Source organism: Streptomyces sp. NPDC001868 (assembly GCF_040297125.1).
In the GTDB taxonomy this organism is placed as follows: domain Bacteria; phylum Actinomycetota; class Actinomycetes; order Streptomycetales; family Streptomycetaceae; genus Streptomyces.
In genome coordinates, this window is sequence record NZ_JBEOYO010000052.1 from 1 (window position 1) to 57,671 (window position 57,671).

General features: G+C 70.7%; 49 protein-coding genes and 2 riboswitches (1 of these 51 running past the window's edge). Of the genes, 9 read left to right on the forward strand and 40 right to left on the reverse strand.

Annotated features, from left to right (window positions below; genetic code table 11):
• Window positions 1-243: 243 nt before the first annotated feature.
• The 6 genes from serA to ABT147_RS37780 all read right to left on the reverse strand — a co-directional run bounded on the left by serA (window position 244) and on the right by ABT147_RS37780 (window position 10,336).
• On the reverse strand, window positions 244-1,833 hold the full coding sequence (gene serA, locus ABT147_RS37755; protein ID WP_351414933.1) for a phosphoglycerate dehydrogenase: 1,590 nt from the start codon (window positions 1,831-1,833) through the stop codon (window positions 244-246).
• Between the two features lie 229 nt (window positions 1,834-2,062).
• Window positions 2,063-3,064, reverse strand: coding sequence for a ketol-acid reductoisomerase (gene ilvC, locus ABT147_RS37760; RefSeq protein ID WP_351414936.1), 1,002 nt, complete (start codon window positions 3,062-3,064; stop codon window positions 2,063-2,065).
• A 132-nt stretch (window positions 3,065-3,196) separates the two neighbouring features.
• Window positions 3,197-3,724 (reverse strand): acetolactate synthase small subunit, encoded by a 528-nt coding sequence (gene ilvN / locus ABT147_RS37765; RefSeq protein WP_030040507.1) that lies wholly within the window; start codon window positions 3,722-3,724, stop codon window positions 3,197-3,199.
• Window positions 3,725-3,744: 20 nt separating this feature from the next.
• A complete protein-coding gene (locus ABT147_RS37770; RefSeq protein WP_351414938.1) occupies window positions 3,745-5,592 on the reverse strand; it encodes an acetolactate synthase large subunit in 1,848 nt (615 codons plus the stop codon).
• A gap of 354 nt (window positions 5,593-5,946) precedes the next feature.
• On the reverse strand, window positions 5,947-8,952 hold the full coding sequence (locus ABT147_RS37775; RefSeq protein ID WP_502983231.1) for a putative bifunctional diguanylate cyclase/phosphodiesterase: 3,006 nt from the start codon (window positions 8,950-8,952) through the stop codon (window positions 5,947-5,949).
• A 382-nt stretch (window positions 8,953-9,334) separates the two neighbouring features.
• On the reverse strand, window positions 9,335-10,336 hold the full coding sequence (locus ABT147_RS37780; protein ID WP_351414940.1) for a 2-hydroxyacid dehydrogenase: 1,002 nt from the start codon (window positions 10,334-10,336) through the stop codon (window positions 9,335-9,337).
• Between the two features lie 75 nt (window positions 10,337-10,411).
• On the opposite strand from ABT147_RS37780, the gene ABT147_RS37785 reads away from it, so the two are divergent.
• Entirely contained in the window at window positions 10,412-11,410 is a 999-nt protein-coding gene (locus tag ABT147_RS37785) for an aldo/keto reductase (RefSeq protein WP_351414943.1), read from the forward strand.
• Between the two features lie 169 nt (window positions 11,411-11,579).
• On the forward strand, window positions 11,580-12,743 hold the full coding sequence (locus ABT147_RS37790; RefSeq protein ID WP_351414946.1) for a PQQ-dependent sugar dehydrogenase: 1,164 nt from the start codon (window positions 11,580-11,582) through the stop codon (window positions 12,741-12,743).
• A gap of 7 nt (window positions 12,744-12,750) precedes the next feature.
• On the opposite strand, the gene ABT147_RS37795 is transcribed toward ABT147_RS37790, so the two are convergent.
• The 17 genes from ABT147_RS37795 to mnmA form a co-directional block, all read right to left on the reverse strand.
• Window positions 12,751-12,951: a DUF6191 domain-containing protein gene (locus ABT147_RS37795; protein WP_351414948.1), complete on the reverse strand. Its 201-nt coding sequence runs from the start codon at window positions 12,949-12,951 to the stop codon at window positions 12,751-12,753.
• 77 nt (window positions 12,952-13,028) lie between these two features.
• Entirely contained in the window at window positions 13,029-16,118 is a 3,090-nt protein-coding gene (locus ABT147_RS37800; protein WP_351415045.1) for a helix-turn-helix transcriptional regulator, read from the reverse strand.
• A 322-nt stretch (window positions 16,119-16,440) separates the two neighbouring features.
• Entirely contained in the window at window positions 16,441-16,617 is a 177-nt protein-coding gene (locus ABT147_RS37805; protein WP_351414950.1) for a hypothetical protein, read from the reverse strand.
• Window positions 16,618-16,814: 197 nt separating this feature from the next.
• Window positions 16,815-17,429: a hypothetical protein gene (locus ABT147_RS37810; protein WP_351414953.1), complete on the reverse strand. Its 615-nt coding sequence runs from the start codon at window positions 17,427-17,429 to the stop codon at window positions 16,815-16,817.
• Between the two features lie 35 nt (window positions 17,430-17,464).
• Entirely contained in the window at window positions 17,465-18,040 is a 576-nt protein-coding gene (locus ABT147_RS37815; RefSeq protein WP_351414955.1) for a GNAT family N-acetyltransferase, read from the reverse strand.
• Entirely contained in the window at window positions 18,018-20,375 is a 2,358-nt protein-coding gene (locus ABT147_RS37820; protein WP_351414958.1) for an MMPL family transporter, read from the reverse strand. Before ABT147_RS37820 ends, ABT147_RS37815 begins: the two co-directional genes overlap by 23 nt.
• A 233-nt stretch (window positions 20,376-20,608) precedes the next feature.
• Window positions 20,609-22,123, reverse strand: coding sequence for an Asp-tRNA(Asn)/Glu-tRNA(Gln) amidotransferase subunit GatB (gene gatB, locus ABT147_RS37825; protein ID WP_351414960.1), 1,515 nt, complete (start codon window positions 22,121-22,123; stop codon window positions 20,609-20,611).
• 16 nt (window positions 22,124-22,139) lie between these two features.
• Entirely contained in the window at window positions 22,140-22,382 is a 243-nt protein-coding gene (locus ABT147_RS37830; RefSeq protein WP_005479998.1) for a hypothetical protein, read from the reverse strand.
• A complete protein-coding gene (gene gatA / locus ABT147_RS37835; RefSeq protein ID WP_351414962.1) occupies window positions 22,379-23,875 on the reverse strand; it encodes an Asp-tRNA(Asn)/Glu-tRNA(Gln) amidotransferase subunit GatA in 1,497 nt (498 codons plus the stop codon). The genes ABT147_RS37830 and gatA overlap by 4 nt, the downstream gene beginning before the upstream one ends.
• A gap of 7 nt (window positions 23,876-23,882) precedes the next feature.
• On the reverse strand, window positions 23,883-24,179 hold the full coding sequence (gene gatC, locus ABT147_RS37840) for an Asp-tRNA(Asn)/Glu-tRNA(Gln) amidotransferase subunit GatC (RefSeq protein WP_005480000.1): 297 nt from the start codon (window positions 24,177-24,179) through the stop codon (window positions 23,883-23,885).
• 394 nt (window positions 24,180-24,573) lie between these two features.
• Window positions 24,574-26,949: a putative bifunctional diguanylate cyclase/phosphodiesterase gene (locus tag ABT147_RS37845; RefSeq protein ID WP_351414967.1), complete on the reverse strand. Its 2,376-nt coding sequence runs from the start codon at window positions 26,947-26,949 to the stop codon at window positions 24,574-24,576.
• Window positions 26,950-27,175: 226 nt separating this feature from the next.
• A complete protein-coding gene (gene ligA / locus ABT147_RS37850; protein WP_351414969.1) occupies window positions 27,176-29,389 on the reverse strand; it encodes an NAD-dependent DNA ligase LigA in 2,214 nt (737 codons plus the stop codon).
• Between the two features lie 15 nt (window positions 29,390-29,404).
• Window positions 29,405-30,421 carry a methionine synthase gene (locus tag ABT147_RS37855; protein WP_351414971.1) on the reverse strand — a complete coding sequence of 339 codons (1,017 nt, stop codon included), beginning with the start codon at window positions 30,419-30,421 and terminating at the stop codon, window positions 29,405-29,407.
• A gap of 198 nt (window positions 30,422-30,619) precedes the next feature.
• Entirely contained in the window at window positions 30,620-31,315 is a 696-nt protein-coding gene (locus ABT147_RS37860) for an SDR family oxidoreductase (RefSeq protein ID WP_351414973.1), read from the reverse strand.
• Between the two features lie 65 nt (window positions 31,316-31,380).
• Window positions 31,381-31,920: an LOG family protein gene (locus ABT147_RS37865; protein WP_351414975.1), complete on the reverse strand. Its 540-nt coding sequence runs from the start codon at window positions 31,918-31,920 to the stop codon at window positions 31,381-31,383.
• Between the two features lie 9 nt (window positions 31,921-31,929).
• A complete protein-coding gene (locus tag ABT147_RS37870; RefSeq protein WP_351415047.1) occupies window positions 31,930-32,703 on the reverse strand; it encodes a class I SAM-dependent methyltransferase in 774 nt (257 codons plus the stop codon).
• Window positions 32,704-33,041: 338 nt separating this feature from the next.
• Window positions 33,042-34,172, reverse strand: coding sequence for a tRNA 2-thiouridine(34) synthase MnmA (gene mnmA / locus ABT147_RS37875; RefSeq protein ID WP_351414978.1), 1,131 nt, complete (start codon window positions 34,170-34,172; stop codon window positions 33,042-33,044).
• A gap of 60 nt (window positions 34,173-34,232) precedes the next feature.
• On the opposite strand from mnmA, the gene ABT147_RS37880 reads away from it, so the two are divergent.
• Together ABT147_RS37880 and ABT147_RS37885 are read left to right on the forward strand one after the other, a co-directional pair.
• Window positions 34,233-34,961, forward strand: coding sequence for an N-acetylmuramoyl-L-alanine amidase (locus ABT147_RS37880; protein ID WP_351414980.1), 729 nt, complete (start codon window positions 34,233-34,235; stop codon window positions 34,959-34,961).
• A 342-nt stretch (window positions 34,962-35,303) separates the two neighbouring features.
• A complete protein-coding gene (locus ABT147_RS37885; RefSeq protein ID WP_351414982.1) occupies window positions 35,304-36,809 on the forward strand; it encodes a multicopper oxidase family protein in 1,506 nt (501 codons plus the stop codon).
• Window positions 36,810-36,825: 16 nt separating this feature from the next.
• Here the strand turns inward: ABT147_RS37885 and ABT147_RS37890 are convergent, their stop codons facing one another.
• The 3 genes from ABT147_RS37890 to ABT147_RS37900 form a co-directional block, all read right to left on the reverse strand.
• Window positions 36,826-37,995: a cysteine desulfurase family protein gene (locus tag ABT147_RS37890; protein WP_351414985.1), complete on the reverse strand. Its 1,170-nt coding sequence runs from the start codon at window positions 37,993-37,995 to the stop codon at window positions 36,826-36,828.
• Between the two features lie 120 nt (window positions 37,996-38,115).
• On the reverse strand, window positions 38,116-38,400 hold the full coding sequence (locus ABT147_RS37895) for a DUF4190 domain-containing protein (protein ID WP_351414987.1): 285 nt from the start codon (window positions 38,398-38,400) through the stop codon (window positions 38,116-38,118).
• A 32-nt stretch (window positions 38,401-38,432) separates the two neighbouring features.
• The gene (locus tag ABT147_RS37900) at window positions 38,433-38,597 is read right to left on the reverse strand and encodes a hypothetical protein (RefSeq protein WP_193241768.1); all 165 of its coding nucleotides are present in this window, start codon (window positions 38,595-38,597) and stop codon (window positions 38,433-38,435) included.
• Between the two features lie 135 nt (window positions 38,598-38,732).
• On the opposite strand from ABT147_RS37900, the gene ABT147_RS37905 reads away from it, so the two are divergent.
• Window positions 38,733-39,359 (forward strand): TetR family transcriptional regulator, encoded by a 627-nt coding sequence (locus ABT147_RS37905; RefSeq protein ID WP_351414990.1) that lies wholly within the window; start codon window positions 38,733-38,735, stop codon window positions 39,357-39,359.
• Between the two features lie 70 nt (window positions 39,360-39,429).
• Here ABT147_RS37905 and ABT147_RS37910 read toward each other — a convergent pair whose 3' ends face one another.
• The 11 genes from ABT147_RS37910 to ABT147_RS37960 form a co-directional block, all read right to left on the reverse strand.
• Window positions 39,430-39,846, reverse strand: coding sequence for a hypothetical protein (locus ABT147_RS37910; RefSeq protein ID WP_351414993.1), 417 nt, complete (start codon window positions 39,844-39,846; stop codon window positions 39,430-39,432).
• A gap of 223 nt (window positions 39,847-40,069) precedes the next feature.
• Entirely contained in the window at window positions 40,070-40,924 is an 855-nt protein-coding gene (locus ABT147_RS37915; protein WP_351414995.1) for a thioesterase family protein, read from the reverse strand.
• 102 nt (window positions 40,925-41,026) lie between these two features.
• Window positions 41,027-41,701 (reverse strand): trimeric intracellular cation channel family protein, encoded by a 675-nt coding sequence (locus ABT147_RS37920; RefSeq protein ID WP_502983232.1) that lies wholly within the window; start codon window positions 41,699-41,701, stop codon window positions 41,027-41,029.
• Between the two features lie 24 nt (window positions 41,702-41,725).
• Window positions 41,726-43,045, reverse strand: a complete 1,320-nt coding sequence (locus ABT147_RS37925) for an ABC transporter ATP-binding protein (RefSeq protein WP_351414998.1) — start codon at window positions 43,043-43,045, stop codon at window positions 41,726-41,728.
• Window positions 43,042-44,136, reverse strand: coding sequence for an ABC transporter ATP-binding protein (locus tag ABT147_RS37930; protein ID WP_351415000.1), 1,095 nt, complete (start codon window positions 44,134-44,136; stop codon window positions 43,042-43,044). The genes ABT147_RS37925 and ABT147_RS37930 overlap by 4 nt, the downstream gene beginning before the upstream one ends.
• Window positions 44,133-45,140 (reverse strand): ABC transporter permease, encoded by a 1,008-nt coding sequence (locus tag ABT147_RS37935; RefSeq protein ID WP_351415002.1) that lies wholly within the window; start codon window positions 45,138-45,140, stop codon window positions 44,133-44,135. The genes ABT147_RS37930 and ABT147_RS37935 overlap by 4 nt, the downstream gene beginning before the upstream one ends.
• A gap of 68 nt (window positions 45,141-45,208) precedes the next feature.
• Window positions 45,209-46,966, reverse strand: a complete 1,758-nt coding sequence (locus ABT147_RS37940; RefSeq protein ID WP_502983233.1) for an ABC transporter substrate-binding protein — start codon at window positions 46,964-46,966, stop codon at window positions 45,209-45,211.
• A 74-nt stretch (window positions 46,967-47,040) separates the two neighbouring features.
• A complete protein-coding gene (locus ABT147_RS37945) occupies window positions 47,041-48,039 on the reverse strand; it encodes an ABC transporter permease (protein ID WP_351415007.1) in 999 nt (332 codons plus the stop codon).
• A 317-nt stretch (window positions 48,040-48,356) separates the two neighbouring features.
• Window positions 48,357-49,145 carry an enhanced serine sensitivity protein SseB C-terminal domain-containing protein gene (locus tag ABT147_RS37950; protein WP_351415010.1) on the reverse strand — a complete coding sequence of 263 codons (789 nt, stop codon included), beginning with the start codon at window positions 49,143-49,145 and terminating at the stop codon, window positions 48,357-48,359.
• 179 nt (window positions 49,146-49,324) lie between these two features.
• Window positions 49,325-50,101 carry an enhanced serine sensitivity protein SseB gene (locus ABT147_RS37955; protein WP_351415012.1) on the reverse strand — a complete coding sequence of 259 codons (777 nt, stop codon included), beginning with the start codon at window positions 50,099-50,101 and terminating at the stop codon, window positions 49,325-49,327.
• Between the two features lie 94 nt (window positions 50,102-50,195).
• Window positions 50,196-50,864, reverse strand: coding sequence for an AAA family ATPase (locus ABT147_RS37960; RefSeq protein WP_351415015.1), 669 nt, complete (start codon window positions 50,862-50,864; stop codon window positions 50,196-50,198).
• Window positions 50,865-51,082: 218 nt separating this feature from the next.
• Window positions 51,083-51,181: riboswitch (glycine riboswitch) on the forward strand.
• Window positions 51,182-51,306: riboswitch (glycine riboswitch) on the forward strand.
• A 35-nt stretch (window positions 51,307-51,341) separates the two neighbouring features.
• On the opposite strand from ABT147_RS37960, the gene gcvT reads away from it, so the two are divergent.
• From gcvT to ABT147_RS37980, 4 genes are all read left to right on the forward strand, one after another.
• Complete coding sequence (gene gcvT / locus ABT147_RS37965) at window positions 51,342-52,484, forward strand: glycine cleavage system aminomethyltransferase GcvT (protein ID WP_351415017.1); 1,143 nt, start codon at window positions 51,342-51,344, stop codon at window positions 52,482-52,484.
• A gap of 134 nt (window positions 52,485-52,618) precedes the next feature.
• The gene (gene gcvH, locus ABT147_RS37970) at window positions 52,619-52,996 is read left to right on the forward strand and encodes a glycine cleavage system protein GcvH (protein ID WP_351415019.1); all 378 of its coding nucleotides are present in this window, start codon (window positions 52,619-52,621) and stop codon (window positions 52,994-52,996) included.
• A gap of 18 nt (window positions 52,997-53,014) precedes the next feature.
• The gene (glyA, locus tag ABT147_RS37975; RefSeq protein ID WP_351415021.1) at window positions 53,015-54,280 is read left to right on the forward strand and encodes a serine hydroxymethyltransferase; all 1,266 of its coding nucleotides are present in this window, start codon (window positions 53,015-53,017) and stop codon (window positions 54,278-54,280) included.
• Window positions 54,281-54,390: 110 nt separating this feature from the next.
• Window positions 54,391-55,758 carry an L-serine ammonia-lyase gene (locus ABT147_RS37980; RefSeq protein ID WP_351415024.1) on the forward strand — a complete coding sequence of 456 codons (1,368 nt, stop codon included), beginning with the start codon at window positions 54,391-54,393 and terminating at the stop codon, window positions 55,756-55,758.
• 9 nt (window positions 55,759-55,767) lie between these two features.
• Here the strand turns inward: ABT147_RS37980 and ABT147_RS37985 are convergent, their stop codons facing one another.
• The 3 genes from ABT147_RS37985 to ABT147_RS37995 form a co-directional block, all read right to left on the reverse strand.
• Entirely contained in the window at window positions 55,768-56,424 is a 657-nt protein-coding gene (locus ABT147_RS37985) for a hypothetical protein (RefSeq protein ID WP_351415026.1), read from the reverse strand.
• Between the two features lie 157 nt (window positions 56,425-56,581).
• The gene (locus tag ABT147_RS37990) at window positions 56,582-57,034 is read right to left on the reverse strand and encodes a DoxX family protein (protein ID WP_351415029.1); all 453 of its coding nucleotides are present in this window, start codon (window positions 57,032-57,034) and stop codon (window positions 56,582-56,584) included.
• 138 nt (window positions 57,035-57,172) lie between these two features.
• A protein-coding gene (locus ABT147_RS37995; RefSeq protein WP_351415031.1) for a helix-turn-helix transcriptional regulator crosses the window boundary here: on the reverse strand, window positions 57,173-57,671 show its end. The gene runs 2,660 nt beyond the window's last position; only the last 499 of its 3,159 coding nucleotides appear in the window; its start codon lies off the right edge, out of view; the stop codon is at window positions 57,173-57,175.

The window sequence follows — 57,671 nt, forward strand, 5'->3', positions numbered from 1 at the left end:
CTAAAGGCAACGGCCCCTGCGAGCCGTTGAAAAAGCACGGGGCGCAGCCCCTGCTTTTTCAGGGGCGCGGGGAACTGCGCGAGAAGCCCCACGCGCCCGCACTCACCCACCCACCCCGCGCGGAGCGCGAAGGGGGTCGAAGGGGCGCAGCCCCTGGGGATGGGACGGGTAGGGGCGGCGGGGGCGAAAAAGCGGGGCCCGGCCACCCCAGGTGACCAGGCCCCGCCTCCGCACAAACCGACCTCAGACCAGGTTCACCGACCGCGCCGACGTCGCCCCGATCTCCTCGGCCACCTCGGTGAGCACCGGCTGCGGCACCGTGTCATCGACGGTCAGCACCGCAAGCGCCTCCCCACCGGCCGTGGACCGCGCCACCTGCATCCCGGCGATATTGATCCCGGCCTCACCGAAGATCCGCCCGACGGTACCGACGACACCCGGCCGGTCGACGTAGCTGAGGACCACCATGTGATCGGCGAGCGCGAGATCCACGTCGTACTCCCCGACCGCGACGATCTTCTGGTGGTGCTTCGGCCCGGCCAGCGTCCCGGACACCGACACCTCCTCACCACTGCCGAGCGTGCCGCGCACGGTGACGACATTGCGGTGGTCAGGCGACTCGGAGCTGGTGGTCAGCCGCACCTCGACCCCCCGCTCCTGCGCGAACAGCGGAGCGTTGACGTACGACACCGTCTCGTCGACGACGTCCTCGAAGACACCCTTGAGCGCGGACAGCTCCAGCACCTTCACATCGTGCTGGGTGATCTCGCCGTACACCTCGACGTCGAGACGGACCGCGACCTCACCGGCCAGCGCGGTGAAGATCCGGCCGAGCCGCTCGGCGAGCGGCAGCCCGGGCTTCACGTCCTCGGCGATGACACCGCCCTGGACGTTCACCGCGTCCGGGACCAGCTCACCGGCGAGGGCGAGCCGCACGGAACGGGCGACCGCGATGCCCGCCTTCTCCTGCGCCTCGTCCGTGGACGCACCCAGGTGCGGGGTGCAGACGACCTCGTCCAGCTCGAACAGCGGCGAGTCGGTGCAGGGCTCCTTGGCGTACACGTCGAGGCCCGCGCCCGCGACCCGGCCCTCCTTGAGCGCCGAGTACAGCGCGGCCTCGTCGACGATCCCGCCGCGCGCGGCGTTGACGATGCGCACCGACGGCTTGACCTTGTGCAGCGCCTCGGCGCCGATCAGGCCGACCGTCTCGGGGGTCTTCGGCAGGTGGACGGTGATGAAGTCGGAGACTTCGAGCAGCTCGTCCAGCGACAGGACCTTCACGCCCATCTGCGCCGCGCGCGCGGGCTGCACATAGGGGTCGTAGGCGACGACCTTCATACCGAAGGCGGACATGCGCTGCGCGACGAGCGCACCGATGCGGCCGAGGCCCACGACGCCGAGCGTCTTCTCGGCCAGCTCCACGCCCGTGTACTTGCTGCGCTTCCACTCGCCGTTCTTCAGCGCCGTGTTCGCCTGCGGGATGTGGCGGGCGGTGGCGAGGAGCAGACCGCAGGCCAGCTCGGCGGCGGTCACGATGTTGGAGGTGGGGGCGTTGACGACCATCACGCCGGCCTTGGTGGCGGCGGAGACGTCCACGTTGTCCAGGCCGACACCGGCGCGCGCGACGACCTTCAGCTTCTTCGCGGCGGCGATCGCCTCGGCGTCGACCTTGGTGGCCGAGCGGATCAGGATCGCGTCGACGTCGGCGATGGCCGGGAGCAGTTCGGCTCGGTCCGCTCCGTTGACGTTCCGGATCTCGAAGTCCGGGCCCAACGCGTCGACGGTGGCGGGCGACAGCTCTTCAGCGATCAGTACGACTGGTTTCGAGCTCACGTGAGTCCTCACAAGTCCAATGCTGCGGACGGCCGTCCCGACGGCCGCAGGCGGTGGAGGGTGGTGGCCGCGTGGAAGACGCACGACGCTGTGGGCCTGACGCGTATGTAGTGCAGCAGTCTAGTGGCGCCGGGGGCATCGACTCACGCGACCGCGGAAGGATCACCCGGACGTGAAACAAGGCCGGCCGTGGCACCGGGTGAACCCCGCCACGGCCGACCTCACAGGATCACGCCTCTTCGTCGTTGACCCACGACATCAGCTTGCGCAGCTCCTTGCCCGTGGTCTCCAGCAGGTGCTCGGAGTCCTGGGTCTTGTACTCGTTGTACTTCTTCAGACCGCCGTGGTACTCGTCCATCCACTGCTGGGCGAAGGTGCCGTCCTGGATCTCGGCGAGGACCTTCTTCATCTCGGCCTTGGTGGCGTCCGTGATGATCCGCGGGCCGGTGACGTAGTCGCCCCACTCGGCGGTCTCGGAGATCGACCAGCGCATCTTCTCCAGGCCGCCCTCGTACATGAGGTCGACGATCAGCTTCAGCTCGTGCAGGCACTCGAAGTACGCGATCTCGGGCTGGTAACCGGCCTCGGTCAGCGTCTCGAAACCGGCCTTGACCAGCGCGGCCGTACCACCGCAGAGCACGGCCTGCTCACCGAACAGGTCGGTCTCGGTCTCCTCGGTGAAGGTCGTCTTGATGACGCCGGCGCGGGTGCCGCCGATGCCCTTGGCGTACGAGAGGGCCAGCGCGAAGGCGTTGCCGGTCGCGTCCTGCTCGACAGCCGCGATACACGGAACGCCGCGGCCCTCCTCGTACTGGCGGCGGACCAGGTGGCCGGGGCCCTTGGGGGCGACCATGCAGACGTCGACACCGGCCGGGGGCTTGATGAAGCCGAAGCGGATGTTCAGGCCGTGACCGAAGAACAGCGCGTCGCCGTCGTTGAGGTTGTCCTTGATGGACTCCTCGTAGACCTGCGCCTGGATCGGGTCCGGGACGAGGATCATGATGACGTCGGCCTCGGCGGCGGCCTCCGACGGGGTCACCACGCGCAGGCCCTGCTCCTCGGCCTTCGCCTTGGACTTGGAGCCCTCGTGCAGACCGACACGGACGTCCGCGCCCGAGTCGCGCAGGGACAGCGCGTGGGCGTGGCCCTGGCTGCCGTAACCGATGACCGCGACCTTGCGGCCCTGGATGATGGACAGGTCGGCGTCGGCGTCGTAGAACAGCTCGGCCACTTTGGGTTCTCTCCTTGAGTGCAGGTGTTGCGTCCCACCGTATGACGGAGGGCGGAATGAAAGTCTGCGGGTCTCGGTATACGGGCGGCCGAGTCGATGGTCGACGGTGGCCGGCCGCCCGTGTTCAACTGCTCAGGCCGACCGGTCGAGCGCGCGCAGCGAGCGGTCCGTGATCGAGCGGGAACCCCGGCCGATCGCGATCGTGCCGGACTGGACCAGCTCCTTGATGCCGAACGGCTCCAGCATCTTGAGCATGGCGGACAGCTTGTCGCTGGAGCCGGTGGCCTCGATGGTGACGGCCTCCGGGGAGACGTCGACCGTCTTGGCGCGGAACAGCTGGACGATCTCGACGATCTGGGAGCGCGTCTCGTTGTCGGCGCGCACCTTCACCAGAACGAGTTCCCGCTGAACGGCGGAGCCGGGCTCCAGCTCGACGATCTTCAGGACGTTGACGAGCTTGTTGAGCTGCTTCGTCACCTGCTCCAGCGGCAGTTCCTCGATCACGTTCACCACGATGGTGATGCGGGAGATCTCGGGGTGCTCGGTGACACCGACCGCGAGCGAGTCGATGTTGAAGCCGCGGCGGGAGAACAGGGCGGCGATCCGGGCCAGGATGCCCGGGGTGTTCTCCACCAGGACGGAGAGCGTGTGCTTGGACATGTCTCTTGAGTCTCTCTCGCTCAGTCGTCTTCGTTGTCGCCGAAGTCGGGGCGGACGTCCCGGGCGGCCATGATCGTGTCGTTCGAGGTGCCCGCGGCGACCATCGGCCACACCATCGCGTCCTCGTGGACGACGAAGTCGACGACGACCGGGCGGTCGTTGATCGAGTTCGCCTCCTCGATGACCTTGTCGAGGTCGTCGGGGGACTCGCAGCGGATCGCGTAGCAGCCCATGGCCTCGGACAGCTTCACGAAGTCGGGGACGCGGGTGCCGCGGGCGTTCGGATTGACGTCGTCCGGGCCGCTGTGCAGGACGGTGTTGGAGTAGCGCTGGTTGTAGAACAGCGTCTGCCACTGGCGGACCATGCCGAGGGCGCCGTTGTTGATGATGGCGACCTTGATCGGGATGTTGTTCAGGGCGCAGGTGGTGAGTTCCTGGTTGGTCATCTGGAAGCAGCCGTCGCCGTCGATCGCCCAGACCGTCTGCGCCGGGGCTCCGGCCTTGGCGCCCATGGCCGCCGGGACCGCGTACCCCATCGTTCCGGCGCCGCCGGAGTTCAGCCAGGTGGCGGGCTTCTCGTACTGGATGAAGTGGGCGGCCCACATCTGGTGCTGGCCGACGCCCGCCGCGAAGATCGTGCCCTCGGGGGCGAGTTGCCCGATGCGCTCGATGACGTGCTGCGGGGAGAGCGAGCCGTCGGCCGGCTGGTCGTAGCCGAGCGGGTAGGTCTCGCGCCAGCGGTTGAGGTCCTTCCACCAGGCGGTGTAGTCGCCCTGGCCGCCCTCGCCGTGCTCCTTCTGCACCGCCTGGATCAGGTCGGCGATGACCTCGCGGGCGTCACCGACGATGGGCACGTCGGCGGCGCGGTTCTTGCCGATCTCCGCCGGGTCGATGTCCGCGTGGACGATCTTGGCGAACGGCGCGAAGCTGTCCAGCTTTCCGGTGACCCGGTCGTCGAAGCGGGCGCCGAGGGCGATGATCAGGTCGGCCTTCTGCAGTCCGGTGACGGCGGCCACGGAGCCGTGCATCCCGGGCATGCCCAGGTGCTGCGGGTGGCTGTCGGGGAACGCGCCGAGCGCCATCAGGGTGGTGGTGACGGGCGCGCCGGTCAGCTCGGCCAGCACCTTCAGTTCGGCGGTCGCGCCGGCCTTGAGGACACCGCCGCCGACGTACAGGATCGGGCGCTTGGCCGCGGTGATCAGCTTGGCGGCCTCGCGGATCTGCTTGGCGTGCGGCTTGGTCACGGGCCGGTAGCCGGGCAGGTCGGTGGTGGGCGGCCAGCTGAAGGTCGTACGGGCCTGGAGGGCGTCCTTGGCGATGTCGACCAGGACCGGCCCGGGGCGTCCGGTGGAGGCGATGTGGAAGGCCTGCGCGATGGTGCGCGGGATGTCCTCGGCCTTGGTGACCAGGAAGTTGTGCTTGGTGATCGGCATCGTGATGCCGACGATGTCCGCCTCCTGGAAGGCGTCCGTGCCGATCGCCTTCGAGGCGACCTGGCCGGTGATCGCGACCATCGGCACCGAGTCCATGTGGGCGTCGGCGATCGGGGTCACCAGGTTGGTGGCGCCGGGGCCCGAGGTGGCCATGCAGACACCGACCTTGCCGGTGGCCTGCGCGTAGCCGGTCGCGGCGTGGCCGGCTCCCTGCTCATGGCGGACCAGCACGTGACGCACGCGGGTGGAGTCCATCAGCGGGTCGTAGGCCGGGAGGATCGCACCGCCGGGGATGCCGAACACCGTGTCGGCCCCGACCTCCTCGAGAGAGCGGATGAGGGACTGCGCACCCGTGACGTGCTCGATGGGGGTGGACGGTCCTCCGGATCGGGGCCGCGGCTGCGGATGGTGGGCCCCGGTGGCCTGCTCGGTCATCGGCATTCTCTTCTCGATGCTGAGGGTGTTTTGCGAGGTTTCGTGCGGTGTGCGGCTCGCGCCTGACTGTGCCCGTACAACAAAAAACCCCTCCTTGCCTCAAGGCAAGCGAGGGGAGCGCGTCGGGTGCGGTCGCTGGGGTTTCCGGATCGCCGTCCGGTGGCCCCAGCTTCAGCCGACGCGCTTTCCAAGTACGAGGATTCGGGTGCGCATGGCATTGACCCTCCCCCCGGCGCGCACCGCGTGTCAAGTGGGTGGGACGGGAGTCTCATTATGTGAGCGATGGGCACTTCCGCCTCCGTAAACAGCGGTGGTCACCCCCTGTCTACACCCCCCGCACCTCTCCGTGCTTGCTCACCTCTGTGGAGCCAGAGTTTCCGGTTCTCTCGCGCCACCCGCGAACGCGGGTTCCGCCGGCCCGCTGGGCACCGGGTAGTGCCCGAGGGACAGGGCACGGCGGAGGCGGTACTCGTCCAGGGGGCCGGAGAAGGCGGCGCCCTGGCCATGGGTACAGCCCATCGCGCGCAGGGCGACGACCTGCTCGGGCAGATCCACCCCGTCGGCCACGGACTGCAGCCCCAGGTCGTCGGCGATACGCAGCAGCCCACTGGTGATCTTGTGCAGTCGGGTGGACTCCACGATCCCCTCGACAAGGCCCCGGTCCAGCTTCAGGATGTCCACGGGGAGCCGGCGCAGCGCCGTGATGGCCGCATGGCCGCTGCCGAGGCCGTCCAGGGCGATCCGGACGCCCAGCCGCCGCAGGTGGTTCAGCCGGCGCTCCAGCTCGTCCGGCGGTCCCTTCAGCTCGGTGTCGGACAGCTCGACGATCAGGGAGCCGGAGGGCAGCCCGTAACGGGTCAGGAGCGTCTCCAGCGAGCCGGGGGGCAGTGAGCGGTCCAGCAGCCGCCGGGCGCTCATCCGGACGGACACCGGGACGTTCAGGCCGCTGGTGAGCCGGTCGGCGGCCTGCTCGACGGCCTGTTCCAGCATCCAGCGGCCCAGCTCGGCGGTCTTCTCGCTGTCCTCGGAGACCCGCAGGAACTCGGCGGGGGTGAAGAGCACCCCCTGGGACGAACGCCAGCGGGCGGCGGTCGCCACCGACGAGATCCGGCCGGTGTCCAGCTCCACCACGGGCTGGTTCAGCAGCATGAACTCGCCGTCGTGCAGCGCGGCCCGCAGCCGGGTGGCCAGCTCCGCCTTGCGTACGACGTCCTGCTGCATCTGTGGCTTGTACAGCTCGACACGGCCCTTGCCGGACGCCTTGGCGCGGTACATGGCGAGGTCGGCGTTGCGCAGCAGCTCGCCCGCGCCGAGGCCGGGCTCGGCGAAGGAGACGCCGATGGAGGCGGCGACCCGGACATCGTTGCCGTCGATGGTGTACGGCTGTGAGAGGGCGATCCGGAGCCGGTCCGCGAGCTCCAGGATGTGCTGCTCCCGGGCGGTGCGGTCGCGGGAGCCGTCCCCCACGATGAGGGCGGCGAACTCGTCGCCGCCGAGGCGGGAGGCGGTGTCCCCCTGCCGGACGGCGTCCTGGAGCCGACGGGCGGCCTGCACGAGCAGTTCGTCCCCGGCCTGGTGGCCGATGGTGTCGTTGACCGCCTTGAAGCCGTCGAGGTCGATGAAGAGGACCGCCGTGTTGCGCAGGGCGATGCCGCGGTCGGAGGAGCGGCGGCCGGAGAGTGCCTGCTGGACGCGCTTGGTGAACAGGGCGCGGTTGGGCAGGTCGGTCAGCGGGTCGTGCTCGGCGTTGTGCTGCAGCTGGGCCTGCAGGCGCACTCTTTCGGTGACGTCCCGGCTGTTGAAGATGAGGCCGCCGTGGTGACGGTTGACCGTGGACTCGACGTTCAGCCAGCCTCCCCCGCCGCCGGACTTGAAGCGGCACTCGATGCGGGTGGTGGGTTCCTCCGCGGGACTGGCGGCGAGGAAGCGGCGTACCTCGTGGACCACGCAGCCGAGGTCCTCGGGGTGGATGATCGACGCCAGCTCCTTGCCGACGAGGTCCTCCGCGGGGCGTCCGTAGACCCCGGCGGCGGCCGGGCTGACGTAGCGGAGGATGCCGTTCGGTGCGGCGATCATGATGACGTCGCTGGAGCCCTGCACCAGGGAGCGGAAGTGGTTCTCCTTCTGGGCCAGTTCCTGGGTGAGGGTGATGTTGTCGAGGAGCATGATGCCCTGGCGGACGACGAGCGCGAGCACGACGGTGCAGGCGGTGATGAGCACCACGCGGTCGACGCTGCGGCCGTTGAGCACGTTGTAGAGGATGCCCAGGGTGCAGACGGCGGCGGCCAGGTACGGAGTGAGCGCTGCCAGGGATCCGGCGATGGGGCGGGTGGCCGGATACCGACTGTGACCTCCTCCCTGGAGGAGCACATGCACGTGTCCTCCCTGAGGGGCCTCGTGCCGGTGGCCCGGCTGGACCTCGTGGCGGTGTCCCGGTGACACGTCGTGCCGCTGGCCCGGGATGTGTTCGTGCACCACGCGCGCGTGCCCGCCCTCGTCCGGCTGTCCGTGCCGCTGGCCGGCCCAGGGGGCGTAGGCGAGGAGCAGGGAGCCCGCGAACCAGCCGGCGTCGAGGAGCTGGCCGGAGCGGTAGCTGGTGTGCAGCAGGGGCGAGGTGAACAGGGCGTCGCACATCACGGTGAGCGCGAGGGCGCCGATCGCGGTGTTGACGGCGGAGCGGTGCATCGAGGAGCGCCGGAAGTGCAGCGCGAGCACCATGCTGACCAGGGCGATGTCGAGCAGCGGATAGGCCAGCGAGAGCGCGGTGTGCGCGGTGTCGGAGTTGTCGAGCTGGGCGTTCTGGGCGAGCGCCAGGCTCCAGGAGAGGGTGACCAGGGAGCCGCCGATGAGCCAGGAGTCGAGCGCGAGGCAGATCCAGCCGGCCTTGGTCACGGGCCTCTTGGCCAGCACCAGCAGGCCGACGATGGCGGGGGGCGCGAAGCAGAGGAAGAACAGGTCCGCGTAGCTGGGCTCGGGCACGGGGCGCTCCAGGACGACCTCGTACCACCCCCAGACGCCGTTGCCCAGGGCCGCCATGGCGGAGGAGAGGGCGAACAGCAGCCATGCGGGCCGAAAGCGGCTGCGGCGGCTGCGCGCGTAGCGGAAGCAGGAGACGGCGGCGGCCGCGGCGGCGGCGCTGAGCCCGAAGTCGCCCATGACCAGGGCGACTTGCTCATTGCCCCAGCCGAACGCGGCACCGACGGCGTAGGCCGCGCAGAGCAGGGCGAGGACGAGCTGGGCCCGCAGGCTCGCACCGCCCCGGCCGGGCGCCTGCCCGCCGGGCTGCGACGGCCCGGGCAGTGACTTGGCGGCCCGGAGCACGGGGCTCAGCGTGGAGGCGGAGGACTGGCGGGGGCTCACCGGGACTCCCTGGTGAGCGCCGCTCCGGTGTCCCGCCGGTCCCGGTGCGTCGGGTGGGTGTGCTTTCTGCGGTTGCTGTGCCTGCGGTGATGACCGTGACCGCCGTGACTCCCGTGCGGGTGCCTCCGCGTCGCAGCTCGCCAGGGCCGCCGTCGGCGGCTCCGCCGCGTCGGATCGTTCGTCCATAGGCCGTGCATCGCCCGTCGCCCCCCTCGCTGTCTCAAGTCCGTCCCCGGCGCCGAACGATGCGCGGCGCAGCCCCTGTCGGGACGATACACCAGTCTCGTCACTCAGGGACATAGTTCCTCTACGCTCAGTGACCACCTCTGGCAACACGAGCACGGTCCGCTTCCGAAGGAACGCGGAGGGTGCCCGAAGTGGATTACACGTCGTCCGTCTCGCCCGTCGTAAGGACCACGTTGCGCAGTGGCTCCCGGTTCACGAATCGTCCCAACTGGTCCACCAGCAGCCTTTTGGCACGCGGCAGGAAGGCCGACGTGGGGCCGCCGACATGGGGGCTGATGAGCACCCCGGGCGCGCGCCAGAGCGGGTGCCCCGGCGGCAACGGCTCGGGGTCGGTGACGTCGAGCGCCGCGGTGATGCGCCCGCCGTCCAGTTCCGCGAGCAGCGCCTTGGTGTCGACGACGCCTCCGCGGGCAACATTCACCAGGAGGGCCCCGTCCTTCATACGGGCCAGGAAGTCAGCGCCGACCAGGCCTTTCGTCTGTTCCGTGAGCGGAGTGGACAGGATGACGACGTCTGCGTGCGGCAGCAGGGAGGGCAGTTCGGTGAACGAATGCACCGGTCCGCGCGCCGTGGTGCGCTCAGAGCGCGCGACGCGCGCCACCCGCGCCACCTCGAAGGGTACGAGCCGGTCCTCGATGGCGGCGCCGATCGCGCCGTAGCCGACGATCAGGACGGTTCTGTCGGCGAGGGCGGGGCGGAAGTCGCCCTGCCAGCGCTCCTGTTGCTGGGCCCGTACGAAGTCGGGGACGCCGCGCAGCGAGGCGAGGGTCAGGGTGAGCGCGAGCTCCGCCGTGCTGGCCTCGTGCACGCCCCGCGCGTTGCACAGCTGGACACCGGGAGCGACCACCGACAGCCGGGACAGGACGTCGTCGACGCCCGCCGTGAGCGTCTGGACGACCCGCAGGTTCCGCATGGACGCCAGCGGGTTCATGGCCACCGGGCGGCGCTTCATGTAGGGCACCACGTACAGGACACAGTCCGCGGGATCGCCCGGGTACGGCTGTGTGCCGTCCTCGCCCCCGTCCCAGAAGAGGTAGTTGGGGCCCTGCGGGAGCCCCTCGATCTCGTCCGGCGGGATGGAGAGCCACACATCGCCGGTCACGTCCGCGGTCGGGTCGGCAGTCGCGTCAGCAGTCATGCTCCGGAGGCTATGTCAGGTACCCGCTACGGCAGAGGTTAGGTTGGGGGTCGGGAGAGGGAGGGTCACGACCAGGTGGAGCGCAGGACGATCGGCGCGGCGACGCTCGAGGTGGGGGCCGTAGGACTCGGGTGCATGCCGATGAGCTGGGCGTACACCGGGTCGCGGCAACGGGGCGACGAGTCGATGCGGACGGTGCACCGCGCGCTCGATCTCGGCGGCTCACTGCTGGACACGGCCGACATGTACGGACCCTTCACCAACGAGCTGCTGGTGGGCCGGGTCCTGCGGGAGCGCCGTGCGGACGCCTTCGTCTCCACCAAGGTGGGCCTGCTGGTGGGCGAGCAGCACATCGTGGCCAACGGCCGTCCCGGTTATGTGCGCCGCGCCTGCGACGCCTCGCTGCGCCGGCTCCAGACCGACGTCATCGACCTCTACCAGCTCCACCGGGCGGACCCAGAGGTCCCCGTCGAGGAGACGTGGGGCGCGATGGCGGAACTCGTCCAGGCCGGGAAGGTAAGGGCGTTGGGCCTGTGCGCGGTGGGCGCGCGGGCGGGGCGGCGGCCGGGTGCGGGCGTGTACGACACCACGATCCGCCAGCTCCAGCGGGTCCAGCAGGTGTTCCCGGTGAGCGCCGTGCAGGCGGAGCTGTCGGTCTGGTCGCGGGAGGCACTGACCTCCCTTCTCCCCTGGTGCGTGGACCGCGGCATCGGCTTCCTCGCCGCCATGCCTCTGGGGAATGGTTTCCTCACCGGCACCCTGACGCCCGGCGGGGGCTTCGAGCCCGACGACCTCCGTGCCCGTCACCCCCGCTTCACCGCCGAGATGATGGCCGCCAACCAGCCCATCGTCGTCGGTCTGCGCCGGGTCGCGGCCCGTCACGGGGCGAGCGTGACCCCGGCCCAGGTCGCCCTCGCCTGGATCCTCTCCCTCGGCCCCCATGTGGTCCCGGTGCCGGGCACCAAGCAGGCACGGTGGGTGACGGAGAACGCGGCCGCCCACGCCCTGCGCCTCACGGCCGAGGACCTCGCCGAAATAGCGGGCCTTCCGCCCGCACGGGGATCCTGGGACTGAACGGGGATCCTGGGACTGAGGGGACGGCGGCCGGCCCGGGCATCGGCGTCGGGCGTCGGGCGTCGGGCGTCGGGCGTCGGGCGGGAATCTCGCTTGATCCGGCGGAGGCGGAACCTGTGGGGCACACGCGGTGTATGACAAGTAGAAGCTCCACGCCGAAGGGATCGTGATGGTGCAACGTCGAATGGTGACGGCCGCGTTGGCCGCAGCCGTGCTCCTGGTGACGACCGGCTGCTCCTCCGACGACGGAGAGCAGCCGGAGGCCGCCGGCAGCTCACCCCCGAGCAGCAGTGCCGGGTCGTCCCCGCCCGACCGGGCGGCGGACCCGGCACCCCCCGCCAAGGGCTCGGTGAAGGTGGTCCGCACCGTCGCCGAGGACCTCGACACCCCCTGGGGCCTCGCGGCGCTCCCCGAGGGCGGGCTCCTCGTCTCCTCCCGTGACGAGGCCACGATCAGCAGAATCGACGAGAAGACCGGCAAGAAGACCGTGCTCGGCGAGGTTCCCGGGGTGGCTCCGGCCGGCGAGGGCGGCCTCATGGGCATCGCCGTCTCCCCGGAGTACGCCTCGGACCACATGATCTACGCGTACTTCACCTCGGAGTCGGACAACAGGATCGTGCGGATGCTGTACGACCCCGAGAAGCCCGCGGGCCAGCAGCTCGGCGCCCCCGACATCGTCCTCCGCTCCATCCCCAAGGGCACCAATCACAACGGCGGCCGGCTCGCCTTCGGCCCCGACAAGATGCTGTACGCCGGCACAGGCGAGCGGTACGAGGGCCCCCTCGCCCAGGACAAGGACTCCCTCGGCGGCAAGATCCTCCGGATGACCCCGGACGGCGAGCCGGCCCCGGGCAACCCCTTCGACGACTCCGTCGTGTACTCGTACGGCCACCGCAATGTCCAGGGCCTCGCCTGGGACGGCAAGCAGCGCCTGTGGGCCTCGGAGTTCGGCCAGGACACCTGGGACGAGCTGAACCTCATCGAGCCGGGCGGGAACTACGGCTGGCCGGAGGTGGAGGGCAAGGGCGACAAGTCCGGTTACGTCGACCCGGTGGCCGTATGGAGCACGGACGAGGCCTCTCCGAGCGGTATCGCCATAGCGGAGGGCTCGGTCTGGATGGCCGGCCTCAGGGGTCAGCGTCTGTGGCGCGTCCCGCTGGACGGCACCAAGGCGGCCGCCGACCCCCAGGCCTTCCTGGAGGGCGACCACGGCCGCCTCCGCACGGTCGTCTCCGCCGGCGGCGACAAGCTGTGGCTGGTGACCAGCGAGACGGACGGGCGGGGTTCTCCGGGGGGTGGTGACGACAAGATCCTGGAGCTGGAGGTGACGTAGCCGCCGCCTACTCCTCGGCCGCCCTGTCTGCCTCGGCCTCCTCCGCCGGCTCGGGCGGGCGTACGACGACCTTCCCGGACGCGAGGTCTATCGGTCCGCGCCCCGGGTCGTTGTCCCCGACGTCCTCGCGGGTCAGTTCCAGCCGGTTCTCCTCGTCACGTGTGTGCTTGCGGCCAGGTGCGAAGAGTTCCTCGAAGGCGTTGAACACTGTGCTCCCTCCCCCAGGGCGGCGAGGCGGTGGGCGGTCCCTGTCGAACAACGGTTCCTCGGCAGCCCTCCCTGCCATCATCCCGCCGCCAGCCGCTCCGCGGCCCCCGCCGGCGCCAACCCCACCCGATGCGCCACCGCCGCCGCCTCGCCCCGGCTCGAGACACCGAGCTTGGCGAGGATGTTGGACACGTGGACGCTGGCCGTCTTGGGGGAGATGAAGAGTTCCTCGGCTATCCGGCGGTTGGTGCGGCCGGCGGCGACCAGACGGAGGACGTCGTGCTCACGGTCGGTGAGGCCGAGCGCGGCGACGGGGTCGGCGGGGGCGAGGGCGGGCTCGGCGGTGCGGCTCAGGGTGAGGCGGGCGCGGCGGGCGAGGAGGGCGACCTCGTCGGCGAGCGGGCGGGCGCCGAGGTGGTCGGCGACGGCGGCCGCCAGCCGCAGCAGTTCCGTCGCGCGGTCGCGGGCCTCGTCGTCGGTGCCGTCGGCCAGCAGTGCCTCGGCGAGGCGGTGCCGGACGCGGGCCAGGTCGTAGGGCCGTTGCAGGGGCTCGAAGGCGGTGACGACGTCGGACCAGGTGTCCGGGGTCATCAGGCCCTCGGCGCGCTGGAGTTCGGCGCGCACCCAGCGTTCGTGGGCGAGCCAGATCGGGGCGCCGGTGGTGAGCTTCTTGACCACCGCGAGGATCCGGTCGAGGACCTCGGCGCGACCGGGCCCGGCGGTCGGCAGTGCGCGGGCGTCGGCCTCGGCGGTGGCGGCGGTGAGCAGCAGGGGCCAGGCGTAGCGCTGGGTGCCGACGGGGAAGCCGGTGTCGAGGACGCGGGCCAGTTCGGCGCGGGCGTCGGGGAGGCGGTTTTCGGCGGCGGCGATGCCGATGGTGAGGAAGGACAGCGGCAGGTTGTGCTGGGGCATGGGGTTGTGGGTGCCGAAGTACCGGTGCGCGGCGGCGAGTTGGCGGTGAGCCTCGGTGGTGTCGCCGCGGCCGAGCGCGATATAGACAAGGCAGAGGGCGCTGAAGCCACGCACCTTGGCACTGGAACCCGTGTCCCGGGCCCTGCCCGCGGCTTCCAGGGCCTCGTCCCATCGGCCGAGGGAGAGGAAGGACTCGGAGAGGTTGCCCCAGATCCAGGCCTCGGGGTCCGACAGGCCCATCCGCTGGACCACTTCGAGTCCCTCCCGCGCCAAGCGGACGGCCTCCTGGGATCGACCGACGCTCTCCAGACAGGAGGGGAGGTTCACATGGGCACGGCCCACGACGGTGCTGGGACCGCGTTCCAGCGCTCTCCGGCGAACCGCCTCCACCTCCGCGATACCCGTCTCGACGTCACCCGCGTCCACCATCAGCCCACCCAGGGTGATGCGGGCGTTCAGTTCGATGTCCTCGGCGCCCACCATGCGCGCGTACTCGACGGCGCGCTGGGCGTCGGAGAGCGCGTCGGGGCCGGGGGCGTGGAGCATGGACCAGCCGGCGACGCGGGAGAGGACCTCGGCATGCACCTCGGAGGGCGGCAGTCCGCGGACGAGTTCCTGGGCTGTGGCGAGTTCCTTCCAGCCGTCGCCCCGGGCCAGGCCCTCGATCAGCAGCGAGCGCTGTACCCAGAACCAGGCGGCGCGCAGCGGGCTGCTTCCGTCCGCCAGCCGGTCGAGGGCACGGCGGGTGATCCGCAGGGCCCGCTCCCGCTCTCCGCACAGCCGTCCCGCGACGGCTGCCTCGGCCATCAGGTCGAGATAGCGCAGCGGATGGGTGCCAGGGGCGCAGCCGCAGGGCGGGTAGACCTCGGTGTAGTCGACGGGACGCAGGGCGGCGCGCACGGAGTCGGGGGCGGCGTCCCAGAGCTCCATTCCCCGTTCCAGGAGGCGCAGTTGCTCGGTGTGGGCGTGCCGGGCGCGGGCCTCGGCGGAGGCGTCGAGGACGGCGGGCAGGGCCTTGGCGGCGTCGTGGGCGTGGTACCAGTAGCTGGCCAGGCGGGTGGCGCGGCCGTCGGCGGGGACGAGGGTGGGGTCGGCCTCCAGGACCTCGGCGTAGCGGCGGTTGAGGCGGGAGCGTTCGCCGGGCAGCAGGTCGTCGCCGACGGCCTCGCGGACCAGGGAGTGCCGGAAGCGATAGCCGTCGTCGCCGGGGGCGGCGATCAGGATGTTGGCGCCGACGGCGGCCCGCAGTGCCTCGATGAGGTCGTCCTCGGGGAGCCGGGCGACCGCCGCGAGCAGGGCGTACTCCACGGTGGAGCCGCCCTCGGCGACGATGCGGACGACCCGCTGGGCGTCCTCGGGGAGCCGTTCGACGCGGACGAGGAGCAGGTCGCGCAGGGAGTCGGTGAGGCCGGGGCAGCCGCCGTCGTGGGCGGCGACGGCGAGTTCCTCGACGAAGAAGGCGTTGCCGTCGGAGCGTTCGAAGATCTCGTCCACGCGCTCCGGGGCGGGTTCGGCGGCGAGGATGCCGGCGAGCTGACGGCCGACCTCGGCGCGGTTGAAGCGGGGCAGTTCGAGGCGGTGGACCGTGCGGAGGCGGTCGAGTTCGGCGAGGAGGGGGCGCAGCGGGTGGCGGCGGTGGATGTCGTCGGAGCGGTAGGTGGCGAGGACGACGAGGCGGCCGGTGCGCAGGGTGCGCAGCAGGTAGGAGAGGAGGTGGCGGGTGGAGGCGTCGGCCCAGTGCAGGTCTTCCAGGACGAGGACGATCGTGCGGTCGGCGGCGAGGCGTTCCAGCAGGCGGGCGGTGAGTTCGAAGAGGCGGGCGGTGCCCTCCTCGTCGTGCCGGGCGCGCGGTGTCTCGCCCAACTCGGGCAGGAGCCGGGCCAGTTCCTGTTCCTGTCCGGCGGCAGCCGCGGCCAGTTCGTCGGGCAGTCGGCGGCGCAGGGCGCGCAGCGCGGTGGAGAAGGGGGCGTAGGGCAGACCGTCGGCGCCGATCTCGACGCAGCCGCCGGGCGCGACGACCGCGCCCCCGCGTCCGGCCTCGGCGGCGAACTCCTCGACCAGGCGAGTCTTCCCCACCCCGGCCTCACCGCCGAGCAGCAGCGCCTGCGGGCCGCCGCCGCTCCCGTCTCCCCCGGTCCCCGTTTCCCGCGCGGCGGCTCCACCGGCGCGGGCCAACGCCTCGCGCAACACCTCCAGTTCGTCGGTGCGACCGACGAACACCGGACTGACGGACCTGGTCTCCACATCGCCGAGCATCGCACGACCCTCGGACACTCCGGCACCGATTATCCGCAGACGCGCGGTGGCCGGGAGGCCGGTTGTCGAACTGGCGTTCACCATGTCTCCATGCCTCCACCTCCGCTTCTGGGTTTGCGCGTCAGAGCTCGGGGGGTTCGGTTGTCGGGCGGCTGCGGGTGAGTGGGGGTTGTTCGCGCAGTTCCCCGCGCCCCTAAAAGCTTCAGGCCCCTGCGGGCCCTGAAAAGCAATGGGGCGCAGCCCCTGCTTTTCAGGGGCGCGGGGAACTGCGCGAGCAACCCCACACCACCCGCACTCGCCCCACGTCCCCCCGACCCCCCGTTCACGCGGCGCGGAGGAACCGAAGCCTGCGTGGGCGTTCACCGGGCACTCCGTGTTCCGCGTCCCGTTCCTCGCGGCGGGCGCGACGGGCGCGGCGGGCCTCGCGGACCTGGCGGTAGTGCTCCGCCTCGCGGATCAGCTCGGCGGAACGGATCTGCTGAAGCTCGTACTCGAACATCTGGTGCTCCTCGTGAGAAGTCGGTCTCGGCTCGCTCGGTGCGATGCCTCAACCTTCGTCTCCGAGGCGGGTCCGCCACATCGGGAGAGTTCCGCATCTTGAACGCCGAAGGGGCCTTAGGTCCGTCCTAGGTATCCCTACGACGGACCTAAGGCCCCTCAGAAGCCGCTCTCCCGCCCGGTCCGGGCGGGCCACCGTCAGGTGCTCGGCAGTGACAGCAGGAGGTCGGAGTACTTCAGGGCGGCGAGCACCAGCCCGATGAAGCCGACCGAGACACCGGCCCAGGCGACGGACTTGATCCACGGCGCCTGCACCTGGTCGGGGTCGCCGAACGCGGGCCGCACCAGCACGGCGACACCGACGATCAGCCCGATCAGCGCGAAGATGCCGCCCCACAGCGCGGAGGCCTGCCAGGCGTCGCCGTAGACCGCCTGGAGCTGGGTGGCGACGGTCGCGTTCGTCGCGGCCTGCATCTCGATCTGGCCGGTGATCTCCTCGCGCGCGGAGGCGACCGTGCCGACCCAGCCGCCGGTCAGCGAGACCAGGCCCAGCACCACGGACACGATGCCGGCGGCACCCTGTCCCACACCCGGCGACGCCTTCGCGGCGGGCGGCGGGAACTCCTCGTCGAAGTCTCCGGCCTCGTCGGAGCCCTCGGTGGCGTCGGCCTCGACCGCGTCACCGGCTTCCGTCGCGGCTTCCTCCTTCGCCGTGCCCTCCTTGGTGAGGTCGGTGCCCTTCACCGACTCGTCGTCGTTCCTGGCCTCGGCGCCCGTGTCGGCCCCGGTCTCGTCAGCTGTCTTGGTTCCCATACCTCGCACCGTACGAATGTTGTCTGAGAGGTTTCTTAACGCTCGCTGTGAGCGCCGCGAGCGCGTGCAGCACGCCATTCGGGCGCCAGGACGGACCATATCTCCAAGTCGTGCCGGACACCTCGGTGGGGATATCTCTCCCGCTGCACACCGTCCCTGACCATGCCGAGCCGCCGTGCCACGTTCAGGCTCGGCGTGTTGCCGGAGGCCGCCATCCACTCCACCCGGTGGATGGCGCGGACGTCGACGGCCCAGTCGATGAGGATCCGCATCGCGCGGGTGACGAGCCCCCGTCCCGCGCCGGCGGGTTCCAGCCAGCAGCCGACCTCGCAGTTGGCGTTCTCCGCGTCGAAGTTGAGGAAGAGGACCCCGCCGACGAGCTTGCCGTCGAGCCAGATGCCGTGCAGGGAGCCGGTGTCGGCGGCGCGCAGGTCGGCGTACCGCTGGAGGACGGCCCGCGCGGACACGCTGTCCGTGGCGGTCTGACCGAAGGGGATGTACTCGTTGATGAAGTCCCGCCCCCGTTCCAGGTGTGCGAGGAACTCCTCGGCGTGCCAGGGCTCCAGCGGCCGCAGTTCGGCTCCGTCGTCACCCAGGGATATCGCGTACATCCGGCTGTCGCTCCTTCACCCGTACGTCCGCGGTCCGTACATCTGCGGTCCCTACGTCCGTGGTCCGTACGTCCGCGGTCCGTACGTCCGTCGCGTCGGCGTCCCCCGCCGGTGCTTCGCCGGCTTCCCCCGCCAGTACGTCCGCCGCCTCGGCGTCCGTCGCGGCGGCCAGCCTCTCATGGGCGGCGCGGGATTCGGGCGGCTCGATGCTGATGCGGGGCATGCGCCGGTCGAGCCAGCGGGGCAGCCACCAGTTGGCGCCGCCGAGCAGATGCATCAGGGCGGGGACGAGGAGCGTACGCAGGACGAAGGCGTCGAGGGCGACGGCGGCGGCCAGCGCGATGCCGAACATGGCGATCACGCGGTCGCCGCTGAGTACGAAGGCGAGGAAGACGGAGATCATGATGACCGCCGCAGAGTTGATCACCCGGCTGGTCTCGGCGAGGCCGACGCGGACCGCGCGCCGGTTGTCGCCGGTCTCCAGCCACTCCTCGTACATCCGGCTGACCAGGAAGACCTGGTAGTCCATGGAGAGCCCGAAGAGGACCGAGACCATGATCACCGGGAGGAACGGCTCGATCGGCCCGGCCCGGCCGAGGCCCAGCAGCTCGCTGCCCCAGCCCCACTGGAAGATCGCGACGACCACACCGAACGCGGCGGCGACGGCGGCCACGTTCATCGCGGCGGCCTTGAGCGGTATCCCGATGGACCGGAAGGCGAGCAGGAGCAGCAGACAGCCGAGGCCGATGACGACGCCCACGAACAGCGGGAGCTTGCCGACGATGACGTCCGCGAAGTCGTCGTAACCGGCGGTCACCCCGCCGACGTGCAGATCGAGCGAGGTGCCGGTCTCGGCGCGCGGCAGCACCTCGTCGCGCAGCCGTTCGACCAGATCGCTGGTCCTCGCGGACTGCGGGGAGGAGTCCGGTACGACGGTGAGGTACGCGGTGTCGCCGCCGGTGCTGTACGTCACCGGGGTCACCGCCGAGACGCCGTCGGTGGCCCTGAGTGTGGTGTCGAGGTTGTCGAGGGCGAGTTTGTCGGCGGCGCCGTCGACCTCGGTGACCAGGGTGAGCGGGCCGTTGACCCCCGGGCCGAAGCCCTCCGCGAGGAGGTCGTAGGCCTGGCGGGTGGTGGTCGCCTTCGGGTCGTTGCCCTGGTCGGAGGTGCCCAGGCGCAGTCCGAGGGTGGGCAGGGCGAGCAGGGTCATGACGACGAGGGCGATGGCGCCGAGCTTCTTGGGGTGCCGTTCGACGAAGGCGGACCAGCGGGCGGCGAAGCCGGTGGGCAGTTCGGGCTCGGGGCCGTGCTCGGCGAGGCGGCGGCGCTCGCGGCGGCTCAGCGCCCGCATGCCGATGAACGACAGCAGGGCCGGCAGCAGCGTCACGGAGGCGGCGACGGTGAGGACCACGGTGAGGGAGGCGGCGATCGCGACGCCGTTGAGGAAGCCGAGCCGCAGGATCAGCATGCCGAGCAGGGCTATGCAGACCGTGGCGCCCGCGAAGACCACGGCTCGTCCGGTGGTCGCGACGGCGCTCCGCGCGGCCTCCTCTACGGACAGCCCCCGCTTCAGCCCCCGACGGTGCCGGGTCACGATGAACAGCGCGTAGTCGATACCGACGCCGAGGCCGATCAGGGTGCCCAGCATGGGCGCGAAGTCGGCGACCGTCATCGCGTGCCCGAGCAGGGTGATCCCCGCATAGGCGGTGCCCACGCTGACCAGGGCGGTCGCGATCGGCAGCATGCTGGCGGCGAGCGAGCCGAAGGCGAGGAAGAGGACCACGGCGGCGACGAGCACGCCGACGATCTCGGCGAGATGCCCGCCCGAGCTCTCGGTGAGCCCGATCGAGGTGCCGCCCAGCTCGACCTGGAGCCCGTCGCCCTCGGCGTCCTTCGCGGTGTCGACGAGAGCCTCGGCCTGCGCCTTCTCCACGTCCTCGGCCGGCCTGTCGAAGGTGACGGTGGCGTACGCCGTACGGCCGTTCTCGCTGATCCGGCCGCCGTCGGCGCCGTCGTACGGGTCGGTCACGGCGGCGATGCCCGGCAGCTCGGCGATCTTGTCGAGGGTGCGGGTCATCGTCTGCTCGACGGCGGCGGCCCGCACGGACCCCTTGTCCGTGTGCCAGACGACGGTGGCGCTGTCGCCGCTGGCGCCCGGGAAGCCTTCGCTCAGGAGGTCGGTGGCGCGGCTGGACTCGGTTCCGGGGGTCTTGTAGTCGTTCGAGTACGCGGCTCCCGCGGCGGTGGCGGCGGCGGCCGTGCCGGCGAAGGCGACGAGCCACAGGAGTACGGCGACAAGACGGTGCCGGACACACCAGCGCGCTAGGGCTGCCACGGATCGTGCTCCTGAGGGGGGATGTGGGAGGGATTCCTGGCAACTGTTGCACCAGGATGTGATCGTTTGGCCCCTTTGAGGGTCTCCTCACATGGGATGGGAGGCACCTCACAGGACAAACGACGGCACTCTGTCGCCCCGCGTCACCGCCGTGACACGGCTGAGGGCGGCCCATCGCGGTGTTGTGCCGTGATGGGCCGCCCTCAGGGATACGCGGGTGGCCGCTGTCGCGTTCAGCCCTCGCTGACGCCCAGCTTCTCCAGGATCAGCTCCTTGACGCGGGCCGCGTCCGCCTGGCCGCGCGTGGCCTTCATGACCGCGCCGACCAGGGCTCCGGCCGCGGCCACCTTGCCGCCGCGGATCTTGTCGGCGATGGCCGGGTTGCCGGCGATGGCCTCCTCGACGGCCGTCGTCAGGGCGCCCTCGTCGGAGACGACCTTCAGACCGCGCTTGTCGACGACCTCGTCCGGGGCGCCTTCGCCCGCGAGGACGCCCTCGATGACCTGGCGGGCCAGCTTGTCGTTCAGATCGCCCTTCGTCACCAGCGCGGTGACCCGGGCGACCTGCTCCGGCGTGATCGCCAGCTCGTCGAGCGACGTGCCCGACTCGTTGGCGCTGCGGGCCAGCTCGCCCATCCACCACTTGCGGGCGGAGACGGCGTCGGCCCCGGCCTCGATGGTGGCGACGATCAGGTCCAGCGCGCCGGCGTTGAGAATCGCCTGCATCTCGGTGCCCGAGATGCCCCACTCCGCGAGGAGCCGGTTGCGACGGACCAGCGGCAGTTCGGGCAGAGAGGCCCGGATCTCCTCGACCCACTCGCGCGAGGGGGCCACCGGCACGAGGTCCGGCTCGGGGAAGTACCGGTAGTCCTCGGCCTCCTCCTTCACTCGGCCCGAGGTCGTGGACCCCGTGTCCTCGTGGAAGTGCCGGGTCTCCTGGACGATCGTCCCGCCGCCGTTCAGGACGGCGGCGTGCCGCTGGATCTCGAAGCGGGCCGCGCGCTCCACGGACCGCAGCGAGTTCACGTTCTTCGTCTCGGAGCGCGTGCCGAACTTCTCCCGGCCGTGCGGGCGCAGCGACAGGTTCACGTCGCAGCGCATCTGGCCCATCTCCATACGGGCCTCCGAGACGCCGAGCGCCTTGATGACCTCGCGCAGCTCACGGACGTACGCCTTGGCGACCTCGGGGGCCCGCTCGCCCGCGCCCTCGATCGGCTTGGTGACGATCTCGATGAGGGGGATGCCCGCGCGGTTGTAGTCGAGCAGCGAGTGCGAGGCGCCGTGGATACGGCCCGTCGCACCACCGACGTGCGTGGACTTGCCGGTGTCCTCCTCCATGTGGGCGCGCTCGATCTCCACACGGAAGGTCTCGCCGTCCTCCAGCTGCACGTCGAGGTAGCCGTTGAAGGCGATCGGCTCGTCGTACTGGGAGGTCTGGAAGTTCTTCGGCATGTCCGGATAGAAGTAGTTCTTCCGGGCGAAACGGCACCATTCGGCGATCTCGCAGTTCAGCGCGAGACCGATCCTGATCGCGGACTCGACGCCGATCGCGTTGACGACCGGCAGCGCGCCGGGCAGGCCGAGGCAGGTGGGGCAGGTCTGCGTGTTGGCGTCCTGACCCAGTTCGGTCGAACAGCCGCAGAACATCTTGGTCTTGGTGCCGAGTTCGACATGGACCTCGAGGCCCATGACGGGGTCGTACGACGCCAGCGCGTCCTCGTACGACACCAGGTCGGTCGTGGTGGTCACGGTGGAAACTTCCCTCTCAGCCCAGCAGGACGTCGTCGTCGCCCAGCCGCTTCAGTTCGCGGTACAGGATGGCGAGGCCGGTGACGATGCCGACGGCGGCCACCGACGCGTCGATCAGCCGCAGTGTGTCCTGCTCGACACGGGCCTTCTTGATCCGCTTGGCGATGCCCCACGCGCCGAAGGCGGTGGTGGCGATGGACACGTACGTACCGGACTTGGACTTCTGGAAGTCCTTGGCCTTGGACAGTGCGTTGCTCACAACGACGGAGCCTCCTCCAGGAGCGGGTGCCCCCACTTTTCCACGAAGGCGGCCTCGACGGCGGCGCCGACCTTGTAAAGACGGTCGTCCTTCAGCGCCGGGGCGATGATCTGCAGTCCGACCGGCAGCCCGTCCTCCGGCGCGAGGCCGCAGGGCAGGGACATCGCGGCGTTGCCCGCGAGGTTGGTCGGGATCGTGCAGAGGTCCGCGAGGTACATCGCCATCGGGTCGTCGGCGCGCTCGCCGATCGGGAAGGCGGTGGTGGGCGTGGTCGGCGAGACGATGACGTCGACCTTCTCGAACGACTTCTCGAAGTCGCGCGTGATGAGCGTACGGACCTTCTGGGCGCTGCCGTAGTACGCGTCGTAGTAGCCGGAGCTGAGCGCGTACGTGCCGAGCATGATGCGGCGCTTCACCTCGGGGCCGAAGCCCGCCTCACGGGTGAGGGAGGTGACCTCCTCGGCGGAGTGCGTGCCGTCGTCGCCGGTCCGCAGGCCGTAGCGCAGGCCGTCGAAGCGGGCGAGGTTGCTCGAACACTCGCTCGGCGCGATCAGGTAGTACGCGGCCAGCGCCAGGTCGAACGACGGGCAGTCCAGCTCGACGATCTCGGCGCCCAGCTCCTTCAGCAGCTCGACCGACTCGTCGAACCGCTGCAGCACACCGGCCTGGTAGCCCTCGCCGCGGAACTGCTTGACGACACCGACGCGCATCCCGGCGACGCTGCCGTTGCGGGCGGCCTCGACGACCGGCGGGACCGGGGCGTCGATGGAGGTGGAGTCGAGCGGGTCGTGCCCGGCGATCACCTCGTGCAGCAGCGCGGCGTCCAGGACCGTGCGGGCGCAGGGTCCGCCCTGGTCGAGGGAGGAGGAGAAGGCGACCATGCCGTACCTCGACACGGCCCCGTACGTGGGCTTGACGCCGACCGTGCCGGTGACGGCGGCCGGCTGGCGGATGGAGCCGCCGGTGTCGGTGCCGATGGCGAGGGGGGCCTGGTAGGAGGCGAGCGAGGCGGACGAACCGCCGCCGGAGCCGCCCGGGATACGGGTGAGGTCCCAGGGGTTGCCGGTCGGCCCGTACGCGCTGTTCTCGGTGGAGGACCCCATGGCGAACTCGTCCATGTTGGTCTTGCCGAGGATGACGACGTCCGCGTCCTTGAGGCGCTTGGTGAGCGTGGCGTCGTACGGCGGGATCCAGCCTTCGAGGATCTTCGAACCGACGGTCGTCGGAATCCCGACCGTGGTGAAGATGTCCTTGAGCGCGAGCGGGACACCGGCGAGCGGGCCGAGCTTCTCGCCCCTGGCCTTCTTCTCGTCGACGGCACGGGCCTGGGCGAGGGCGCCCTCACGGTCGACGTGCAGGAAGGCGTGCACCTTCTCGTCGACGGCCTCGATCCGGGCGAGGTGGGCCTCGGTGACCTGTACGGCGGTGAGTTCGCCGGAAGCGATCTTCGCGGCGATCTGGGCCGCGGTGAGCTTGATGATGGTGTCGGTCATGACGTGATCAGTCCTCCCCCAGGATCTGCGGCACCTTGAAACGCTGCTGCTCCTGGGCCGGGGCGGCGGAAAGTGCCTGCTCGGGGGTGAGCGACGGACGGACCTCGTCCGCGCGCATGACGTTCGTCAGCGGCAGCGGGTGCGAGGTCGGCGGAACATCTTGGTCGGCGACCTCGCTGACGCGGGCGACCGCGCCGATGATGTCGTCCAGCTGGCCCGCGAAGTGTTCGAGTTCTTCGGGCTTCAGCTCCAGACGCGCCAGCCGTGCGAGGTGGGCGACCTCCTCGCGCGTAATGCCAGGCATGCAGCGATCCTCTGGGGTGAGTGTGTGTGGTTTGGCGCCAATCCTATGGGGCGCGGGGCGCGGGGCGCGCCGCTGGGCCGGGCGCCCAGTAGCTCGGGGTGCACTGTAATCGGGCGGGTGCGGGTGAGTGGGGCTTCTCGCGCAGTTCCCCGCGCCCCTGAAAAGCCGGGGCTGCGCCCCGTGCTTTTCAGCCCGCAGCCCCGCTCGTCTCTCAGGCCCGCAGCCCGGTCGTCTTTCAGGCCCGCTGCCCCGTCGTCTTTCAGGCACCGGGGCCGTGGTCTTTCAGGCCCGCAGGGGCCTGAAGCTTCTAGGGGCGCGGGGAACTGCGCGACCAGCCCCCACCGGAGCCGCACCCGCCAACGAACCAGAACCCCCGAGCTGTCAGGCGCCCCGGCTACTCGTCCGCCGTCGCAGGCAACGCCGCGGCCGGCCGCTGCCACCCCCGAGACCCCCGCGCCCGCAACCAGGCCGTGGCCTCCTCCGGAGGCATCGCCGCGGCGACGAGCCACCCCTGCACCGCGTCGCACCCCAGATCCCGCAACCGCTCCCACGTCTCGTCGTCCTCGACCCCCTCCGCGACGACGAGCAGCCCGAGCGAATGCGCGAGATCCACCGTGCAGCGCACGATCTCCGCGTCCTCGTTGTCGATCGCCAGCCGCGCCACGAACGACCGGTCGATCTTCAGCTCGCTCACCGGCAGCCGCCGCAGATGGACCAGCGACGAATACCCCGTCCCGAAGTCGTCGAGCGACATCTTCACCCCGTGCCCGGTCAGCCCGGCCAGGGTGTCCGCGGCCCGCTGCGGGTCCTCCAGGAGCACGTGTTCCGTTATCTCCAGCTGCAACGACCCGGCGGGAACCCCATGGCGGGCGAGCCGCGCGGCCACCGCGCCCGCGAAGCCGGGGGTGTGGACGTCGCGCGGGGACACGTTCACCGCGACCGGTACGTGCAGACCCTGCGCCCGCCACCGCGCCACCTGCGCGAGCGCGGTCTCCAGGACGTACTCCGTCAGATGCGGCATCAGCCCGGAGGACTCGGCGATCGCTATGAACTCGTCCGGCGGCACCTTCCCCCGTTCGGGATGCACCCACCGCACCAGCGCCTCCAGGCCGGCGACCTGGCCGTCGAACTGGACCTTCGGCTGGTAGTGCAGCTCGACCTCCTGCGCGTCGAGCGCGCGCCGCAGATCGCCCAGCAGACCGAGCCGGTCCGGGGTGTTCGAGTCCCGCTTGGACTCGTAGACCTCGACGCCCGTACGGTCCCGCTTCGCCTGGTACATCGCCACGTCCGCCCGCCGCAGCAGCCCCTCCGCGTCGAGCGCGTGGTCGGGGAAGACGGCGAGCCCGGCGCTGGCCTCCAGGACGAGGGTGAGCCCGTCGAGGTCGAGCGGTGAGCCGAGCGCGGCGACGAGATTGCGGGCGACCCGCGACGCGGACGTCGTGGAGTCGGCGACGGGCAGCAGGACGGCGAACTCGTCACCGCCGAGCCGTGCGGCCTCCGCTCCGCGCGGCAGGGCGACCCGCAGCCGATCGGCTATCTGCAACAGCAGCCGGTCGCCCGCCAGGTGCCCGAGGGTGTCGTTGACGGACCGGAAGCGGTCGAGGTCGATCAGCATCAGTGCCGACCTCGCCCCGATGCGTTCGGCGTCGTCCAGAGCCGTCCAGGTCCGCTCCAGCAGCCACTGGCGGTTCGGCAGTCCGGTGAGCGGGTCGCGCAGCTGTTCCTCGGCACGGGCGCGGGCTATCCACAGGGTGGAGTCGAGCGCGATGAGGGGGATGGCGAAGAGCGGCAGCAGCAGCGGCTGGGCGAGGGCGACGACGCAGACGAGCGGGGCGATGCCGAGCAGCGCCACGGCGACGAGGCCTTGCCTGACCAGGGCCGTGCGCGCGACGGTGGGCAGTCCGCCGCGCGGTGCGGCCAGATACCAGAGCAGGGCGCGGCTCACCGCGAGGTAGGCGATGGCGACCAGGGCGACCTGGGGCGCCGAGTAGAGGTTCCAGCTGTCCGGGTCCCAGGGCCGCTCCACCGAGGGGACCCGGCCGAAGACCCGCAGGACGAGCGCGGCGGCGCCGATGCCGAGGATGTCGACCGCGCCGTGCAGGACGCCCTGCCGCCAGCGGCCCCGGCGGGCGATGCCGACGAGGACGACGACGGTGAGGCTGACCATTCCGGCGGCGACCCAGCCGTACAGCAGCAGGACGGCGAGGGTGAGGGCGGCGCCGGAGCCGGTGCCGCCCCACCAGCGGGCGCGGCCCATGGCGACGAGATGGCCGACGATGATGCCGGTCAGGAGGGCGAGGGACCAGCCGACCGCTCCGGCCGGGAAGAGCGCGTGCTGCCCGACGAACGCCCGGTAGAACCCGGCGCCCAGGATGGCGCCGGCGAGGCCGACGATCACGGCGGGCAGCGCGGGCCAGGACATGTGGCGCTCGGCGTCGTGCCCGGGCAGTTCGTGTCCGCGGCCCTCGCTGAGGGCGCCGGTGACCGCGGGGGGCCCGCCGGAGCCGACCATGGTGGGGGAGGTGAGCTGGGCCGGACCCGATACGAGGGAGCCGCGTGCGCTCCCGGCCGTACGGCCGGGCGGCCGGGCCTTCCCGATCCCGGACTCCGCCGCCGTCGTCTGCCCGGAACCCCGCTCCCGGGTAGCCTGCTCCGGGCTTCCCTCGAACGGGCGTCCCCCCATGAGCAGGGAGCGCCCCCATCGCCAGGCCCCGGACACCCGGCGCAGGCGCAGCCGTGAGTCCGGGGCGACGCTCTCGGTCGGTTCCATTCCCGTCCCTCTCACAGCCGGCGGTGCCCACGCCACGCGGCCCGTTGCTCCCGACAACCTCAACGGCACCGCGTCCGAAAACCCACCACGCGTCCGGGCACGGCAGGCGCACACCTCAACAGTAGGCCGCACAAGGCTTCCACGGGCAGCGGTCGACGTCGGTTGCCCGAATGCGACCGGCCACCCGTATGCATCTGGTATGCGCCGAACGGGTGGCCTTCAACCCCTACTCCTCGATCGGAAGCGCGACTTCCGTCGCCGCGTCCGGTCCCTGTTCGAGCAGCACGGCGAAGCCGTCCTCGTTCAGGACGGGCACCTTGAGCTGCATCGCCTTGTCGTACTTGGAGCCCGGGTTCTCCCCCACCACGACGAACGAGGTCTTCTTGGAGACCGAGCCGGTCACCTTGGCGCCCCGGCTCTGCAGCGCCTCCTTGGCCCCGTCGCGGGTGTGGTGTTCGAGTGTGCCGGTGACCACGACCGTCAGCCCTTCGAGGGGCCTTGAGCCCTCGTCCTCGCCGGAGCCCTCCTCCTCCGTCCGAACGCCGGCGGCCTTCCACTTACGAAGGATCTCCTGGTGCCAGTCCACCGCGAACCACTCCTTGAGGGAGGCCGCGATGACCGGGCCCACGCCCTCGGTGGTGGCGAGCTCATCCTCGGTGGCCTGCTCGATGCGGTCGATGGACCGGAACTCGCGGGCGAGCGCCTCCGCCGCGACGGGTCCGACGTGGCGGATCGACAGACCGGTCAGAATCCTGGCGAGCGGCCGCTCCTTGGCCGCCCGGATGTTCTCCAGCATCGCGACCGCGTTCTTCTTGGCCGCCCCCTCCTGGTTGGCGAAGACCGTGACGATCTTCTCCTCGCCGGTCTTCGGATCGCGCTTGGGCAGGCCGCTGTCCTGGTCGAGGACGTACGCCTTGATGGGCAGCAGGTGCTCGACGGTCAGGTCGAAGAGGTCGCCCTCGTCGAGGAGAGGCGGCTCGGACGGCTCCAGCGGCTTGGTGAGCGCGGCGGCGGCGACGTATCCGAAGTTCTCGATGTCCAGGCACTTGCGTCCGGCGAGATAGAAGAGCCGTTCGCGCAACTGGGCCGGGCAGGTACGGGAGTTGGGGCAACGCAGGTCGATGTCGCCCTCCTTGGCGGGCGCGAGCGGCGTCCCGCACTCCGGGCACTCGGCCGGCATCACGAACTCGCGCTCGGTGCCGTCGCGCAGGTCCACGACCGGGCCGAGGATCTCGGGGATGACGTCGCCGGCCTTGCGGATCACGACCGTGTCCCCGATGAGGACGCCCTTGGCCTTGACGACGTCCTGGTTGTGCAGCGTGGCGAACTCGACCTCCGAGCCGGCCACCGTGACCGGCTCGACCTGGGCGTACGGCGTCACCCTGCCGGTACGGCCCACACCCACACGGATGTTGACGAGCTTGGTGTTGACCTCCTCCGGCGCGTACTTGTACGCGATGGCCCAGCGTGGGGCGCGGGAGGTGGAGCCGAGGCGGCCCTGGAGGGGGATCTCGTCGAGCTTGACGACCGCGCCGTCGATCTCGTGCTCCACGGAGTGGCGGTTCTCGCCGTAGTAGGCGATGAACTCCCGTACGCCGTCGAGGTCGTCGACCACTCTGTTGTGCTTGGCGGTGGGCAGGCCCCAGGACTTGAGGAGGTCGTAGGCCTGGGAGAGGCGGGTGAGGCCGCCGAAGCCCTCCAGCGCGCCGATGCCGTGCACGACCATGTGGAGCGGGCGGGTGGCGGTGACGCGCGGGTCCTTCTGGCGCAGTGAGCCGGCCGCCGCGTTGCGCGGGTTGGCGAAAGGCTTGTCGCCGGCCTCCAGCAGGCGGGCGTTGAGCTCCGCGAACTTCTCCATCGGGAAGTAGACCTCGCCGCGGATCTCCACGAGGTCGGGGACCTCGTCGCCCGTCAGGTGGTTCGGGATCTCGGCGATCGTCCGGACGTTCGGTGTGATGTCCTCGCCGGTGCGGCCGTCGCCGCGGGTGGCCGCGCGGGTGAGGCGGCCGTGCTCGTAGGTGAGGTTGACGGCGAGGCCGTCGACCTTGAGCTCGCACAGCAGGTGGTAGTCGCCGGTGCCGACGTCCTTGGCGACGCGCTCGGCCCAGGCGGCCAACTCCTCGTCGGTGAAGGCGTTGTCGAGCGACAGCATGCGCTCGCGGTGCTGGACGGCCGTGAACTCCGTCTCGTACGCGCCCGCGACCTTCTGGGTCGGTGAGTCGGGCGTACGCAGCTCGGGGTGCTCCTCCTCCAGGCCTTCGAGGGTGCGCAGGAGGCGGTCGAACTCCGCGTCGCTGACGACGGGAGCGTCCTTCACGTAGTACCGGAAGCGGTGCTCCTCGATCTGTTCGGCGAGGCGCGCGTGCTTCTCGCGTGCCTCGGCGGGCACCGCTGCCTCGGCGGGTACCGATGTGGGCTGTGCGTCCTTGTCGCCGGCCACCGTGATGTCCTCCCGTTACTCTGGGTTGTCCGCGAGAGATCTCGCCGCCTTGACGCCGTGGGCGAGCGCCCGGCGCGCGTATGCCGGGGAGACCCCCGCGAGTCCGCACGTCGGAGTGATCGTGACCGCCTCCGCGAGAAGCCCCGGATGCAGCCCCAGCCTGCGCCACAGCGTCCTGACCCCCATGACGCTACCGGCAGGGTCCGACAACGGGCCCTCCGTGGTCGGCACGACACCGGCCAACAGCTTCGTGCCTCCTTCGACCGCTTCCCCGATCGCGTCGTCGTCACGCTCGGTGAGCAAGGTGAAGTCGAAGGAGATGCCGGTGGCACCGGCGCGGCGCAGGAGCGCGAAGGGTACGTCGGGGGCGCAGGAGTGCACGATGACCGCGCCCTCCGGTGCGTGGACGCCGATGACGTCCCTGAGGGTTGCCTCGATGACTTGGCGGTCGACGGCGCGGTGGGTGCGGTAGCCGCTCGCGCTCTTCACCTGGCCGCGCAGGACGGCGATGAGGGAGGGTTCGTCGAGCTGGAGGACGAGTCGGGCCGCCGGTGCGCGTCGGCGGACCTCGGCGAGGTGCTGGCGCAGGCCCTCGGCGAGTGAGCCGGCGAGGTCGCGGCAGGCGCCGGGGTCGGAGAGGGCGACCTCGCCGTTCCGCAGCTCCAGTGCGGCGGCGAGTGTCCACGGGCCGACGGCCTGCACCTTCAGCGGGCCCTCGTATCCCTGGGTGAACTCCTCCAGTGCGTCCAGGTCCTCGCCGAGCCATGATCGGGCCCGCTTGGTGTCGCGGCCGGGGCGGTCGCCGATGCGCCAGCCACTGGGCTCCACGCGCGCGTACAGCTCGACCAGCATTCCGGCTGTTCTGCCGATCATGTCGGCGCCGGGGCCTCTGGCGGGGAGTTCGGGCAGGTACGCCATGCCCGTCTCCGGCCACTCGAAGGTCCCGGTGACGGTCCTGGCGGCTTCCCTGGCGTCGCCGCCGGGCATGGAGCCGATGCCGGTGGCGGGGCCGAAGCCGAAGTCTTGTTTCACGCCCCGAAGCCTACGTTCGACTCCGAGGGCCGTGTGCAGTCCGCGGGTCCGGTGGGGCTTCTCGCGCAGTTCCCCGCGCCCCTGAAAAGCAGGGGCTGCGCCCCGTGCTTTTCAGGCCGCCTGGGCTTCTGGGGGCGCGGGGAACCGCGCGAGCAACCACGAACCACGCGCAGCCGCCCGATCACGGTCGTCCCCGAGCTACTGGGCGATCCCGGGGCGCACCGTCAGGTCGTTGACCTCCGCGTCGCGGGGCAGGTCCAGGGCCATGAGGATCGTCGTGGCGACCGACTCGGGGGCGATCCACCGCGACGGGTCGTACTCCTTGCCCTCCTGCTGGTGCACCTTCGCCTGCATGGGACTGGCCGTACGCCCGGGATACACCGTGGTGACCCGAACCCCCTTCCCGTGCTCCTCCCACCGCAGCGAGTCCGCCAGCGCCTTGAGCCCGTGCTTGGACGCGGCGTACGCCGACCAGTCCGCGTGCGCGTTGAGACCCGCACCGGAGTTGACGAACACCACGTGCCCCCGGGCCGCCCGGAGTTGGGGCAGGAAGTGCCGGGTCAGCTCGGCGGGCGCGATGAGGTTGACGTTGAGCTGGTGCCGCCAGGACTTCGGCGTCAGATCGCCCACCGCGCCGAGGTCGACCACGCCCGCGATGTGCAGCAGCGAGTCCACCCGGTCGGGCAGGCTCTGGTGTGAGAAGGCCCAGGAGAGCCTGTCCGGGTCCGCCAGATCGCCGACGAGGGTCGTCGCCCCCGGGTACTCCGCCGCCAGTTCCTTCGCCCGCCCCGCGTCGCGCGCGTGCAGCACGAGATCGTCCCCGCGCTCGTGCAGCCGTCGGGCGACGGCCGCGCCGATGCCGGAACCCGCCCCGGTGATCACATGAGTAGCCATGCCGTCATGCTCGCATCACCGGAGCGGGACAGCGGACAGAGGACGGCGGAGAAGGGATCGGGCCACTAGGCCACGCCCCGGCTCTCCTCCAGGTACGCCAGCGCCCCGACCGGCTCCTCCGCGAAGAAGACCAGGTCGGTGAGCGGGCGGGGCAGGAACCCTTCGTCCTCCATGCGCCGGAACTGCTCCTTCAGGCCGTCGTAGAAGCCCGCGGTGTTGAGAAGCACGACCGGCATCTCGGTGTGGCCGTGCTTCTTCAGCTCCAGGATCTCGGTCGCCTCGTCGAGCGTGCCGGTCCCGCCGACCATGACGACGACCGCGTCGGCCTTCTCCAGCAGCAGCCGCTTGCGCTCGGCGAGGTCGCGCGCGACCACCATCTCGTCGGTACCGGGCCGCGCCTTGGCCGCCAGGAAGTCGACCGAGACGCCCAGGAGTCTGCCGCCCGCCTCCTGCACGCCGTCGGCGACCACCTTCATCAGCCCGACGTCCGAACCGCCCCACACCAGGGTGTGCCCGCCCTTGCCGATCAGCTCGGCGAACTCCTTCGCGGGACGGGTGTAGCGCTCGTCGAGGTCGGCGGCGGAGAGGAAGACGCAGATGTTCATGCGTCCACGTTAAAGGGCCCCACCGCCACCGGGCCCCGCTCCTCCACCGGCCTCCTCCGCGACGGTCACGCGGATCTTGGACTGGCGGTGCGGCAGTTCCTCCCAGTCGTCCATGAGGCGGGCGGACAGGCCGTGTGCGCGGGCGAGTTCGACGAGGGTCTCGGTCCGGTAGTAGAAGTCCTCGTGGAGCACCTGGTGTTCCGTGCCCTCGGTGCGGCCGAAGGTGAAGTCGAAGAAGCCGCCGGGGGCGAGGACCCGGCCGACGTGGGCGAGGCACTGCTCGATGACGTGCGGCGGGGAGTGGGAGAACACGCTGTGCGCGTGGACGACGTCGAAGTGGCCGGCGGGCAGGAAGGAGAACGTGAGGTCGGCGACGAGCGCCAGATGGGGGAGTTTGGATTGCAGACCCTCGCGCGCGAGGGTGCGCTGGGCCTCCATGAGGATGGCCGGCGAGATGTCGATCCCGTAGTAGTTCCCGGCGTCCAGATGGTCGATGAACAGCCGCCCGGCCCGCAGGTTCCCGCAGCCGATCTCCAGCATCCGGTGCCGGGGCTCCAGACCGTGCCGCAGGAGGTAGTCGAACTGCATCCGCCCCATGCGCTGCCACTTCTCCACCGACGGGTTGTGCCCGACGGCGGCCTCCGGGCTGCGTGCCGTGTCGGAGGCCATGACAGCCCGGTAGTACGCGATGTGGTCGCGGTGCCTCAGCCGCAGCCAGGTGTCCCGAGCCACCCGGTGGGCGTGCGCCGGCACGCGCTGGGGATGGCGCAGGGCGTACCGCATCCGGTGCGTGAGACTCCGCCGGTTCCCGGACCGGTCCCGGGACGACAGGTTCCCGGACCGGTCCCGGGACGACAGGTTCGAGGACGGATCCCGCGACGAATCCCGTGACGAGTCCCGTGACGGGTTTCCGGGCCCGGGCTGTCCGGCCGGATCTGTGGCTGTCATGGCGACCTCCTGCGTCCCCCCGGCGTTCCCAGCGGCCCCCGGGTCCCGCTACGGCCTCCTGGAGGAGCTGTGGGGGCCGAGCGTTCGAGAGCTACCAAGCAGCCTGCTCCGCGTACACGGAGACGGCTACCCGGGGAGGGACGATCGGGGCGCGGGGGCGCCGGGCCGTGGGCCTACGCGACGCCCGCCCGCGCGCGCGTGGTGGAGGCGATCGTCGCCGACCCCACGACGCGCGTGTCGTCGTACAGGACGATCGCCTGGCCGGGGGCGACGCCGCGGACGGGCTCCGTGAAGGTGACCTCCAGGGTGCCGTCGACCAGTTCCGCGCGGACCTCCGTCTCACCGCCGTGGGCACGGAGCTGGGCGGTATAGGTGCCGGGGCCCGTGGGGGCCGCGCCGCACCAGCGGGGGCGGATCGCGGTCAGGGCGTCGACGTCGAGGGCGGCGGCCGGGCCGACCGTGACCGTGTTGTTCACCGGGGAGATGTCGAGGACGTAGCGCGGCTTGCCGTCGGGGGCGGGGGTGCCGATGCGCAGGCCCTTGCGCTGGCCGATGGTGTATCCGTACGCGCCCTCGTGGGTGCCCAGGACGTTGCCGGACTCGTCGACGATGTCGCCCTCGGAGCGGCCCAGCCGGTCGGCGAGGAAGCCCTGGGTGTCGCCGTCGGCGATGAAGCAGATGTCGTGGGAGTCGGGCTTCTTGGCGACCGCGAGGCCCCGCCGCTCGGCCTCGGCGCGGATCTCGTCCTTGGTGGTGACGGTGTCGCCGAGGGGGAACATCGCGTGCGCGAGCTGCCGGTCGTCCAGGACGCCCAGGACGTACGACTGGTCCTTGGCCATGTCGGAGGCGCGGTGCAGCTCGCGGGTGCCGTCCGGGTTCACGATCACCTGGGCGTAGTGGCCCGTGCAGACCGCGTCGAAGCCGAGGGCGAGGGCCTTGTCGAGGAGGGCCGCGAACTTGATCTTCTCGTTGCAGCGCAGGCAGGGGTTCGGGGTGCGGCCGGCCTCGTACTCGGCGACGAAGTCCTCGACGACGTCCTCGCGGAAGCGCTCGGCGAGGTCCCACACGTAGAAGGGGATTCCGATGACGTCCGCGGCGCGGCGGGCGTCCCGGGAGTCCTCGATCGTGCAGCAGCCGCGCGCGCCGGTCCGGAACGACTGCGGGTTCGCGGAGAGCGCCAGATGGACGCCCGTCACGTCGTGCCCGGCTTCCGCCGCGCGGGCGGCGGCCACGGCGGAATCGACCCCGCCGGACATGGCGGCGAGGACACGGAGGGGGCGGGAGCGCTGCGAGATCTCAGTCATAACCCCTCAAGGGTAAGGGGCGCCGGGAACCGGAGCCCGCGAGTATCCGTTGATGATCTCGTGGGAACGAGACGGGCTTCGAAGAACGGGTCGACCGGTTCCGGGGGTGGCGGCGCGAGCGCCTCCGGCGGCAAGGACGCGGACCGGCGCGTGGGCCGCCGGGCGCTGCTCATCGGCACGGCCGTGGCCGCCGTCGGTACGGCGGTGGTGGCCCGGGACGAGCTGACGCGCGCATGGTGGCGGGTGCCCGGCGTCACCAAGCCGCGCAAGGCGGGCGAGGTCGACTACACGGGTGCGAAGTGGGTCTCGGCGTCGGACGCGAACTGGCGGATGGCGGACCGGCCGGACGACTTCGGCATAGACATGGTGATCATCCATGTCACCCAGGGCAGTTTCGCCAGCGCCGTGAAGGTCTTCCAGGACCCGAAGCACGGCGCCGCCGCGCACTACATCGTCCGCAAGGACGGCCATGTCACGCAGATGATCCGCGAGCTGGACGTGGCCTACCACGCGGGCAACCGCGACTACAACGAGCGCAGTGTCGGCATCGAGCACGAGGGCTTCGTCGAGAAGCCCGAGGACTTCACCACCGAGATGTACGAGGCCTCCGCGCGGCTGACGGCCCGTATCTGCGCGCGGTACGACATCCCGCTCGACCGCGAGCACATCCTCGGCCATGTCGAGGTCCCGGGGACGGACCACACGGACCCCGGCGAGGGCTGGGACTGGGACCGGTACATGAAGCTGGTGCGCGCGGCGGCCACGGCCCAGACGCAGACGCCCGCCTGACGCCGAACGGTCGCATGACCCCGACGGCCGCCTGAACGTGACGGTCAGTGGGTCGCGGGCGCGGACAGTCGGGTCACAGCGGTGCGAGGGGGGCGGAACAGCGGCGACACAGACCCGTCGGATTGTGGCGCGCATCACACGCACACGGGCCCGCCGACGTTTCCCGTCCGCCGGCCGTCCGATACGTCCCGCGCCCCGGACCCGACCTGCGGCGCCCCCAACTCGCCCTGGGATCGGGTGAGTTGAAGGGCTCGCGGGCTCACGGCGGTCTCACAGCCCCCTCGGCCCTCTCCCAACTTCACCCCAGTGCTTACACAGCCCTCGGGTCAACCATCCCGGCTCATGACGAACAACACGGAGCGCAAGGCCGGTCACAGGGGCAAGGGCAAGGGGCTGCACCGCCGCAAGTTCCTCGGCGGCATGGCGGGGGCCGGGCTGGCGGCGGTCGCGGCGGCCGGTACGACCTTCTCGCTGCTGACCGACGCGAAGGGCAACAAGGCGGGCGCCGCGACCAACACCGCCACGCTGAACATCCCGGACCTGCTGGAGGGCACCACCTCGGACGGGACCACCACGTTCACGCTGACCGCACAGACCGGTACGCACGAGGTGCTCAGCGGCATCACCAGCGACACCGCCGGCTACAACGGGTCGTTCCTCGGCCCCACCATGAAGTGGACCACCGGCTCCACGGTCCTGCTGAACATCACCAACGACCTCGACGCCGACACCAGCGTCCACTTCCACGGCGCTCACATCCCGCCCGACATGGACGGCGGCCCGCAGAACGCCTTCGCCGCCGGGGAGACCTGGTCCCCCACCTTCGAGATCCTCGACGAGGCCAAGACGCTCTGGTACCACCCGCACGCACTCGGCACCACGGCCGAGCAGGTCGTGCACGGGCTGGCCGGTGTGATCATCGTGGAGGACGAGACCGCCGCGTCCGCCGCGCTGCCGAGCGAGTACGGCGTCGACGACATCCCGATCGTCCTGCAGTGCCTGGCCACCGACGCCGCGGGCGACATCAAGTACGACCTGAACGGCTACCTCCGCAACACCCTCAGCTTCCCGGTGCTGTGCAACGGCACGAACGTCGACGACACCACGCTCACGTTCACCGCGACGAAGACCCGCACCCGGTTCCGGGTCCTGAACGCCTCGCCGTCCGACATCATCACCGTGCAGCGCGGCGACGGCGGCACCCTCACCCAGATCGCCACCGAGCAGGGCTATCTCACCGAGGCCACCGAGGTGGAGACCATCCGGCTGGTGGCGGGCGGGCGCGCCGAGTTCGTCATGGACCTCAGTGACGCGGTCACGCTCCAGGCCGTCATCACGACCGGATGGGTCCGCGGCGGCAGCGGTACGTTCGACTTCCTGACCGTCACGCCGGACGCCTCGGACACGCCCGACGACCTGCCGTCCTCGCTCAACACGATCGAGCGGTACGACACTTCGGGCTTCACCGCCCGCGAGATCACCCTCGACCAGGACGGCCTGGAGATGGCGATCAACGGGGCGGTCGGCACCACCATGGACTCCATGGCGACGATCATGACGACGCTCGGCTCCCAGGAGATCTGGACGATCACCAACAACACGATGCTGGAGCACTCGTTCCATCTGCACGACGTGCCGTTCCAGCTGATCGAGATCAACGGCGAGGAGCCGGCCGGCGTCGATCTCGGCTGGTTCGACACCTACGAGGTGGTCGGCGGCGGTTCCATCAAGATCGCCATGGAGTTCACCGACTTCGCGGACGACACGTACATGTACATGCTCCACTGCCATCTCCTCCAGCACGAGGACGAGGGCATGATGGCCGGCCTGATGGTGATGGAGAGCTAGCTCCCGGTACGGCTTCTCAGCTCAGGCCCGCGTTGCGGGCGCGTTCCACGACCGGGCCGATCGCCTTGGCGACCGCCTCGACGTCCGCCTCGGTGGAGGTGTGGCCGAAGGAGAAGCGGAGGGTGCCGCGGGCCAGGTCGGGGTCGGTGCCGGTGGCGAGGAGGACGTGGCTGGGCTGGGCGACACCGGCGGTGCAGGCGGAGCCCGTGGAGCACTCGATGCCCTGGGCGTCGAGGAGGAGGAGCAGGGAGTCGCCCTCGCAGCCGGGGAACGTGAAGTGCGCGTTGGCCGGGAGGCGCCCCGCCGGGGACGGGTCACCGCCCAGGATCGCGTCCGGCACCGCCGTACGGACCGCCTCGACCAGCGCGTCGCGCAGGGCGCCGATCTCCCGGGCGAACCACTCGTGCTGCTCGGCGGCGAGCCGGCCCGCGACCGCGAACGAGGCGACGGCCGGCACGTCGAGGGTGCCGGAGCGGACATGGCGCTCCTGGCCGCCGCCGTGCAGGACCGGTACGGGGCTGTACTCGCGGCCCAGCAGCAGGGCGCCGATGCCGTACGGGCCGCCGATCTTGTGGCCGGAGACGGTCATGGCGGCGAGGCCGGAGGCGTCGAAGTCGACCGGAACCTGCCCGAACGCCTGGACCGCGTCGGCGTGCAGCGGGACGTCGAACTCCTGGGCCACGTCGGCGAGTTCACGGACCGGCATGATCGTGCCGATCTCGTTGTTGGCCCACATCACGGTGGCCAGGGCGACGTCGTCGGGGTTGCGGGCGATGGCCTCGCGGAGGGTGTCCGGGTGGACTCGGCCGTACGGGTCGACCGGGAGGTACTCGACGGTGGCGCCCTCGTGTTCGCCGAGCCAGTGGACGGCGTCGAGGACGGCGTGGTGTTCGACGGGGCTGGCGAGGACGCGGGTGCGGGCCGGGTCGGCGTCGCGGCGGGCCCAGTACAGGCCCTTCACGGCGAGGTTGTCGGCCTCGGTGCCGCCGGAGGTGAGGACCACCTCGCTGGGGCGGGCGCCGAGGGCTTCGGCGAGGGTTTCGCGGGCCTCCTCGACGGTGCGCCGCGCTCGGCGGCCGGAGGCGTGCAGCGAGGAGGCGTTGCCGGTGACGCTCAGCTGGGCGGTCAGGGCCTCTGCCGCCTCGGGGAGCATCGGGGTGGTCGCCGCGTGGTCGAGGTAAGCCATGGTGGGCCCGATTCTACGGGGCCGAGTTCAAGCGGCCTCGGGTGCTCCTGGAGTTGGCTGTAAGGCACCCGGCGCTGTCGGCTGTGCCCGCCCTCCCCCTGAGCCCTCACCCCTCCGGCCTCAGAAGCTCCAGGACACCGTGTTCGTCGTCTCCATCAGGGTTGCCAGGACGACGAGGTCGGCCACGCCCAGGCCCATGCCCAGGAAGGCGCGGCCTCGGCGGGTCGTGCCGCGCTTGAGGGCGAGGGCGGCCAGGACGATCGCGATGGGGCCGAGGAAGAGGTTGAGGACGAGGAGGCCCAGGAGTCCGAGGACGAAGGAGGCGACGGCCATGCCGTCGGCGTCGCGGCCTCGGGTGCGCGTGGTGGTCGTTCCGGTCTGCTGACGTGCGGCGGTGAGCTGCATGGTCGGTCTGCTCCCAACGGCGAAGGGGACGGTCAGTCGGTGGTGCGGGTGCGGCGGGCGTGGCGCTCGCGGTACGCGAAGACCGCGAGCCAGAGGGCGATGCCGGCCGCGAGGGCGGACGAGACGGCCAGCGGCACATGGGCGACGGTGCCCAGGACGACACCCAGCAGCAGAAGTGCGGCGACGAGGAACAACATGGTGGGTTCGCCTCTCGGTACGGGTTCGTTCGTTACGGCTGGGTGAACGGTTGTGGTTACAACTGTTCACTGACTGCCAAGTCTAGCGCGTCGCCCGGCTTTGCAATTACGGAGAACAGTTGTTAACTGCATGGTATGAGTCACACCCTCGGCATCCGGCAGGTCCAGAAGCAGAAGACCCGGCAGGCGCTCATGGACGCCGCGCTCGGACTGCTGGAGGAGCAGAGCCTCAGCAGCCTGGGACTTCGCGAGGTCACCCGGGCCGTGGGCGTCGCCCCGACCGCGTTCTACCGGCACTTCCGGTCGACCGCCGACCTCGGTGTCGCGCTGGTCGAGGAGGTGCTCGGCAGTCTGCACCCGGTGCTCGGGGATCTGATGTCGGCGGTGGGCGACAGCGACGAACTCATCGAGCGCGCCGTCGATCTGATCGCCCGCCACGTGGACGCGTACCCCGCGCACGTCCGGTTCATCGCGCGCGAACGGCACAGCGGGGTCCAGCCGGTGCGGGACGCCATCCAGGGGCAACTGGTGCGGTTCGCCGAGGAGGTGCGCGATGAGCTGGCCAGGCGGCCGGAGACCGACGGGTGGACCGACGCCGACCGGCTGATGCTCGCGGGGCTGTACGTCGATCAGATGCTGGTGACCGCCTCGCTGTTCCTGGAGGTCCAGGGCGAGCCCGAGGAGGAGCGTCTGCGGGCGACCCGGCTGGCGGGCCGCCGTATGCGGCTGATCAGCATCGGCTGTCGCCACTGGCTGGACTGAGCCGGCGGCACATACGAAGAGGGAGGGCGCGCCCGGCGATCGGGCGCGCCCTCCCTCTTCATACTTACGGTCAGCTGCCCTTGGACGCCGACGCCGACGCCGAGGCCTCCTGGTCAGGCGCCCCGCTCGGGGCCTGCCCGCCCTGCCCCTGCTGACCGCCGCCACCGGGGCCGCCGCAGCCGCCACCGCCGCCGGGGCCGCCGTTCTGGCCGCCTCCGCCGGGGGCACCGCTCGGCGCGCCGGAGGGCTGGCCCGAGGGCGCGCCGGACGGGGCACCGGACGGCGCCTGGCCGTTCGCGGACGGCTGGCCGGAGGGGGCGCCCGAGGGGGCTCCGGACGGCGCACCCGACGGGGCCTGGCAGCTCTGTTGGCCGGTGGTGCCGTTGTTCGAGGTGGACGACGACGAGTCGCTGGAGCCGCACGCCACAAGGAAGAGGGGTGCGGCCGCCAGCAGGGCGACGGCGGGGACGAGACGCGCACGCTTCATGAGAGACAACTCCAAGAACGATGAGGGAGTTCGTGAGCGGCATCGAAGCAACGCAGCTTGGGGCTCTCTTGGGTTCGCGCTGTGCCAAGCCTGTGCGAACCGCAAAGCGATCACCAACACACCCCGCCCGACCTGGCCTTTCACACCTCCACCGCAACTCGCGCCTGGTACAAGCTCGTGACAGAGGAGCACCGCGCCATCGGCTCCCGGGCCGCCGGGACTCTCAGTCCGACAGCCTGGCGCGTGCCAACTGCCGTGACTGCGCGACCAGTCGGTCCGCGCTGTCCCAGACCTCGGCGTCCTCCTCCAGGAAGCCGCCGGCGAGGTTGCGGGTGGAGATGGCGACGCGGAGCGGGCCGGGCGCCGGGCGGCAGCGGACGTGGACGGTCAGCTCGACCGTCGGGACCCAGCCCTTGAGGCCCAGCTCGAAGGCGGTCGGCGGCAGCGCGTCCACGGCGAGGAGCAGGGAGAAGGGGTCGGCATCGCGGCCGTCGGCGAGCCCGAACCAGGACCGCATCTCGCCCTTGCCGGAGGGCGCGCCGAGCGCCCAGCCGAGGGTCGCGGGGTCGAGCTTCAGGAACAGCCGGTCGGTGATCGCGGAGCCGCCGGGGACGGGGCCGGGGGCGTCCTGCGGGCCGAAGCACTGCTCGATCGGCGGGATCGCGGGCGGCTTCGCCGTCGTACGGACGTCGTCCGGGAGGGCGTCGAGATCGCCGTAGGAGGCGAGGACCCGTATCCGCTCGATCTCCCGGCCCGCGTCGTCGTACTGGAAGAGGGATGCCTGGCCGGTCGACAGGGTCCTGCCGGTGCGTACGACGTCGGTGCGCACGACCGCCGGGCCCGGCTGGGAGGCGGTCAGGTAGTGCGCGGAGATCGTGAACGGGTCGCCGTGCGGCAGCGCGTCGGCGAGGGCACGGCCGAGCACGGCGAGCAGATAACCGCCGTTGACGGCGCCGATGATGGTCCAGCCGGCCGAGAGGTCGATGTCGTAGACGCCGGGTCCCCGTCGGGTGACCGCGGTGTCCCGGTCGAACTCGCTGTCGCCGACGGTGGCCTGTACGGAAGCTGCTTCGGGCATGGGTGAACCGTACAACAGGTGATTACTAAGCGGTAGCTTTATGTGTTGCGGTGACGTTTCACCCGAGCCGGTCCCGGTCGCCTCGCCTCTCCCCCGCCGGCCTCACCCCTCCTCGACCGCCGCCGACCGCCGGTTCCAGGCCCGTGGCGCGCGCCAGTGGTACCGCATCGCCAGCAGCCGCAGCACGAAGGCCGTGATCGCGGCGAGGGCCGAGGTGACGGGGGTCAGGGCGTCCTGGCTGATACACAGGACGACCATCCCCGCGCCGACCATCGCGGGCACGGCGTACAGGTCGCGGTCCCAGCGCAACAGCGAGGGCACCTCGTTGGCGAGGACGTCCCGCAGCACACCGCCGCCGACCGCCGTGGCGAGGCCGAGGACGAGGGAGGCGGTCAGGCCGAGGCCGTAGTCGTACGCCTTCGCCGTGCCCGCGACGCAGAACAGGCCGAGGCCGGCGGCGTCGAAGACGTTGACCCCGGCCTGGATGCGCTCCACGTGGGGGTGGAGGAAGAAGACGAGGAGGGCGGCGAGCAGCGGGGTGACGAAGTAGCCGAGGTCGGTGAAGGCGGCCGGCGGTACGGCGCCGATGACCAGGTCGCGGAAGAGCCCGCCGCCGAGCGCGGTCACCTCGGCGAGGACGGCGATACCGAAGACGTCGAAGTTCTTGCGGACGGCCAGCAGTGCGCCGGAGATCGCGAAGACGAAGATGCCGATCAGGTCGAGCGGATAGGGAGACACCCCTACATTGTGACGCAGCAACGAGCCCCCGCCTTCCATTGCAAGGCGAGGGCTCGTTCTCACTTACTTGTCGTCGGCGTCACCGGGGTCCTCGGCAGCCTCGGGCTTCTCGGCTGCCTCGGGCTTCTTGGCAGCTTCGGGCTCGTTGGCAGCTTCGGGCGCCTTGACGGCCTCAGGCTCCTCGGCGGCCTCGGGCGCGGCGGGCGCCTCCGTCGCGGCGGGCGGTTCCGTCGCCGTCGGGGGCTCGGGCTCCGCGGGCGGCGCCTCCGTCGTCTTCACCGTGTCCGGTACCAGCTCGGCCGCCTCCTTCGCGGCCGTCAGCAGGACGATGTCCTGCGGCTGCTGGTCCGCGAAGTTCTCGGGGTGGTGGCAGGCGACCCGCTGCCCCGGCCGCAGCTCGGCCAGCGGCGGTTCGGTGGTGGTGCAGACCTGCGTGGCCTTCCAGCACCGGGTGTGGAAGCGGCAGCCGCTCGGCGGCGCGATCGGCGAGGGCACGTCGCCCTTGAGCAGAATGCGCTCGCTCTTGGCACCCCGGCGCGACGGGTCCGGGATCGGCACGGCCGACAGCAGCGCCTTGGTGTACGGGTGCATCGGCGCCGTGTACAGGGAGTCCCGGTCGGCCAGCTCCACGATCTTGCCGAGGTACATCACGGCGATGCGGTCGGAGACGTGGCGGACCACCGAGAGGTCGTGCGCGATGATCACGTACGTCAGGCCGAGCTCGTCCTGGAGGTCGTCCATCAGGTTGACGACCTGGGCCTGGATGGACACGTCGAGCGCGGAGACCGGCTCGTCCGCGACGACCATCCGGGGCTTGAGCGCGAGCGCGCGGGCTATGCCGATGCGCTGGCGCTGGCCGCCGGAGAACTCGTGCGGGTACCGGTTGTAGTGCTCGGGGCTGAGGCCGACCAGCTCCAGGAGGCGCTGGACCTCCTTCTTCACCCCGCCCTCGGGCTCGACGCCCTGGAGCCTGAACGGCGCCGAGACGATGGTGCCGATGGTGTGCCGGGGGTTCAGGGAGCCGTACGGGTCCTGGAAGATCATCTGGATGTCGCGGCGCAGCGGCCGCATCCCGGCGGTCTTGAGGTGCGTGATGTCCGTGCCGTCGAACTCGACCTTGCCACCGCTCGGCTCCAGCAGGCGGGTGATGAGCCGGCCCATGGTCGACTTGCCGCAGCCGGACTCCCCGACGACACCGAGGGTCTCGCCCCGGCGCACCTCGAAGTCGATGCCGTCGACGGCCTTGACCGCCCCGACCTGCCTCTGGAGCAGGCCCTTCTTGATGGGGAAGTGCTTGACCAGGCCCTCGACCTTGAGCAGCGGCTTCTCGTCGGCGTCGGCGCGCGGGGCCGGCACGGCGGCCCGGGTCTCAGTCTCGCTCACAGCTTCGGCGCAATCTCTTCGGTCCAGATCCGCGTACGGTCCTCCTGCGACAGGTGGCAGGCGGTGAAGTGCCGGCCGCCGACCTCGCGCAGGTCGGGGCGCTCGGTGCGGGTGACGTTGTCCTTGGGGACGTCCGCGTAGGGGCAGCGCGGGTTGAAGGCGCAGCCCGAGGGGACGTTGATGAGGCTCGGCGGCTGGCCCTTGACCGGGATGAGCCGGTCGGTCTGGGCACGGTCGATGCGCGGCATCGAGCCGAGCAGGCCCCAGGTGTAGGGGTGCTGCGGCTGGTAGAAGATGTCGTCGACCGGTCCGCGCTCCACGCACCGGCCGCCGTACATCACGAGGATGTCGTCGGCGATCTCGGCGACCACGCCGAGGTCGTGCGTGATGATGATGACCGCGGAGCCGAACTCCTTCTGCAGATCCCGGATGAGGTCCAGGATCTGCGCCTGGACGGTGACGTCCAGGGCGGTCGTGGGCTCGTCGGCGATGAGCAGTTCGGGGTTGTTGACCAGGGCCATCGCGATCATGGCGCGCTGGCGCATACCACCGGAGAACTCGTGCGGGTAGCCGTCGACGCGCTTGTGGGGCTCGGGGATGCCGACGCGGTCGAGGAGTTCGATGGCGCGCTTGCGCGCGACCTTCTTGCTGACGTCGTGATGGACGCGGTACGCCTCGACGATCTGGCTGCCGACCTTGTAATACGGGTGCATCGCGGACAGCGGGTCCTGGAAGATCATCGCCATGTCGCGGCCGCGCAGCCGGCGCACCTCGTCGGGGCTCGCCCCGACGAGTTCCTTGCCGTCCAGCCAGATCTCGCCGGACATCCGCACGTTCTTGCCGCGCGCCCCGAGCCGGTGCAGGCCCATGATCGCCAGCGAGGTCACCGACTTGCCGGAGCCGGACTCGCCCACGATGCCGAGGGTCTTGCCCTTCTCCAGCTGGAAGGAGAGACCGTCGACGGACTTGACCACGCCGTCGTCGGTCGGGAAGTGCACCTTGAGGTCACGCACTTCGAGGAACGCCTCGGGGGCGTCCCCGGCGCGTGTGGGCTCGCCGACGGCGGCCCCGGTCTTGGTCAGTTCGGTCACGAGAGCCTCACCCGCGGGTCGATCGTGGCGTACAGCAGGTCCACCACAAGGTTCATGAAGACGACGAAGAACGCCGCGAGCAGGGTCACCCCGAGGATCGGGGGCAGGTCGTTGGCGCTGATCGACTGGACCGCGTACTCACCGATGCCGTGCAGGGAGAACACGGTCTCGGTGATGAGGGCACCGCCGAGGAGCAGTCCGACGTCCATGCCGAAGACCGTCACCAGCGGGGTCAGCGCGGCCCGCAGACCGTGCTTGACGACCACGTTGCGCTCGCGCAGGCCCTTGGCCCGTGCGGTGCGGATGTAGTCCTCGTTCATCGTCTCCAGCATGCCCGAGCGGGTGAGCCGGGCGTAGATGGCGGAGTAGAGGAGCGCCAGCGAGCACCAGGGCAGGAAGAGGGTGTTGGCCCACTGCGAGGGGTTCTCGGTGAAGGGGACGTAAACCCTGCCGAAGATCTCCAGCTTGTAGCTGAACAGCAGCAGGGCCAGCTGACCGGTGAAGAACATGGGCAGGGAGACGCCCGCGAGCGCCACACCCATCGCGGACCGGTCGAAGAACGACCCGGGCTTCAGGGCCGAGATGACACCGGCCGTGATACCGCCCAGCAGCCACAGCACGGCGGCGCCGGAGGCGAGCGAGATGGTCACCGGCAGCCGACTGGTGAGCTGCGGCCAGACCTCCAGGTGGTCCTTGAAGGAGTAGCCGAAGCAGGGGGCGTCACAGCGGACCGTGCTGGGCCCCAGGTCGTACGTGGCACCGGAGACAATGCCCTTGATGAAGTTCCAGTACTGCTCGTAGACCGGCTGGTCCAGGCCGAGGTTCCGCTTGACCGCCGCGATGTCCGCGGGCGAGGGGTTCTTGCCGATGTACTGCTGTGCCAGCTGGTCGGCGGTCTGTCCGGCGAGCTTCGGCAGGATGAAGAAGATGCCGAAGGTGACCGCGGTGACGACGAGCAGCAGGATCACCGCCGCGATCGTCCGGCGGATGATGTACGAGATCACGAGGACCGGCGCCGGCGCCCGCAGGGTGTTCTCCCGCGGGCGCCAATGCCTTCACCTGCCTTCCGGGGCTACTTCTTTTCCGTGGTACCGATGTTGAGGTAGTCGTACTGACCGCTGAAGGCCGAGGACGACACCAGGTTGGTGGCGTACGGCGAGCGGTACAGCAGGACCTTGAAGTAGGTCAGCGGCACGATGGCGGCCTGCTCCATGACCAACTTGTCGACCTCGGTGTACGCGGCGGTACGGGCGGCCTCGTCGGTGTTGCCGATCGCGTCGTCCAGCAGCTTGTTGACCTTGGGGTCGTCCAGCTCGGACAGGTTGGTGTTACCGGACTGGCCGATGGCCTTGCCGTGCACGATCTGCTGCAGGAAGCCGTAGCCGGTCGGCCAGTCGGAACCCCACTGCATCATGATCAGGCCGATGTTGTTCTTCTTGTTGAAGGACGGCACACCCGCGTAGTCGGAGAAGTACTTGCCCGACGGGTACTGCTTGATGTCGGCCTCGATGCCGACCTTCTTCAGCGCCTCGACGACCGCGGTGGCCGCGTCGACCTCGCCCTGACGGTCGGTGCGGGCGGAGATGGAGGTCTTGAAGCCGCCCTCCTTGCCGCAGGCCTTCAGGCTCTCCTTGGCCTTGGTGACGTCACCCTTGCTGTCCGGGGTGGCGTACAGGTCGGCCTTCTCGTAGCCCGTGACGTCGGGGGGCAGCACCGTGGAGGCGATGTCACCGCGGATCGGGCCGCCCATGGCGGTCTGCACGGCGACCTTGTCGATCGCGTACTCGACGGCCTTGCGGCAGTCGACGTTGTCGAACGGCGCGACCTTGGTGTTGATCGCCGTGTAGACGAGACGGCCGCCGGACGCGTTGTCCGTGTTGGCCAGCATCTCCTTGTCCTTGAGGACCTGAGCCTGGGTCTGGGCGTCGACACCGGTGCCCTGGATGTCGATCATGGTGTCGCCGGCCAGGATGTCCTTGTCGATGGTGGCCTTGTTGACCTTCAGGTTCACCACGATCTTTTCCGGGTACTGCTTGCGCAGCGGGTCCGTCTTGGCGTCCCACTCCGTGTTGCGGACGAGGACGATCTGCTTGCCCTCCTCGTACTTCTGGAACTTGTACGAGCCGGTGGAGACGACCTTCTTGGTGTAGTCGACGCCGGTGTCCTTGGCCCTCGGCACCGGAGCCGTCTGCGGCATGCTCGCCAGGTAGTCGAAGTCGGCGAAGGGCTTGTTGAGCTTGAAGACGATGGTGTTGTCGTCCGGCGTCTCGAGGGACGAGATGCCCGCCTCGTTCTTGTCCTTGTACGGGCCCTTGTACTTGTCCCCGCCGTCCAGCAGCTGCTGGAAGTAGTTGGGGCCCGAGGAGAGCACGTCACGCGCGAAGTTCGAGCGCTCGACCGCGTACTTGACGTCCTTCGAGGTGACGACGGTGCCGTCCTCGAACTTGACGCCCTGGCGGATCTTGTACGTCCAGGTCTTGCCGCCGTCGCTGGGGGTGCCCGCGCTCTCGGCCAGGTCCGGGACGAGCTCGTTGCCCGCCTCGCCCGCGCCGGGCTTGAACGTCATCAGCGGACGCGCGTAGAGGCGGCTGAAGTTGAAGCCGTACGCGTAGTACATGTTGCCCGGGTCGAGGGACTCGGGGGTGTCCGTACTGGCGTAGGTGACCGTGCCGCCCTTCGCCGTGGACTCGTTCACGACACCCTTGGTCGCGGCGTTCGCGCCGGCGCCCTTGGGGGTGTCCTCCGTGCCGTCTTCCGCCTTGCTGCACGCGGACAGAAGCAGGCCGGCGCTGCTCACAACCGCGACAGCGGCCATTGCTGACCTTCGCATGATGGTCGGTTTCCCCTTCGTAGTTGGACAGTTGAGTGGGACTTCGGGCCACAACCGGGCCGCGGTCGCAGACGTCAGCGGCTGCGGGGGTCGAGGGCGTCCCGGAGGCCGTCACCGAGGAGGTTGAAGGCCAGCACCGTGATGAAGATCGCGAGGCCGGGAACGATCATGTATTGCGGGTCGACCTGGAAGAAGTCGACCGCGTCGTTGAGCATTCCGCCCCAGGAGGCCTGCGGCGGCTGGATTCCGACGCCGAGGAAGCTGAGCGACGCCTCGAAGATGATGTTGGTCGGGATGAGCAGCGTCGAGTAGACGATGATCGGCGCGACGAGGTTGGGCAGCAGCTCCTTGAACAGGACGTACGGGCCGCCGGCCCCCATCCCCCGCGAGGCGTCGATGAACTCCCGCTCGCGCAGCGCCAGGGTCTGACCGCGCACGATGCGGCCCATGTACGGCCAGTTGAAGAAGCCGATGACGAAGATCAGCACCGAGATGTGCAGCGGTAGGCCTTTGAGGCCGAAGGCGCCGCCCTGGAGCGTCGCGGAGATGGCGATGGCGAAGAGCAACAGCGGGAACGCCAGGAAGGTGTCCATCAGCCGGCTCACGATGGTGTCGACCCGGCCGCCGTAGTAGCCGGCGACCAGGCCGAGCACCACTCCGATGGCGTTGGACAGGATCGTCGCGCCGAAGGCGACGACCAGGGAGACCCAGGAGCCCTCGAGAATGCGGGCGAGGATGTCACGGCCGAACTTGGGGTCGACCCCGAGTGGGTGGTCCCAGCTCATCCCACCGAAGTCGCCCTTGGGCAGGGAGGTGTTGGCGTCGATCAGATCCTGGTTGAAGGTGTTGGGGTCGAGCCCCAGCATCGACTGCAGCGGCCGGGAGAGGGCCGCGATCAGGATCAGCAGGACGACGACGACACCGCCCGCGACCGCCACCTTGTCGCGCTTGAAGCGGGTCCAGGCGATCTGGCCGAGTGAACGGCCCTCGATCTTCTTGGCCTCGACACCTGCCAGCACGGCCTCGGGCTGCGCCTCGGCCTGCGATCCGGTCGTCTCAATGGGTGCGGTCATCGTCCCTCGTGCTTGCCCGTGCCGGTGGTTGCCGACTGTGCCTGACGGCCGCCCGGGTCTGCGGTGCGGTCCGTCACCACTGCTGCTCTCTTGCTCTGTGACTACTGATGGGTACGAGGGGGAGGTACGGCATCGAACTTCACCGTATGAACAGCGTGTTCGCCCGATCCCCCCATCGCTCTGGGGGAGTCTTCAACGGTCGCGCGATCAGGCACCAGACCCGGCGGCGAATGTATGCGCAACCGTGATGTGGCCAGCGGCGTTCCGCTATCCGGACGTGACGCTCTGTTGAGCGGTGGGAACCGCCCCGGTGCGGCTCAGTAGCCGCCGGGGTAGCCGTATCCGCCCGCCGCCGGGGCCTGTGCCGGGGCGGCGTGGGCCTCGCGGTCGTAGAAGGGGCGGGCGCCGGCCCGCAGCCACATGGCGACCGGGTCGTACTCGTCGGACATGGCGACGGTGGAGACGGGCAGACCGTCCGGGACCGCGCCGATGGACTGCTGCATCATCGCCCGCACCGAGTCCACGGCGGGCGGCGAGGTGTCGTAGACGTCGAGGCCGATGGCCAGATACGGCGCGCCGAGCGCGGGCTGCACCCAGGCGCGGCGCAGCGAGCGCACGGCGGGGGTGCGGTGGGCGTTCTGGGTCAGCAGGGCGTAGAACTGCGGGATCTCGATGGCCGGCTCGGACAGCCGCAGCGGGCCGGCGGGCTGCCGCTCCAGGCCCGTGGCGATCCGGCGCAGATCGAGCCAGGGGATGCCGAGGCCGCCGCCCGGCGCGTGCGGGTTCAGCCACAGGCCGTAGTGGTCGGGGTAGAGGGTGCGGGCCACGTCGAGGCCGTCGACGACCTCGTAGCTGCGGTTCCAGCCACTGGCGGAGAGTTCCTGGGCGGAGGTGACGCACGGGGCGTAGTTGAAGCCGTCGACCTCCATGTTCCCGTACTGCGCGTCCGGGGAGCCGGCCTGGCCGTGCCAGAGCAGCATCCAGATCTGGCCGGAGGGCGGGGAGGCGAGGGCACGCAGCAGCGCCTCGTAGGCGTCGTAACGCCCGGGCGTCACCTGGCGCAGCATGTGCTCGACCTGCCCGGTGGCGATGCCGCTCGCGCTCACGTTGGCCGCCCTTCCCTGTTGGACCTTGGTTATAGGAACCAGCTTAGGTGGTGTGCGGGTTGAGCCGGTCAGGGCTCGGGGGTTGTTGTGCGTTGCGGACCGCGGGTGCGTTGTGGCTGGTCGCGCCCGCGCGGCGGAGCCGCATATCGATACAGCCCCGCGCCCCTTTGGGGGCGCTGTCAGTACCCCTGTTGATAGAAGGGACGGACCCTTTCCCTCAGCCAGTCGCCCACCGGGTCCTGGGCGACGTCCAGGAAGACCATGTTGACCGGCCAGGGGACGGGGGCCTTGGCGAGGGCTCGGCCGAGGGCGGCCAGGGGGTGGGTGCGGTCCGCCTCCCAGGAACCCAGTTCGACGCCGATGAAGAGCACGGGGTCGGCAGTCTCGATGGCGGCGAGGCAGCGGCGGGCGGAGAGGACCACTCCGGTTCCGGCGAACTCGGTGGAGGCCGCGGCGAGGAAGTCCACGGGGTCGTCCTGCCAGTCCGGCTCGAACAGCCGGACGCGGGCGCCGTTCGCCGAGCCGTCCAGCGGGGTCCGCCCGGCCCGGCACAGCTCGGCCACGGCCGGCGGCGGCAGCGGGATGCCCACGACACCGTCCGGGTTCAGGGCGAGGCCGATCTGCGGGGGCAGACCGCGCGCGAACTCGACGGCCGGGGCGATCGTGTACGACATGTGGTTGCCGACGACCTGCCGGAACTGCTCCTCGGAGCTGAAGACCGGCACATACGCCTGGCCGCCGACCTCCATCGTGGGCAGATCCAGCTGGCCGCTCTGCGGACCGCCGCCCTCGGGCAGCGGCACCCAGACGAAGCTGCGGGCCAGCACCTCCACGATCCGGGCCCCGGCCTGGGGCACCCCGAGCGAGGCGGACAGCACCTCCTCCAGCTCATTGCCGGGCCAGCCTCCGTGCCCATGGGGATGCGCCTGTGCCGGGAAGTCCGCCGGGAAGTCCATCTGCTGCCTACCGCTTTGCTCCGTGATGCTGTTGTAGCTGCACCTTAATTGCTTCGGAAGGACTCGGGGGCCGCCGCGGAGCCTTCCCGTCGTCTCACCCCACGAAGTCGATCCGCTTCAGGACGTCCGCCGCGGCCCGGTCGATGATCACCGCCGCCCCGCATCCCTTCGGCAGCCGCCCCTTCTCCACCGCCCGCAGCAGCCGGGTCATGGCGCCCCGGTGCCGGGCGAAGGCGTACCGCGAGACCCCCCGTCCGCGCTCCCGCTGTCCGTCCCGGGCCTCACCGGGAGTGACGTCGAGCAGCAGCAGATGCAGGGTGCCGCCCCGCCTGCGGGCCTCGCGCGCGAGCCAGCTCCGCACCCACGCCTGTGTCCCGCAGTCGTGCACGACGATGCCCTCCCCCGAGCGGAGGGCGCGCCGCAGCCCCGCGTAGTGGGCGAGACGGACGAAGGGCCGGTAGGCCGCGTACGGCAGCCGGTGGCCGAAGCGGGCGTCGAAGCGGTCGCGGGTGTCCTGGGAGTCGATGCGGACGCCGGGCACCGCCCGCCGCATCAGCGTCGACTTGCCGCTGCCGGGGAGCCCGGTGACCACCACCAGGTCGTCCGGCTCGAAGGACAGCCCGTGAGGGCTGCGCCCGGCACGCTCCCTGAGATCGCGGACGACCGCCCTCGGGAACGGGCCGCACGCCTCGCCGGCCGGTGCGACGGGCTGCTTGGGCATGGCGATGCCCGAGGTCGTCGCATACGCCGTGGTCCTGTTCACCGTGATCGTCCTCCCCAGGGGTATGGGAGACCCATCCCCACAGACTGTAAAGAGAAGGTAATGCCCGATCCCTCCTGATTCAGTCCTCGTATTGCCACAAGAGTGCTACGGACCGCTGTGTCTGCTTGTTCTCGTCGTTCCCCCACCTGTGAAAGGTCCCCCTGCCGCACCGCGTCGATGCGTGCAATGATGTGCGCGCCAACTGCATACCGGCCGCTTGAATCCGCGCGGGAGAGCTCCCAGCAGCAGTGCGCTGGGGCGCCGAAGGAGCAAGTCCCTCCCTTGAATCTCTCAGGCCCAGATACCGCGCGGGCGAGGCACATCTGAAAAGCGGGCCGCACCTCTCTTCCGCAGGGGACGGCCCCACCCAAGGTGCAAACCACGACCACCAGTACGTACGGTCGTGGTGAACCTCTCAGGTTCCGATGACAGATGGGGAGGAACGCCCTCGCCTGTCATGCCCTGGGAGCAGAACCGATGAGCAACAGCCCCACCGCCGGACCGCGCCATACGGCGCTCGATGCCCTGCATCGTTCGCTCGGCGCGACGATGACCGACTTCGCGGGCTGGGACATGCCCCTGCGCTACGGCTCCGAGCGCGACGAGCACCTCGCCGTCCGTACGAAGGCCGGTCTCTTCGACCTCTCCCACATGGGCGAGATCACCGTCACCGGCCCGGGGGCCGCCGCGCTGCTGGACCACGCGCTGGTCGGCAACATCGGCGCGGTGAAGCCCGGCCGCGCCCGCTACACCATGATCTGCCGCGAGGACGGCGGCATCCTCGACGACCTGATCGTCTACCGGCTCGCCGACACGGAGGCCGGTTCCTCGACGTACATGGTCGTCGCGAACGCCTCCAACGCCCAGGTGGTGCTGGACGCGCTCGTCGAGCGTTCCGCCGGGTTCGACGCCGAGGTGCGCGACGACCGGGACGCGTACGCGCTGATCGCCGTCCAGGGCCCCGAGTCGCCCGGCATCCTGGCCGCCCTCACCGACGCCGACCTCGACGGCCTGAAGTACTACGCGGGCCTGCCCGGCACGGTCGCCGGGGTCCCCGCGCTGATCGCGCGCACCGGGTACACCGGCGAGGACGGCTTCGAGCTGTTCGTGAAGCCGGAGCACGCCGTCGAGCTGTGGCAGGCGCTGACCAAGGCGGGCGAGGGCGCCGGCCTGGTGCCCTGCGGGCTGTCCTGCCGGGACACGCTGCGCCTGGAGGCGGGGATGCCGCTGTACGGGCACGAGCTGTCCACCGCGCTGACGCCCTTCGACGCCGGGCTCGGGCGGGTCGTGAAGTTCGAGAAGGAGGGCGACTTCGTCGGGCGTGCGGCGCTCGCCGAGGCCGCCGAGCGCGCCGCCTCCGCCCCGCCGCGGGTCCTGGTCGGGCTGGTCGCCGAGGGCCGCCGGGTGCCGCGCGCCGGATACCCGGTCGTCGCCGACGGCCAGGTGATCGGCGAGGTCACCTCCGGCGCCCCCTCCCCCACCCTGGGCAGGCCGATCGCCATGGCGTACGTCGACGCCACGCACTCCGCGCCGGGCACCACCGGTGTGGGCGTGGACATCCGGGGCAGTCACGAGCCGTACGAGGTCGTGGCGCTGCCGTTCTACCAGCGGCGGAAGTGACACCTTCGTAGTCGTCCGGAAGCGGCGTCCGTACGGACCCCGAGCGTGACGCCGGGCACATTCACGCTGCTCACCAGCGGTTTCAGCAGTCCCCCCTTCATCATCACTCCCCCGCGTACAGGAGAATTCAGGCCATGAGCAACCCCCAGCAGCTGCGCTACAGCAAGGAGCACGAGTGGCTGTCGGGCGCCGAGGACGGCGTCTCGACGGTCGGCATCACGGAGTTCGCGGCGAACGCGCTCGGCGATGTCGTCTACGCCCAGCTCCCCGAGGTGGGCTCCACGGTGACCGCGGGCGAGACCTGTGGCGAACTGGAGTCCACGAAGTCGGTCAGCGACCTGTACTCGCCGGTCTCCGGTGAGATCACCGAGATCAACGAGGACGTCGTCAACGACCCGTCGCTGGTGAACACCGCCCCCTTCGAGGGCGGCTGGCTGTTCAAGGTACGCGTCGCGGAGGAGCCGGACGATCTGCTCTCCGCCGACGAGTACGTCGCCCACACCGCCGGCTGAGAAGACGAGGTCGTACGCATGTCGCTTCTGAACACGCCCCTGCACGAGCTGGACCCGGAGGTCGCCGCCGCCGTCGACGCCGAGCTGCACCGTCAGCAGTCAACCCTGGAGATGATCGCCTCGGAGAACTTCGCTCCGGTCGCGGTCATGGAGGCCCAGGGCACGGTGCTGACCAACAAGTACGCCGAGGGCTACCCCGGCCGCCGCTACTACGGCGGCTGTGAGCACGTCGACGTCACCGAGCAGATCGCCATCGACCGGATCAAGGAGCTGTTCGGCGCCGAGTACGCCAACGTCCAGCCCCACTCCGGCGCCTCGGCCAACCAGGCCGCGCTCTTCGCGCTGGCCCAGCCCGGCGACACCATCCTCGGGCTGGACCTGGCCCACGGCGGCCACCTCACCCACGGCATGCGCCTGAACTTCTCCGGCAAGCAGTTCGACGTGGTCGCCTACCACGTCGACACCGCCACCGGACTGGTCGACATGGCCGAGCTGGAGAAGCTCGCCAAGGAGCACCGCCCGAAGGTGATCATCGCGGGGTGGTCGGCGTACCCGCGTCAGCTGGACTTCGCCGAGTTCCGGCGGATCGCCGACGAGGTCGGGGCCTACCTGTGGGTCGACATGGCGCACTTCGCCGGTCTGGTCGCGGCCGGGCTGCACCCCAACCCCGTCGCGTACGCGGACGTGGTCACCTCCACCACGCACAAGACCCTCGGCGGTCCGCGCGGCGGGATCATCCTGGCGAAGAAGGAGTTCGCGAAGAAGCTCAACTCGTCGGTGTTCCCCGGCTTCCAGGGCGGTCCGCTGGAGCATGTGATCGCGGCGAAGGCGGTGTCCTTCAAGGTCGCGGCCTCCGAGGAGTTCAAGGAGCGCCAGCTCCGTACGGTCGAGGGCGCCCGCATCCTCGCCGAGCGGCTGACCGCCCCGGACGCCCGGGAGGCCGGTGTCGACGTCCTGTCCGGCGGCACCGACGTGCATCTGATCCTGGTCGACCTGCGCGCCTCCGAGCTGGACGGGCAGCAGGCCGAGGACCGGCTCCACGAGGTCGGCATCACCGTCAACCGCAACGCCGTCCCCGACGACCCGCGTCCGCCGATGGTGACCTCCGGGCTGCGTATCGGCACCCCGGCCCTGGCCACCCGCGGCTTCACCGCCGAGGACTTCACCGAGGTCGCGGACGTCATCGCCGAGGCGCTGAAGCCGTCGTACGACGCGGAGGCGCTGAAGGCCCGGGTCAAGGCCCTCGCCGACAAGCACCCGCTGTACCCGGGGCTGGGGAAGTAACCCCGACTTCATCGGTACGTAGTCCCGCTTTTCCGGGGCACCGCGCACACTGGGGAACGAGCGCGGTGCCCCACCCCCTGCACAACCCTCCCCCGTTCTGAGGAGTCACCGTGGCCATCTCCGTCTTCGACCTGTTCTCGGTCGGCATCGGCCCGTCCAGCTCCCACACGGTCGGCCCGATGCGGGCCGCCCGGATGTTCGCCCGCCGGCTGCGCAACGAGGAACTGCTCGCGGGCGTCGCCGCCGTACGCGTGGAGCTGTACGGCTCACTCGGCGCGACCGGTCACGGCCACGGCACCCCGAAGGCCGTCCTCCTGGGCCTGGAAGGCGCCTCGCCGCGCACGGTGGACGTCGAGTCGGCCGAGGACCGGGTGGAGGCGATCAGGGGCTCGGGCCGGATCCGGCTGCTCGACGAGCACGAGATCCCCTTCGACTTCGACCGGGACCTGGTCCTGCACCGCCGCAAGACGCTGCCCTACCACGCCAACGGCATGACGATCTGGGCGTACGACACCGGTGGCGCCGAACTTCTGTCGAAGACGTACTACTCCGTCGGCGGCGGATTCGTCGTCGACGAGGACGCGGTCGGCGCGGACCGCATCAAGCTCGACGACACGCCCCTCAAGTACCCCTTCCGCACGGGCGACGAGCTGCTCCGGGTGGCCAAGGAGACGGGTCTGTCGATCTCCGCGCTGATGCTGGAGAACGAGCGGGCCTGGCGCACCGAGGACGAGATCCGCTCCGGGCTCCTCGACATCTGGCGGGTGATGCAGGCCTGCGTCTCGCGCGGCATGTCCCGCGAGGGCATCCTGCCGGGCGGTCTGCGCGTACGCCGCCGCGCCTCCATGTCGGCCCGTCAGCTCCGGGCGGAGGGCGACCCGCTGGCCCGCTCCATGGAGTGGATCACGCTCTACGCGATGGCCGTGAACGAGGAGAACGCGGCCGGTGGCCGGGTCGTCACCGCCCCGACGAACGGCGCGGCCGGCATCATCCCGGCCGTCCTGCACTACTACATCAACTTCGTGCCGGGCGCCGACGAGGAGGGAGTCGTCCGCTTCCTGCTCGCCGCCGGTGCCATCGGCATGCTCTTCAAGGAGAACGCCTCCATCTCCGGCGCCGAGGTCGGCTGCCAGGGCGAGGTCGGCTCCGCCTGCTCCATGGCGGCGGGCGCGCTGGCGGAGGTGCTGGGCGGCAGCCCCGAACAGGTCGAGAACGCCGCCGAGATCGGCATGGAACACAACCTCGGCCTCACCTGCGACCCCGTCGGCGGCCTCGTCCAGATCCCCTGCATCGAACGCAACGGCATGGCCGCGGTGAAGGCCGTCACGGCGGCCAGGATGGCGATGCGCGGCGACGGCACCCACAAGGTGTCCCTGGACAAGGTCATCAAGACGATGAAGGACACGGGCGCCGACATGAGCGTCAAGTACAAGGAGACCGCGCGGGGCGGGCTCGCGGTGAACATCATCGAGTGCTGAGCGGGACGTTCAGGGGGTCGGCGCGCGTAGGGCCGGGTCGAGCAGGTCGGGGGTGTTCGGGGCGGGGTTCTCGTCGGTCCCGGCCCCGTCCCCGTAGGCGGTCGCGGTGAGGAAGTCGGTCTCGACCGGCGTCAGGTGCGCGAGCAGGGTGTCGAGCGGGTAGGTGTCGACGAATCGGGAACGGGCGCCCGTGACGAGCAGGACCGCGAGGGGGCGGTCGCCGTTCATGGGCAGGCCTGGGTGGACGTCGCCGCCCCAGTACATGACCGGGGTCCCGGTGCCGGGGTGGGCGAAGCGGCCCGCGCCCGCCAGCATCAGCAGGGCGGTCTGGGTACCGGTCTCGTCGCCGTGGTAGTCGTACAGATAGGCCTCCAGCGCCTCGCCCCGGTGGCGGAGCAGGGTGAAGCCCTGGGCGGCGCGTGGGGCGAGCAGGTCCCGGGGGGTCCTGGTCCGGTCGGCGCGGACGGCGGCCGCCGCCGCGGGGTAATGGGCGGCTAGTCCGGTCAGGGCCCAGTCCGGGTCGGCGCCGTCGACGGCCCATCCCGTGTACATCGCCGACGGGTTCTCGATGATGCCGAGGCCGGGCAGGGGTGTGCGCAGCCACTCGTCGAAGCCTTCGCGCGACATCGGTATCCGGGTCGCGAGCATGAACGAACGAGCGCCCATCGGGTGCCTCCTCGGGGCGACGGCAGCGGGCCTCGCACGATATCCCCGCCCGTCGGCTCCGGTTCGGGCCCGCGCGCCCCGGCGGCGAAGCTGCGTGTCCGGTTACGTGGTTCCACGTAGGGACGAGGTCACCGGGGGCCGGTTCACCGGGACGAGGTCAGCGGGACGGCCCGGTGACGCGGTGGGAGCCGGGGCTGGTGGCGGTCTCGCGGCCGGTCAGGCCCGCCAGGGACAGGGCGCCCGGGCCGGCGAAGACCAGGAGGAGGAAGCCCCAGCAGAAGAGGACGGGGGCGAGGCCGCCGTTCTGGAGGGGGAAGAGGCCGTCCTTCTGGTGTTCCGTGAAGTAGGCGAAGGCCATGATCCCCGAGCTGAGGAAGGCGGCGGGCCGGGTCGCGACGCCGAGGAGGATGAGGACGCCGCAGACCAGCTCGATGACCCCGGCATACCAGAAGGGCCAGTCGCCGACCGGGCTCGCCTTGCGGTCCAGGATCCCGAAGACCGTGGCGGCGCCCTCGCTGGCGAACAGCAGGCCCAGCACGATGCGGAACAGGCCGAGGACGAGGGGTTGGCGTGTCGTGAGCCAGTCGTCCAGGCTCGGGGTTCTGCTCATGGGTACTCCTCGGAGGTGTCGGCTACGCGTGGGTGCTCCCGGTTCCTCCTACGCATACGCCCCGCCTCCGGTTCAAGGATTGCGTCGGCAAGTTCGTCGCGGTGCGGGTGTACGGCCGTGACGCCCCTGGCGGATCGGTCAGGGGCGCTCCCCGGTGTTCGCGAGGGCCGCGCCGAGTTCCGCCCTGCGGCGGATGCCCAACTTGCGGTAGGTGCTGGTCAGATGGGTTTCGACGGTGCGGCGGGCGAGGTGGAGGAGTTCGGCTATCTCGGTGTTCGTACGGCTCTGCGCGGCGAGTTCGGCGATGCGGCGCTCGCCCGCGGTGAGCGCGGACGGGCCGGTCAGGGCGGCCGTGGTGCGGCGGGCGCCGCCCTCGCGCAGGGCCGCCTCCGCGACCGCGCGGAGGCGGAGCGCGCCCAGGCGTTCGGCGCGTTCGGCCGCCTCCCGGAAGGCGTCTCGGGCCCGCGCCCGCTCCCCGGACGCGGCGAGCCCCCGCCCCTGTGCCAGGAGCGCCGGTATCAACTCCGGTATCGCCTGTGGCGTCCACTGTGGTGCCGGCTGCGGTGTCCACTGCCGTATCGACTGCGGTATCGACTCCGTCTCCACCGCCGTTCGGTCCGGCGCCACGGCCCATTCG

Excerpts from the sequence above, each read along its gene's own strand:
- ilvN (WP_030040507.1), bottom strand. The coding sequence starts at position 3,724 with ATGTCCAAGCACACGCTCTCCGTCCTGGTGGAGAACACCCCGGGCATC.
- ABT147_RS37770 (WP_351414938.1), bottom strand. The coding sequence starts at position 5,592 with ATGACCGAGCAGGCCACCGGGGCCCACCATCCGCAGCCGCGGCCCCGA.
- ABT147_RS37780 (WP_351414940.1), bottom strand. The coding sequence starts at position 10,336 with ATGACTGCTGACGCGACTGCCGACCCGACCGCGGACGTGACCGGCGAT.
- ABT147_RS37790 (WP_351414946.1), top strand. The coding sequence starts at position 11,580 with ATGGTGCAACGTCGAATGGTGACGGCCGCGTTGGCCGCAGCCGTGCTC.
- ABT147_RS37800 (WP_351415045.1), bottom strand. The coding sequence starts at position 16,118 with ATGCTCGGCGATGTGGAGACCAGGTCCGTCAGTCCGGTGTTCGTCGGT.
- ABT147_RS37805 (WP_351414950.1), bottom strand. The coding sequence starts at position 16,617 with ATGTTCGAGTACGAGCTTCAGCAGATCCGTTCCGCCGAGCTGATCCGC.
- ABT147_RS37810 (WP_351414953.1), bottom strand. The coding sequence starts at position 17,429 with ATGGGAACCAAGACAGCTGACGAGACCGGGGCCGACACGGGCGCCGAG.
- ABT147_RS37815 (WP_351414955.1), bottom strand. The coding sequence starts at position 18,040 with ATGTACGCGATATCCCTGGGTGACGACGGAGCCGAACTGCGGCCGCTG.
- gatA (WP_351414962.1), bottom strand. The coding sequence starts at position 23,875 with ATGACCGACACCATCATCAAGCTCACCGCGGCCCAGATCGCCGCGAAG.
- gatC (WP_005480000.1), bottom strand. The coding sequence starts at position 24,179 with ATGCCTGGCATTACGCGCGAGGAGGTCGCCCACCTCGCACGGCTGGCG.
- ABT147_RS37845 (WP_351414967.1), bottom strand. The coding sequence starts at position 26,949 with ATGGAACCGACCGAGAGCGTCGCCCCGGACTCACGGCTGCGCCTGCGC.
- ABT147_RS37860 (WP_351414973.1), bottom strand. The coding sequence starts at position 31,315 with ATGGCTACTCATGTGATCACCGGGGCGGGTTCCGGCATCGGCGCGGCC.
- ABT147_RS37865 (WP_351414975.1), bottom strand. The coding sequence starts at position 31,920 with ATGAACATCTGCGTCTTCCTCTCCGCCGCCGACCTCGACGAGCGCTAC.
- ABT147_RS37870 (WP_351415047.1), bottom strand. The coding sequence starts at position 32,703 with ATGCGGTACGCCCTGCGCCATCCCCAGCGCGTGCCGGCGCACGCCCAC.
- mnmA (WP_351414978.1), bottom strand. The coding sequence starts at position 34,172 with ATGACTGAGATCTCGCAGCGCTCCCGCCCCCTCCGTGTCCTCGCCGCC.
- ABT147_RS37885 (WP_351414982.1), top strand. The coding sequence starts at position 35,304 with ATGACGAACAACACGGAGCGCAAGGCCGGTCACAGGGGCAAGGGCAAG.
- ABT147_RS37890 (WP_351414985.1), bottom strand. The coding sequence starts at position 37,995 with ATGGCTTACCTCGACCACGCGGCGACCACCCCGATGCTCCCCGAGGCG.
- ABT147_RS37895 (WP_351414987.1), bottom strand. The coding sequence starts at position 38,400 with ATGCAGCTCACCGCCGCACGTCAGCAGACCGGAACGACCACCACGCGC.
- ABT147_RS37900 (WP_193241768.1), bottom strand. The coding sequence starts at position 38,597 with ATGTTGTTCCTCGTCGCCGCACTTCTGCTGCTGGGTGTCGTCCTGGGC.
- ABT147_RS37905 (WP_351414990.1), top strand. The coding sequence starts at position 38,733 with ATGAGTCACACCCTCGGCATCCGGCAGGTCCAGAAGCAGAAGACCCGG.
- ABT147_RS37910 (WP_351414993.1), bottom strand. The coding sequence starts at position 39,846 with ATGAAGCGTGCGCGTCTCGTCCCCGCCGTCGCCCTGCTGGCGGCCGCA.
- ABT147_RS37915 (WP_351414995.1), bottom strand. The coding sequence starts at position 40,924 with ATGCCCGAAGCAGCTTCCGTACAGGCCACCGTCGGCGACAGCGAGTTC.
- ABT147_RS37920 (WP_502983232.1), bottom strand. The coding sequence starts at position 41,701 with ATGGAAGGCGGGGGCTCGTTGCTGCGTCACAATGTAGGGGTGTCTCCC.
- ABT147_RS37940 (WP_502983233.1), bottom strand. The coding sequence starts at position 46,966 with ATGCGAAGGTCAGCAATGGCCGCTGTCGCGGTTGTGAGCAGCGCCGGC.
- ABT147_RS37945 (WP_351415007.1), bottom strand. The coding sequence starts at position 48,039 with ATGACCGCACCCATTGAGACGACCGGATCGCAGGCCGAGGCGCAGCCC.
- ABT147_RS37955 (WP_351415012.1), bottom strand. The coding sequence starts at position 50,101 with ATGGACTTCCCGGCGGACTTCCCGGCACAGGCGCATCCCCATGGGCAC.
- gcvT (WP_351415017.1), top strand. The coding sequence starts at position 51,342 with ATGAGCAACAGCCCCACCGCCGGACCGCGCCATACGGCGCTCGATGCC.
- gcvH (WP_351415019.1), top strand. The coding sequence starts at position 52,619 with ATGAGCAACCCCCAGCAGCTGCGCTACAGCAAGGAGCACGAGTGGCTG.
- glyA (WP_351415021.1), top strand. The coding sequence starts at position 53,015 with ATGTCGCTTCTGAACACGCCCCTGCACGAGCTGGACCCGGAGGTCGCC.
- ABT147_RS37985 (WP_351415026.1), bottom strand. The coding sequence starts at position 56,424 with ATGGGCGCTCGTTCGTTCATGCTCGCGACCCGGATACCGATGTCGCGC.
- ABT147_RS37990 (WP_351415029.1), bottom strand. The coding sequence starts at position 57,034 with ATGAGCAGAACCCCGAGCCTGGACGACTGGCTCACGACACGCCAACCC.